The organism is Nocardiopsis sp. NPDC055824 (genome assembly GCF_053616335.1).
On the sequence record NZ_JBSHDN010000012.1, the window covers coordinates 1 to 57,671 of the forward strand.

Annotated in this window: 45 protein-coding genes and 2 tRNA genes; 35 read left to right on the plus strand and 12 right to left on the minus strand. The window is 71.8% G+C overall.

Translation table 11 applies throughout. The features are described from left to right. Nucleotides 1–196: 196 nt before the first annotated feature. Nucleotides 197–2,101 (minus strand): bis-aminopropyl spermidine synthase family protein, encoded by a 1,905-nt coding sequence (locus ACWGL3_RS05150; RefSeq protein ID WP_452460921.1) that lies wholly within the window; start codon nt 2,099–2,101, stop codon nt 197–199. Nucleotides 2,102–2,672: 571 nt separating this feature from the next. Here ACWGL3_RS05150 and gltB point away from each other — a divergent pair. From gltB to ACWGL3_RS05175, 5 genes are all read left to right on the plus strand, one after another. Then, the gene (gene gltB / locus ACWGL3_RS05155; protein WP_452460922.1) at nt 2,673–7,229 is read left to right on the plus strand and encodes a glutamate synthase large subunit; all 4,557 of its coding nucleotides are present in this window, start codon (nt 2,673–2,675) and stop codon (nt 7,227–7,229) included. A 32-nt stretch (nt 7,230–7,261) separates the two neighbouring features. Next, entirely contained in the window at nt 7,262–8,734 is a 1,473-nt protein-coding gene (locus ACWGL3_RS05160) for a glutamate synthase subunit beta (protein WP_267945757.1), read from the plus strand. A 417-nt stretch (nt 8,735–9,151) separates the two neighbouring features. Next, nucleotides 9,152–9,535 (plus strand): DUF2784 domain-containing protein, encoded by a 384-nt coding sequence (locus ACWGL3_RS05165; RefSeq protein WP_267945756.1) that lies wholly within the window; start codon nt 9,152–9,154, stop codon nt 9,533–9,535. Between the two features lie 74 nt (nt 9,536–9,609). Further along, nucleotides 9,610–10,509 (plus strand): prenyltransferase, encoded by a 900-nt coding sequence (locus ACWGL3_RS05170; RefSeq protein WP_267950448.1) that lies wholly within the window; start codon nt 9,610–9,612, stop codon nt 10,507–10,509. A 122-nt stretch (nt 10,510–10,631) separates the two neighbouring features. Beyond that, nucleotides 10,632–11,942 (plus strand): MFS transporter, encoded by a 1,311-nt coding sequence (locus ACWGL3_RS05175; RefSeq protein ID WP_267945755.1) that lies wholly within the window; start codon nt 10,632–10,634, stop codon nt 11,940–11,942. A gap of 118 nt (nt 11,943–12,060) precedes the next feature. On the opposite strand, the gene ACWGL3_RS05180 is transcribed toward ACWGL3_RS05175, so the two are convergent. Then, on the minus strand, nt 12,061–12,768 hold the full coding sequence (locus ACWGL3_RS05180) for a maleylpyruvate isomerase N-terminal domain-containing protein (RefSeq protein WP_267945754.1): 708 nt from the start codon (nt 12,766–12,768) through the stop codon (nt 12,061–12,063). 168 nt (nt 12,769–12,936) lie between these two features. On the opposite strand from ACWGL3_RS05180, the gene pyk reads away from it, so the two are divergent. Continuing rightward, on the plus strand, nt 12,937–14,370 hold the full coding sequence (pyk, locus tag ACWGL3_RS05185) for a pyruvate kinase (RefSeq protein WP_267945753.1): 1,434 nt from the start codon (nt 12,937–12,939) through the stop codon (nt 14,368–14,370). Nucleotides 14,371–14,494: 124 nt separating this feature from the next. Here the strand turns inward: pyk and ACWGL3_RS05190 are convergent, their stop codons facing one another. From ACWGL3_RS05190 to ACWGL3_RS05200, 3 genes are all read right to left on the minus strand, one after another. After that, nucleotides 14,495–15,454, minus strand: a complete 960-nt coding sequence (locus ACWGL3_RS05190; RefSeq protein WP_267950447.1) for a DUF1266 domain-containing protein — start codon at nt 15,452–15,454, stop codon at nt 14,495–14,497. Between the two features lie 209 nt (nt 15,455–15,663). Then, entirely contained in the window at nt 15,664–16,449 is a 786-nt protein-coding gene (locus ACWGL3_RS05195; RefSeq protein WP_344181710.1) for an LAGLIDADG family homing endonuclease, read from the minus strand. A 90-nt stretch (nt 16,450–16,539) separates the two neighbouring features. Then, nucleotides 16,540–16,612, minus strand: a tRNA-Leu gene (locus tag ACWGL3_RS05200). A 156-nt stretch (nt 16,613–16,768) separates the two neighbouring features. On the opposite strand from ACWGL3_RS05200, the gene ACWGL3_RS05205 reads away from it, so the two are divergent. The 5 genes from ACWGL3_RS05205 to ACWGL3_RS05225 all read left to right on the plus strand — a co-directional run bounded on the left by ACWGL3_RS05205 (nt 16,769) and on the right by ACWGL3_RS05225 (nt 21,931). After that, entirely contained in the window at nt 16,769–17,332 is a 564-nt protein-coding gene (locus ACWGL3_RS05205; RefSeq protein ID WP_267950446.1) for an ANTAR domain-containing response regulator, read from the plus strand. Between the two features lie 321 nt (nt 17,333–17,653). Then, a complete protein-coding gene (locus ACWGL3_RS05210; RefSeq protein ID WP_344181708.1) occupies nt 17,654–19,216 on the plus strand; it encodes a branched-chain amino acid ABC transporter permease in 1,563 nt (520 codons plus the stop codon). Nucleotides 19,217–19,228: 12 nt separating this feature from the next. Beyond that, complete coding sequence (locus ACWGL3_RS05215) at nt 19,229–20,218, plus strand: branched-chain amino acid ABC transporter permease (RefSeq protein WP_267945750.1); 990 nt, start codon at nt 19,229–19,231, stop codon at nt 20,216–20,218. Continuing rightward, nucleotides 20,208–21,077 (plus strand): ABC transporter ATP-binding protein, encoded by an 870-nt coding sequence (locus tag ACWGL3_RS05220; protein ID WP_267945749.1) that lies wholly within the window; start codon nt 20,208–20,210, stop codon nt 21,075–21,077. Before ACWGL3_RS05215 ends, ACWGL3_RS05220 begins: the two co-directional genes overlap by 11 nt. Next, entirely contained in the window at nt 21,074–21,931 is an 858-nt protein-coding gene (locus ACWGL3_RS05225) for an ABC transporter ATP-binding protein (protein WP_267945748.1), read from the plus strand. The genes ACWGL3_RS05220 and ACWGL3_RS05225 overlap by 4 nt, the downstream gene beginning before the upstream one ends. A gap of 376 nt (nt 21,932–22,307) precedes the next feature. Here the strand turns inward: ACWGL3_RS05225 and ACWGL3_RS05230 are convergent, their stop codons facing one another. Next, on the minus strand, nt 22,308–23,561 hold the full coding sequence (locus ACWGL3_RS05230; protein ID WP_267945747.1) for an ABC transporter substrate-binding protein: 1,254 nt from the start codon (nt 23,559–23,561) through the stop codon (nt 22,308–22,310). A gap of 475 nt (nt 23,562–24,036) precedes the next feature. Continuing rightward, complete coding sequence (locus tag ACWGL3_RS05235; protein WP_267945746.1) at nt 24,037–24,465, minus strand: PaaI family thioesterase; 429 nt, start codon at nt 24,463–24,465, stop codon at nt 24,037–24,039. A 119-nt stretch (nt 24,466–24,584) separates the two neighbouring features. Here ACWGL3_RS05235 and polA point away from each other — a divergent pair, with 119 nt between their 5' ends. The 5 genes from polA (at nt 24,585) to coaE (ending at nt 31,253) form a co-directional block, all read left to right on the plus strand. After that, the gene (gene polA / locus ACWGL3_RS05240) at nt 24,585–27,401 is read left to right on the plus strand and encodes a DNA polymerase I (RefSeq protein ID WP_452460923.1); all 2,817 of its coding nucleotides are present in this window, start codon (nt 24,585–24,587) and stop codon (nt 27,399–27,401) included. A gap of 95 nt (nt 27,402–27,496) precedes the next feature. Next, nucleotides 27,497–27,910, plus strand: coding sequence for an alternative ribosome rescue aminoacyl-tRNA hydrolase ArfB (gene arfB / locus ACWGL3_RS05245; protein ID WP_267945744.1), 414 nt, complete (start codon nt 27,497–27,499; stop codon nt 27,908–27,910). 439 nt (nt 27,911–28,349) lie between these two features. After that, nucleotides 28,350–29,846 (plus strand): 30S ribosomal protein S1, encoded by a 1,497-nt coding sequence (gene rpsA / locus ACWGL3_RS05250; RefSeq protein WP_267945743.1) that lies wholly within the window; start codon nt 28,350–28,352, stop codon nt 29,844–29,846. Nucleotides 29,847–30,085: 239 nt separating this feature from the next. Beyond that, nucleotides 30,086–30,589: a GNAT family N-acetyltransferase gene (locus ACWGL3_RS05255; RefSeq protein ID WP_452460924.1), complete on the plus strand. Its 504-nt coding sequence runs from the start codon at nt 30,086–30,088 to the stop codon at nt 30,587–30,589. 64 nt (nt 30,590–30,653) lie between these two features. After that, nucleotides 30,654–31,253 (plus strand): dephospho-CoA kinase, encoded by a 600-nt coding sequence (gene coaE / locus ACWGL3_RS05260; RefSeq protein ID WP_267945741.1) that lies wholly within the window; start codon nt 30,654–30,656, stop codon nt 31,251–31,253. 141 nt (nt 31,254–31,394) lie between these two features. On the opposite strand, the gene ACWGL3_RS05265 is transcribed toward coaE, so the two are convergent. After that, nucleotides 31,395–32,510: a hypothetical protein gene (locus ACWGL3_RS05265; protein WP_267945740.1), complete on the minus strand. Its 1,116-nt coding sequence runs from the start codon at nt 32,508–32,510 to the stop codon at nt 31,395–31,397. Between the two features lie 160 nt (nt 32,511–32,670). Between ACWGL3_RS05265 and uvrB the strand changes: the two genes are divergently transcribed. From uvrB to der, 16 genes are all read left to right on the plus strand, one after another. Beyond that, nucleotides 32,671–34,767 carry an excinuclease ABC subunit UvrB gene (gene uvrB / locus ACWGL3_RS05270; RefSeq protein WP_267945739.1) on the plus strand — a complete coding sequence of 699 codons (2,097 nt, stop codon included), beginning with the start codon at nt 32,671–32,673 and terminating at the stop codon, nt 34,765–34,767. 192 nt (nt 34,768–34,959) lie between these two features. Next, on the plus strand, nt 34,960–35,418 hold the full coding sequence (locus tag ACWGL3_RS05275; protein ID WP_267945738.1) for a DUF3060 domain-containing protein: 459 nt from the start codon (nt 34,960–34,962) through the stop codon (nt 35,416–35,418). A gap of 381 nt (nt 35,419–35,799) precedes the next feature. Continuing rightward, a complete protein-coding gene (locus ACWGL3_RS05280) occupies nt 35,800–36,795 on the plus strand; it encodes a GNAT family N-acetyltransferase (protein ID WP_267945737.1) in 996 nt (331 codons plus the stop codon). A gap of 97 nt (nt 36,796–36,892) precedes the next feature. Next, nucleotides 36,893–37,816 (plus strand): hydroxymethylglutaryl-CoA lyase, encoded by a 924-nt coding sequence (locus ACWGL3_RS05285; RefSeq protein WP_267945736.1) that lies wholly within the window; start codon nt 36,893–36,895, stop codon nt 37,814–37,816. A gap of 446 nt (nt 37,817–38,262) precedes the next feature. Beyond that, nucleotides 38,263–39,903, plus strand: a complete 1,641-nt coding sequence (locus ACWGL3_RS05290; RefSeq protein WP_267945735.1) for a CTP synthase — start codon at nt 38,263–38,265, stop codon at nt 39,901–39,903. Between the two features lie 40 nt (nt 39,904–39,943). Then, the gene (locus ACWGL3_RS05295; RefSeq protein WP_267945734.1) at nt 39,944–40,612 is read left to right on the plus strand and encodes an NUDIX domain-containing protein; all 669 of its coding nucleotides are present in this window, start codon (nt 39,944–39,946) and stop codon (nt 40,610–40,612) included. 51 nt (nt 40,613–40,663) lie between these two features. Continuing rightward, entirely contained in the window at nt 40,664–41,686 is a 1,023-nt protein-coding gene (locus ACWGL3_RS05300; protein WP_267945733.1) for a site-specific tyrosine recombinase XerD, read from the plus strand. 251 nt (nt 41,687–41,937) lie between these two features. Continuing rightward, entirely contained in the window at nt 41,938–42,897 is a 960-nt protein-coding gene (locus ACWGL3_RS05305) for a ParA family protein (RefSeq protein WP_267945732.1), read from the plus strand. Further along, nucleotides 42,894–43,277 (plus strand): hypothetical protein, encoded by a 384-nt coding sequence (locus ACWGL3_RS05310; protein WP_267945731.1) that lies wholly within the window; start codon nt 42,894–42,896, stop codon nt 43,275–43,277. Before ACWGL3_RS05305 ends, ACWGL3_RS05310 begins: the two co-directional genes overlap by 4 nt. A gap of 131 nt (nt 43,278–43,408) precedes the next feature. Beyond that, nucleotides 43,409–44,254, plus strand: coding sequence for a segregation and condensation protein A (locus ACWGL3_RS05315; RefSeq protein ID WP_267945730.1), 846 nt, complete (start codon nt 43,409–43,411; stop codon nt 44,252–44,254). After that, nucleotides 44,251–44,841 carry an SMC-Scp complex subunit ScpB gene (gene scpB / locus ACWGL3_RS05320; protein ID WP_267945729.1) on the plus strand — a complete coding sequence of 197 codons (591 nt, stop codon included), beginning with the start codon at nt 44,251–44,253 and terminating at the stop codon, nt 44,839–44,841. Before ACWGL3_RS05315 ends, scpB begins: the two co-directional genes overlap by 4 nt. Continuing rightward, a complete protein-coding gene (locus tag ACWGL3_RS05325; protein ID WP_267945728.1) occupies nt 44,828–47,017 on the plus strand; it encodes a pseudouridine synthase in 2,190 nt (729 codons plus the stop codon). Before scpB ends, ACWGL3_RS05325 begins: the two co-directional genes overlap by 14 nt. A 120-nt stretch (nt 47,018–47,137) precedes the next feature. Continuing rightward, nucleotides 47,138–47,500, plus strand: a complete 363-nt coding sequence (aroH, locus tag ACWGL3_RS05330; RefSeq protein ID WP_267950445.1) for a chorismate mutase — start codon at nt 47,138–47,140, stop codon at nt 47,498–47,500. Nucleotides 47,501–47,568: 68 nt separating this feature from the next. Beyond that, on the plus strand, nt 47,569–48,789 hold the full coding sequence (locus tag ACWGL3_RS05335; protein WP_267945727.1) for a prephenate dehydrogenase: 1,221 nt from the start codon (nt 47,569–47,571) through the stop codon (nt 48,787–48,789). Nucleotides 48,790–48,997: 208 nt separating this feature from the next. After that, the gene (cmk, locus tag ACWGL3_RS05340; RefSeq protein WP_267945726.1) at nt 48,998–49,693 is read left to right on the plus strand and encodes a (d)CMP kinase; all 696 of its coding nucleotides are present in this window, start codon (nt 48,998–49,000) and stop codon (nt 49,691–49,693) included. Nucleotides 49,694–49,933: 240 nt separating this feature from the next. Further along, nucleotides 49,934–51,370: a ribosome biogenesis GTPase Der gene (der, locus tag ACWGL3_RS05345; RefSeq protein WP_267945725.1), complete on the plus strand. Its 1,437-nt coding sequence runs from the start codon at nt 49,934–49,936 to the stop codon at nt 51,368–51,370. Nucleotides 51,371–51,504: 134 nt separating this feature from the next. Here der and ACWGL3_RS05350 read toward each other — a convergent pair whose 3' ends face one another. After that, a complete protein-coding gene (locus tag ACWGL3_RS05350; protein WP_267945724.1) occupies nt 51,505–52,959 on the minus strand; it encodes an MFS transporter in 1,455 nt (484 codons plus the stop codon). A 137-nt stretch (nt 52,960–53,096) separates the two neighbouring features. Between ACWGL3_RS05350 and ACWGL3_RS05355 the strand changes: the two genes are divergently transcribed. Next, complete coding sequence (locus ACWGL3_RS05355) at nt 53,097–53,594, plus strand: DUF523 domain-containing protein (protein ID WP_267945723.1); 498 nt, start codon at nt 53,097–53,099, stop codon at nt 53,592–53,594. A gap of 31 nt (nt 53,595–53,625) precedes the next feature. On the opposite strand, the gene ACWGL3_RS05360 is transcribed toward ACWGL3_RS05355, so the two are convergent. Next, nucleotides 53,626–54,762, minus strand: a complete 1,137-nt coding sequence (locus ACWGL3_RS05360; RefSeq protein ID WP_452460925.1) for a serine hydrolase domain-containing protein — start codon at nt 54,760–54,762, stop codon at nt 53,626–53,628. 123 nt (nt 54,763–54,885) lie between these two features. Between ACWGL3_RS05360 and ACWGL3_RS05365 the strand changes: the two genes are divergently transcribed. After that, on the plus strand, nt 54,886–55,425 hold the full coding sequence (locus ACWGL3_RS05365) for a PadR family transcriptional regulator (RefSeq protein ID WP_267945721.1): 540 nt from the start codon (nt 54,886–54,888) through the stop codon (nt 55,423–55,425). 254 nt (nt 55,426–55,679) lie between these two features. Here ACWGL3_RS05365 and ACWGL3_RS05370 read toward each other — a convergent pair whose 3' ends face one another. Together ACWGL3_RS05370 and ACWGL3_RS05375 are read right to left on the minus strand one after the other, a co-directional pair. After that, complete coding sequence (locus ACWGL3_RS05370; RefSeq protein WP_267945720.1) at nt 55,680–56,219, minus strand: dihydrofolate reductase family protein; 540 nt, start codon at nt 56,217–56,219, stop codon at nt 55,680–55,682. Nucleotides 56,220–56,298: 79 nt separating this feature from the next. Beyond that, nucleotides 56,299–57,222: a helix-turn-helix domain-containing protein gene (locus ACWGL3_RS05375; protein ID WP_452460926.1), complete on the minus strand. Its 924-nt coding sequence runs from the start codon at nt 57,220–57,222 to the stop codon at nt 56,299–56,301. A gap of 167 nt (nt 57,223–57,389) precedes the next feature. On the opposite strand from ACWGL3_RS05375, the gene ACWGL3_RS05380 reads away from it, so the two are divergent. Continuing rightward, nucleotides 57,390–57,463: transfer RNA gene (locus ACWGL3_RS05380), tRNA-Pro, on the plus strand. Nucleotides 57,464–57,671 lie beyond the last annotated feature (208 nt).

Consider the following 57,671-nt stretch of genomic DNA (forward strand, 5'->3'; position numbering starts at 1 on the left):
GAGGACACGTCCTCCGGGCCCCTCCGCGCGTGCCGGGGCGGGAGTTCCCCCCGCGGACCCCGTGCGGCCGTCCACCGGCCCCGGTGGGGTCCGGCGGGCGGGTGCCCCCGCCCGTGGCGTCGCGACCGGGGGAGTCGGGCTCCGCCGGCGCCGTGCTCTCCCGGACAGCCCCGCGCGGCGCCGGCCGGGGCGGGACCTACACCTGGGCGAGCAGTGCGGCGGCCACGCCCCGCAGCTCCGCGAAGCGGTGCTCGGGCAGGTCGAGCAGCGTGTGGCCGGCCAGCCACCACGGCGCCGTGGACACGGCCTGCCGCGCGGTGCGCTTGTTGGCCGGGCGGCCCCCGCGCGCCGACACCTCGACGAGCCCGGCCCTCAGCGTGGCGGTGAGCGTGCCGTGCGCCCGCTCCTGCACGTGGGTCAGGAGGAGGTCGACAGCGGCGTCCGGAACCCCCTGCGCCCGCTCGCCCTCCGGGGCTCCTCCCCGGCCCTCCTCGGCACGCGCTCCCGCCCCGCCCGGCGCGCCCGCACCCGGTTCGTCCACGTCCGGCGGGCGCCGCGTCAGGCGTACCGCGGTCAGGTCGTCGGCGCCGAACCCGCGCAGGAACCGCACCCGGAAGCGGGGCTCCACCAGGGCGCGCAGACCCCGCTGCCCCGCGGCGTCGCGCACGCACGCCGCGGAGGAGGGGACCAGGGCGTACACCGTGTCCGCGGCGGAGGCCAGGGCGGCGCGCGCCGCCAGCCGCTCCCACCCGCCGGTCAGGTTGAGCACGGCGCAGTCGCCCACGGGCGCGGGCGCGTCCATCCAGGTGGACAGCCGTACCCGCCCGGCCGCCGACACCTCCGACGGCCACTCGCCCACCAGCGTCGGCTCCGCGCCCCCGGCGGCGGTCCGGCCGCCGTCCCCGCGGCCCCTGTCCGCGGCCCCCCGGCCGTCCAGGTCCTCGCGCACGCGGTCGAGCACCGCACGGGCGCGCCCGGCGTCGAGGCCGCCCCGGGCCTCCTTGGCGTTCACCCCCTGGCTGTACACCCTGGCGGCGTCGCCCGAGGGCGGCGCCGGGGCCCGCGTGAGCGGCCGGAGCACGTAGAGGTCGGAGGCCGCGCCGATGGACTCCGCGCCGTGGTACCGGTTGAAGTCCGGCCACACCGCCTCGAACAGCAGGTCCATCCGCGCCAGCCGCGACTGGGTGGCGGCCGCCAGCTTGGGCGTGGTCTCGCTGGCGCCGTACGCCACCAGGACCCGCCCCCGGCGGGGGTCGGCCATGCCCTCCACGCCGCGGCGCACGAACAGCTCCACCCCGTCGGCGGTGTACGGGGGATCGGTGAACACCACGTCCGCGACGCCGCGCACCGTGGACGGCAGCCCCAGGCGCAGGTCGGCCGTGTGGGTCCGCACCCGCAGGTCCAGCCTGTCGGCCAGCGCGTCGATGTGCGCCAGCACACGCTCGTCGATGTCGACGACCTCGGCCCGGGCGCCGGGGCACACGAGCGTCAGCGCGATCGAGGTCAGGTCGTGGTCGCCCACGCACAGCAGGACCCGGTCGTGCAGGTCGAAGCGCGTGGCCAGGAACAGGGCACGGCGCAGCGCCGTCTCCGCGGTCGCGGTGACGTGGTCAAGGTCCAGGTCGGAGGCGGGCCCCTCGGCCACGGCGCGCGCCAGCTCGGCGTGGGCGCGGGCGTACCGGGGGAGGAGGTGCGCCACGGGGTCGGCGAGGTCGTCGCCGGCCGCGCCGGTGTAGCCGGAGGGCCGCGCCAGGCGTACCCGGCTCTGGCGGCCGGCGCTCTCGGTGGCGAGTTCACCGGCCTCGTCCAGCGCCTTGAGCAGCGACGACACCAGCGTGTACGCGACACCCGTACCCCGGACCAGGTCGTCGGCGCCCCACCACCGGCCGTCGGCGAGCAGCGCCAGGACCCGGCGGAGCCGGGGCATGTCCACGCCGTGGTCGCGCAGCAGCCGCAACGCGGCCTCGGGCAGCGGCGGCGCGCCCCCGGGCGGGTGCGCGGGGGAGGTGTCCGAAACCGTGACTCCCGGTGTTCGTGGGGTGTGGTCGGGGGGTGCGGAACCGTGGTCGTCCGGGTCCGGGAAAGTCGGGTGGCCTGCCATCCACCGATGGTCCCACGGGTCGGCGGGTGGCCGTGGCCGCCCAGGTCAGAACGGTCCGTCTCGGGTGAGGGACAGATCACCCACGTGGGGGACCCGGGCCCCCTTGGGCGGTGCGTTAACGCCGGGGTAATGTTGACCACCGGTACACGGCGTCACGCGGTCCCGGAGCGGAACACCGACCCACAGTCGGGGTTTTATCCACTTTGGGAGGTTTAGCGGGGTTCCCTCGTGGAAAAACCGGCTAGGCCAGCCCTCATCGGGGACAACCGAGAGGGACAGCACCGCCCCCCGCGGGCGAACCGCGAACACCGGCGCACCGCGGCGCCATCTGGTCTAGACCTTCGATTCGCATCGCGGCCGGACCAGCGTGTATAAGGGAACCCGCCCGCAACAGGGACCCCGACCGCCACCGGCGACCACGAGGACGTGGACGCGCGACGGTAGCGCGAAGGGCGCCCGCCCAGCGGGAACCGCCGCTCACGCGGCACACAACTACATCCGCACGCAGCAGGGCCAATGTCGTCCCGAATGCGCTTTTCACAAAGCCGACAAGAGACGACAGGGAGGGTAGATGCCCGCTGCTCAGGTGCGGCGTTCGTCCGTCCGAACGAACGCAGAATCCACTTCCCAGGGCCTGTACGACCCCACCTTCGAGCACGACGCCTGCGGTGTGGGCTTCGTCGCCGACCTCACCGGCCGGCGCAGCCACGACATCGTCGAGAAGGCGCTCACCGTCCTCCGCAACCTCGACCACCGGGGCGCCTCCGGCGCGGACCCCGACGACGGGGACGGCGCGGGCATCCTCACCCAGATCCCGCACGAGCTCTACACCGAGGTCTGCGACTTCGCACTCCCCGAGCCCGGCGCCTACGCCACCGGCATCGCCTTCCTCCCCGTCGACGCCGCCGAGCGCGCCGCCGCCGTCGAGGCCATCGACGCCATCGTCGCCGACGAGGGGCTGACCCTCCTCGGCTGGCGCGAACTGCCCTTCGAGCCCCAGTACAGCGGCCCTGCCGCCCGCCAGGCCATGCCCTACTTCGGGCAGCTCTTCATCACCGGCACCCCGGGCACCCCCACCGAGGGCCTCACCGGCATCGAACTCGAACGCCACGCCTACTGCGTCCGCAAGCGCGCCGAGCACGAGACCGACGTCTACTTCCCGAGCCTGTCCCCGCGCACCATCGCCTACAAGGGCATGCTCACCACCCCGCAGCTCGAACCGTTCTTCCCCGACCTGTCCGACCGGCGCTACGCGTCCGGCCTCGCCCTGGTCCACTCCCGGTTCTCCACCAACACCTTCCCGTCCTGGCCGCTCGCCCACCCGTTCCGCTTCGTCGCCCACAACGGCGAGATCAACACGGTCAAGGGCAACCGCAACATGATGCGCGCACGCGAGGCCAAGCTCGCCAGCGACCTCATCCCCGGCGACCTCGACCGCATCTTCCCCATCGTCGACCCCGACGACTCCGACACCGCGTCCTTCGACGACGCCCTCGAACTCCTCCACCTCGGCGGACGCACCCTCCCGCACGCGGTGCTCATGATGATCCCCGAGCCGTGGGAGAACCACACCGAGATGGACCCGGCCGTCCGGGCCTTCTACGAGTACCACTCCACCCTCATGGAGCCCTGGGACGGCCCCGCCTCGGTGTCCTTCACCGACGGCACCGTCGTCGGCGCCGTCCTGGACCGCAACGGGCTGCGCCCCGGCCGCTACTGGGTCACCGAGGACGGCTTCGTCGTCCTCGCCAGCGAGGCCGGAGTCCTCGACATCGACCCCGCCACCGTCGTCCGCAAGGGACGCCTCCAGCCCGGCCGCATCTTCGTCGTCGACACCGCGCAGGGCCGCATCATCGAGGACGAGGAGATCAAGGCCGAACTCGCCGCCGAACACCCCTACCAGGAGTGGATCGACTCCGGCGTCCTGCGCCTGGCCGAACTCCCCGCCGCGGACCCCGTCCCCGTCACCGAGCTCAACCTCGCCCAGCAGGTCTTCGGGTACACCGAGGAAGAACTCCGCGTCATCCTCACCCCCATGGCCCGCACCGGAGCCGAGCCCATCGGCTCCATGGGCACCGACACACCCGTCGCCGCGCTCTCCGACCGCTCCCGGCAGCTCTTCGACTACTTCTCGCAGAACTTCGCCCAGGTCACCAACCCGCCGCTGGACGCCATCCGCGAGGAGATGGTCACCAGCCTGTCCACCCTCCTCGGCGCCGAGCACAACATCCTCGACGCCGCCCCCGGCGACACCCAGCGGCTCGTCCTGCCCACACCCGTCGTGGACCAGGCCGAACTCGCCGCCATCGTCGCCGCCGGCCGCGACAACCCCGCCCTCAGGACCTACACCGTCGACGGCACCTACCCCGTCGACGGCGGCGGGGACGCCCTCTCCGCACGCCTCGACCAGATCAACACCGAGGTGTCCCTGGCCATCGCCGACGGCGCGCACATCCTCGTGCTCAGCGACCGCGGGGCCGGCGCCGACCGCGCACCCGTCCCCTCGCTCCTGCTCACCGGCTCCGTCCACCACCACCTGGTACGCGAGAAGACCCGCACCGAGGTCGGCCTCCTCATCGAAGCCGCCGACGTGCGCGAATGCCACCACGTGGCACTCCTCGTCGGCTACGGCGCCTCCGCCGTCAACCCGTACCTGGCCCTCGCCACCGTCCGCGACATGGTCGAACGCGGAACCCTCGGCGGCGTCGACGCCGACACGGCCGTCCGCAACACCGTCAAGGCGTTCGGCAAGGGCGTCCTCAAGGTCATGTCCAAGATCGGCGTGTCCACCGTCAGCTCCTACACCGGGGCCCAGATCTTCGAGGCCCTCGGCCTCGGCGCCGAGGTCATCGACCGCTGCTTCACCGGAACCACCTCACGCCTGGGCGGCGTCGGCTTCGACGTCCTCGCCGAAGAGGTCGCCATCCGCCACCGCCGCGCCCACGCCGCCAACCCCGGCGCCCACCGGCGCCTGGACGTCGGCGGCGAGTACCAGTGGCGCCGCGAGGGCGAACCCCACCTCTTCAACCCCGAGACGGTGTTCAAGCTCCAGCACTCCACCCGTACCCGCACGTACGAGATCTTCAAGGAGTACACCTCCAAGATCGACGACCAGGCCGAGAAGCTCATGACCCTGCGCGGGCTCTTCCGCCTCCGCGAGGGCGTGCGCGAACCCGTCCCCGTCGACGAGGTCGAACCCGTCTCCGAGATCGTCAAGCGCTTCTCCACCGGAGCCATGTCCTACGGCTCCATCTCCGCCGAGGCACACGAGACCCTCGCCATCGCGATGAACCGCCTCGGCGGCAAGTCCAACACCGGCGAGGGCGGCGAGGACCCCGCCCGCTTCACCCCCGACGCCAACGGGGACCTGCGGCGCAGCGCCATCAAGCAGGTCGCCTCCGGCCGCTTCGGCGTCACCTCCCACTACCTCAGCAACGCCGACGACATCCAGATCAAGATGGCCCAGGGCGCCAAGCCCGGCGAGGGCGGCCAGCTGCCCGGCCACAAGGTCTACCCGTGGATCGCCGACACCCGGCACTCCACCCCCGGCGTCGGGCTCATCTCCCCGCCGCCGCACCACGACATCTACTCCATCGAGGACCTCGCCCAGCTCATCCACGACCTCAAGAACGCGAACCCGTCCGCACGGGTCCACGTCAAGCTGGTCTCCGAAGCGGGCGTCGGCACCGTCGCCGCGGGCGTCTCCAAGGCCCACGCCGACGTCGTCCTCATCTCCGGCCACGACGGGGGGACCGGCGCCTCGCCGCTCACCTCCCTCAAGCACGCGGGCACCCCCTGGGAGCTCGGCCTCGCCGAGACCCAGCAGACCCTCCTGCTCAACGGCCTGCGCGACCGCATCGTCGTCCAGGCCGACGGCCAGATGAAGACCGGACGCGACGTCGTCATCGCCGCACTCCTCGGCGCCGAGGAGTTCGGCTTCGCCACCGCGCCCCTCGTCGTCTCCGGCTGCGTCATGATGCGCGTCTGCCACCTCGACACCTGCCCCGTCGGCGTCGCCACCCAGAACCCCGCCCTGCGCGCACGGTTCTCCGGCCAGGCCGACCACGTCGTGAACTTCTTCGAGTTCATCGCCCAGGAGGTCCGCGAGTACCTCGCCCGGCTCGGCTTCCGCAGCCTCGACGAGGCCATCGGCGCCGTCGACCTGCTCGACACCACCGAAGCCGTCACCCACTGGAAGGCCCAGGGGCTGGACCTCGCACCCATCCTCCACGAGGTCGAACCCCGCACCGGCGACCACCGCACCCACCAGCGCATCCAGGACCACGGCCTCGCCAAGGCCCTGGACAACACCCTCATCCAGCTCAGCGAGGGCGCGCTCGACTTCGGCCGGCCCGTCCGGCTCGAACTGCCCGTGCGCAACGTCAACCGCACCGTCGGCACCATGCTCGGACACGAGGTCACCAAGCGCTACGGCGCCGACGGCCTCCCCGACGACACCATCGACGTGTCCTTCACCGGATCCGCGGGACAGTCCTTCGGCGCCTTCGTGCCCAAGGGCGTCACCCTGCGCCTGTCCGGGGACGCCAACGACTACGTCGGCAAGGGACTCTCCGGCGGCCGCCTCGTCGTCCGCCCCGCGGCCGAATCCCGGCTCGTCGCCGAGGACCACATCATCGCCGGAAACGTCATCGGCTACGGAGCCACCTCCGGCGAGATCTTCCTCCGCGGCGTCGTCGGCGAACGCTTCTGCGTCCGCAACTCCGGCGCGCTCGCCGTGGTCGAGGGCATCGGCGACCACGGCTGCGAGTACATGACCGGCGGACGCGCCGTCGTCCTCGGCCGCACCGGCCGCAACTTCGCAGCCGGCATGTCCGGCGGCATCGCCTACGTCCTGGACCTGGACACACGGCGCGTCAACACCGAGATGGTCGAGATCGACGCCCTCACCGAGGAGGACCGCGCCTACCTCACCGACGTCCTCACCCGGCACCTGGCCGAGACCGGCTCGGACGTCGCCCGGCGCATCCTCGCCCAGGGCGACACCGGCCTCGCCCGGATCGCCAAGGTCATGCCGCGCGACTACAAGCGGGTCCTGCTCGCCCAGGCAGAGGCCGAAAGAGACGGCCGCGACGTCAACGAGGCCGTCATGGCCTCCGCGCAGTCCTGAGCGCCGGCCCACACGAGAGGAGGAGAAACACCATGGCCGACCCCAAGGGTTTCCTGAAGATCACCGAGCGGGAACTCCCCGCCCACCGCCCCGTCGACGTCCGCATCCAGGACTGGCGCGAGGTGTACGAGGACTTCGACCGCGCCACCGTCACCAAGCAGGCCTCACGCTGCATGGACTGCGGCATCCCGTTCTGCCACAACGGCTGCCCGCTCGGCAACCTCATCCCCGAGTGGAACCACCTCGTCCACAACCACGACTGGGCCGAGGCGATCGAACGCCTGCACGCCACCAACAACTTCCCGGAATTCACAGGCCGGCTCTGCCCCGCCCCCTGCGAGTCCGCGTGCGTGCTCGGCATCAACCAGCCCGCCGTCACCATCAAGAACGTCGAGGTCTCCATCATCGACCGCGCGTGGGAGGAGGGCTGGGTCAAGCCCCTGCCCCCCACCACACGCACCGGCAAGAAGGTCGCCGTCGTCGGCTCCGGCCCCGCCGGGCTCGCCGCCGCACAGCAGCTCACCCGCGCCGGACACGACGTCACCGTCTACGAGCGCGCCGACCGCATCGGAGGCCTCCTCCGCTACGGCATCCCCGAGTTCAAGATGGAGAAGCGGCACATCGACCGCCGCCTCGCCCAGATGACCGCGGAGGGCACCGCCTTCCGCACCGGCGTCGAGATCGGCGTCGACATCACCGTCGACGAGCTCCGCGCCGGCCACGACGCCGTCGTCCTCACCGGCGGAGCCACCGCCTGGCGCGACCTGCCCGCACCCGGACGCGAGCTCAAGGGCATCTACCAGGCCATGGAGTACCTGCCCCTGGCCAACAAGGTGCAGGAGGGCGACTACGACCGCGCCCCCATCCACGCCGAGGGCAAGCACGTCATCGTCATCGGCGGCGGCGACACCGGCGCCGACTGCGTCGGCACCGCCCACCGCCAGGGGGCCGCGTCGGTCACCCAGCTGGAGATCATGCCCAAGCCCCCGGCGACGCGGCCCGACCACCAGCCCTGGCCGACCATGCCGATGCTGTACAAGGTCACCAGCGCCCACGAGGAGGGCGGACGGCGCATCTACTCCGTCAACACCCTGGAGTTCCTCGGCGACCAGGACGGCAACGTCCGCGCGCTGAAGCTGGTCGAGGTCAAGCGCGGCCCCAACGGCTTCGAGCCCGTCGAGGGCACCGAGCGCGAGATCCCCGCCGACCTGGTCACCCTCGCCATGGGCTTCGTCGGCCCGCAGAAGGAGGGCATGATCGACCAGCTCGGCGTCGAACTGGACGGCCGCGGCAACGTCGTGCGCGACAGCGACTACCGCACCACCGTCGACGGCGTCTTCTGCGCCGGCGACATGGGGCGCGGCCAGTCGCTGATCGTCTGGGCCATCGCCGAGGGCCGCTCCGCCGCCGCGGGCGTGGACCGCTTCCTCGCCACCGGGACCGGCCTTCCCGGCGGTACCAACCTGCCGGTGGCCATCCCGCCGACCGAGCGCCCCCTGGTCTAGGGGACGCCCGCACCGCGGAACACGGCAGCACACCACGCGTCGGGCGCGGGGGGAACACCCCCCGCGCCCAACGCGTTCCCGGCTGCCGGTGCCTGCCGGTGCCTGCCGGTGCCTGCCGGTGCCTGCCGGTGCCTGCCGGTGCCTGCCGGTGCCTGCCGGTGCCTGCCGGTGCAAGGCCGGGCCGCGGGCGGTCACAGGCGCCGGGGCCGCGGGCACAGGGCGCGCCCGCGCCCCGGACACCCCCCTCCACAGGCCGCACCGCCCCCTGGCCCGCCCGGCTCCGCCCGGAGATACTGGGAACAGACGGACCCGATCCGGCGCCCGGGCCTCCCCGCACCCCTCCCACGGAGCCCCGCACCGGGCCGGCCCCTCCGCGGGCCCACAGCGCCCGCGGACACACCAGGGAGGACGACGCCCATGGCCTACCGACTCATCGGCGACACCGCCATGCTCCTCCACCTGCTCTTCCTCGCCTACGTCACCCTCGGCGGATTCCTCGCCTGGCGGTGGCCCCGCACCCTCTGGCCCCACCTCGCCTGCGCCCTCTACGGCCTCGGCGTCACCGTCATCGGATGGCAGTGCCCCCTCACCGCCCTCGAGAACTGGGGACGCGAGAACGCCGGCCAGGCGGGACTCCCCGCCACCGGCTTCATCGACCACTACCTCACCGGCGTCATCTACCCCTCACAACACCTCCTCACGGTCCAACTCGCCGTCGCCGCCACCATCGCCGCCTCCTGGGCCGGACACCTCATCCACCACCGAAGACGCAAACACCACAAAGCTTCGAACCCCGCGTAAAGAACGCGAATGGATTGTCCCGCGAGCTATTCTCCGCGCCCGACAGCGGACGTACCGTCGAAGACATGACCGTCGTGACCTGGGACTCCTTCCGCACAGCGGAACACTTCACCATGCGCAACGCGCGACTCATCGACCGCCACCGCTTCGCCCACCTCTTCCAGAACGGCCCCACCGAACCCGTCCGCCAAGCACTCACCGCCTACCGCAACCTCGACGGCGGCTACGGCAACGGACTCGACCCCGACCTCCGCGGACACGCCAGCCAACCCGCCGCCGCCCAGATCGCCCTGCGCCACCTCGACGAACTCGGCCCCATCCCCACCACCGTCGGACTCGGCATCTGCCGCTACCTCTCCACCGTCAGCGAACCCGACGGCGGCCTGCCTCCCGTCCTGCCCAACGTCCGCTACAGCGAGGCCGCCCCCTGGTGGCAGCACCGCGACGACTTCACCGCCGACCTCGGCCTCACCGCCCACATCACCGGCTACCTGCACAAACACCACATCAGCCACCCCTGGCGCGACCTCGCCACCGCCTGGTGCTGGAAACGCATCGACGCACTCCACTGGACCGACCCCCACGAAGCCATCGGCATCTGCGCCTTCCTCCAACACGCGCCCGACCGCCCCCGAGCCGTCCAGGCCATCAACCGCCTCCACCCCATGATCCGCGCCGGCATCGACGTCAACCCCAAACCCTGCGGACAGCGACACGTCCACACACCGCTCGACCTCGCCGACAACCCCGGCCACATCGCCCGGCCCCTCTTCACCGAAGCCGAGATCGACCGCAACCTCGACTACTTCGAGAACAGCCAACGCCCCGACGGCGGATGGGACGCCGCCTGGGAACACTGGGACACCGCCGCCACCATCGAACGCGAAGGGATGCGCACCATCCAACGCCTGCGCATCCTCCGCGCCTACGGCCGCGTCGCCGCCTTCCTCCCACCACCCCGCCGCGACCGCTGAACACCCGCCCACCGGGCCCGGCCCACCGACCGGGCCCCCACCCGCACCCGAAAACCACCCGCACAACCGACGGCCTTCGATAGAGTCCCCCGCCGACACCCCACCGGCACCCCCGAAGGCACATGTCCACCAACACACCCCCCGCGCCCGGCCGACCCTCCCCCCGACCCACACCACGCCTCAGCCCGGCCTTCCACCGCTTCTGGGCAGGCAGCCTCTCCAGCAACCTCGCCGACGGCATCATGCTCACGGCCCTGCCCATGCTCGCCGCCGCCCTCACCAACGACCCCCTCGCCGTCGCCGGACTCACCGCGGCCCGCTACCTCCCCTGGCTCCTCTTCGGACTCCTCGCCGGAGCCCTCGTCGACCGCGTCGACCGCGTCAGGGCCATGGTCGCCGCCAACCTCCTCCGCGCCGCCGCCATCACCGCCCTCGCGATCCTCACCGCCACCGGCAACGCCACCGTCACCACCCTCTACATCGTCATGTTCGCCGCCATGACATGCGAGATCGTCTACGACACCGCCGGAAGGGCCATCCTCCCCGCCCTCGCCCGCACCGCACTCGACCGCGCCAACGGACGGCTCGTCGGCGGACGCGAAGTCGCCCAGGAATTCGCCGGCGCACCCCTCGGCGGCTTCCTCTTCGCCATCGCCGCAGCCCTGCCCCTCGCCACCAACGCCGGAGCCTACGCCCTCGGCGCCCTCATCCTCCTCGGACTGCCCCTCACCGCACGCCGAGCCCCCGCACCACCCACCGACCAGCCCGCCACCCCGCCCGCCGACCCCGTCCGCGCCGTCCTCCACGACATCGGACAAGGCCTGCGCCACATCCACACCGACCCGCCCCTACGCGCCCTCATCCTCTTCGGCGCCACCCTCAACCTCGGCGCCGCAGCGGTCACCGCCGTCTTCGTCCTCACCGTCCAGGACCACTACGGCGTCCCCCCGCACCTCTTCGGCGTCTTCCTCGCCACCGCCGCCCTCGGCGCCATCGGCGGCGCACTCCTCGCCGGCAACACCGCACACCGCATCGGCCGCTACCGCGGCATCACCGCCGGATACCTCGCCCAAGCGGCCTTCTGCACCCTCTTCGCCCTCGCCCCCGACGCCCCCACCGCAGCCGCCGCCTGGACCCTCGTCGCCGCCGCCAGCGCCTACGGCACCGTCCTCTCCAGCGGCATCCTCCAGCAGATCGTCCCCGAACACCTCATGGGACGCGTCAGCAGCGCCAAGCAGATGCTCGGCCTCGGACTCGCCCCCGCAGGCGCCCTCCTCGGCGGCCTCCTCGCCCGTGCCGACCTCCGGGCCCCCGCCCTCTTCGGCGCAGCCGTCTTCACCGCCGCCACCCTCCTCGCCCTGCGCCACCTGCGCACCGCCACCGCCCGCGCCGACGCCAACGAACAGGCCGCCCGCGCCGACCCCGCCCACTGACACCCGCCCGACCCGCCGCCCCGGGGGGCGGCAGGGCCGGGCGGGGCAGGCCCCAGGCGTGCCCCTCCGGGACGAACAGGCCCAACCCCAGAACCCGCCCCCGGCACGCCCCCACCGCCTAACCCAACGCCAGGAACCGCACCCCCGCCCCCTCCCACGCACCTCGGGACACACCGCCCCCACGGCCCGTCACCGAACGCACCGCGGCCACCCCCGCCTCACGACCCGACAACGCACCCGGCACCACCTCCTCCACCACCGCCGGATCGGCCTCCCCGAACAACAACCCCCGCACCACGTCCAAAGCCCCACCGCACACCCACGGATCCCGACCCAGCGCGTCCGCCAGGTCCAACCCGTGCAACACCGACTCCACCACCCGCGTCACCAGGAAATCCGACAACAGCATCCGGTCCCCGTGACGCGTCACCACCACCCGGCCCACCGGCTCCGCCGCCAACCGCGCCACCAACGGCGACCACCGCCCCCGCAACAACCGCCCCGACTCACCCGCGTCCGTACGACGCGCCGCCGCCTCCACCGCCGAACCCACCCGATGCGCGTTCACCTCCGCCGAGAACCGCACATCCGGCCGGTAATACTCCCCAGCAGAAACCAACGCCCCTCCCGTCACCGCAGGTTCACCAACCAACATCGGCTCCACCTGCAACATCGCCCTCACCGTGTGCGCCGCCAACGCCGCCACATCCCACGGCGCACACCGCGTCCCCACCACCGCCTCCTCCTCCGACAACCCCCACAACACCGCGTCCAACGAGGCAACCTCCACCGCCAACGCACCCAGCACCACATCACGCGAGAACACCAGAACCTCCCAGAATCGCCACCGTCACAGGCAACCTACAGAAAGCCCCCGCACCACCCACAACCCCGTTCGTGCAACGCCCCCGTTCGTCTTCCCGCAGCCTGAGATACGTCCATTCGCAACCTGGTTTAGACCACTGCATCCCCCAGACGCTCTAAAGTGATAGGCGTGACACGTCGAGCAAAAATCGTCGCGACCCTCGGTCCCGCCACGTCGAGCACGGAAGTCCTCCGCAAGCTCGTCGACGCAGGACTCGACGTCGCCCGTATCAACCTCAGCCACGGAACCCACGACGACCACAGCGCCAGCCTCGCCAACCTGCGCGAAGCCGCTGAGTCGGCCCAACGAGCAGTCGGAGTCCTCGCCGACCTCCAAGGACCCAAGATCCGCGTCGGCACCTTCCCCGACGGACCGGTCGAACTCACCGCCGGAGACGAGTTCACCGTCACCATCGACGACGTCCCCGGCGACGCCACACGCGTCTCCACCACCTACAAGGGACTCCCCGGAGACGTCCGCCCCGGCGACCGCGTCCTCATCGACGACGGCCGCGTCGTCCTCGAATGCACCAAGACCACCAGCACTGACGTCCACACCCGCGTCATCTACGGCGGCACCGTCTCCAACCACAAGGGACTCAACCTCCCCGGCGTCTCCGTCAGCGTCCCCGCCCTCACCGAGAAGGACGAGGCAGACCTCCGCTGGGCCCTCCACCAGGGCGTCGACATGGTCGCCCTCTCCTTCGTCCGCAGCCCCGCGGACGCCGAGGAATGCCACCGCATCATGGACGAGGAGGGCATCACCGTCCCCCTCATCGCCAAGATCGAGAAGCCCCAGGCGGTCGAACGCCTCCAGGACATCATCGAGGTCTTCGACGGAGTCATGGTCGCCCGCGGCGACCTCGGCGTCGAACTCCCCCTCGAGAACGTCCCCATGGTGCAGAAACGCGCCGTCGAACGCTGCCGCGACAAGGCCAAACCGGTCATCGTCGCCACCCAGATGCTCGAATCCATGATCGGATCACCCCGGCCCACCCGCGCCGAGGCCTCCGACGTCGCCAACGCCGTCCTCGACGGCGCCGACGCCGTCATGCTCTCCGGAGAGACCAGCGTCGGCCAATACCCCATCGAGACCGTCGAGACGATGGCCCGCATCATCAGCGCCGCAGAACAGGAATCCCTGCGCGCCTCGCACATCCTCAACCGGGTACCCGAGACCACCGGCGGAGCCATCGCACGCGCCGCCGCCGAAATCGGCGCCACCATCGGAGCCAAGGCCCTCGTCGCCTTCACCATGTCCGGCGAAACCGCCCGACGCCTGGCCCGCTACCGCTCACCCATCCCGCTCATGGCGTTCACCACCGAGAACTCCACCCGCGGAACCCTCTCCCTCACCTGGGGAGTGGAGACCAACCTGGTGCCCTGGGTCGACAACACCGACGACATGGTCCGCCAGGTCGAAGCCGAACTCCTCCAGCTCGGCGACTACACCAAGGGCGACAAGGTCGTCATCGTGGCCGGCAGCCCGCCCGGAACCACCGGATCCACCAACTCCCTGCGCGTCCACCGCCTCGGCGACGCCGTCGCGCTCGGAACCACGTAGGACCCGGCGCCCGCGACGGGCGCCCGCAAGACGTGCCGCATCAGGTCCGGCCCGGAGGAACGGCGTATGAGCCGCGCCGACCCACCGGGTCAGGGCCAGGTGCGGCCGACGTCTTTCCGGAGCCCTACGGCTCCGGGTTGGCCGCCAGCCCGCCCTCCGGAATGACCCGCTCCAACGGCATGTCCCACGGCAGCAGGTTCCACGGACTCCGCACATCCTCGGTGAGCAGACCCAGAGCCGCCCACACCCGGTCCGCCCCCCCGTGGTCCCCCTCCACGCCCTTGTCCCGCCACAGCAGGTACCCCGCGTGGAAAGCCGTCGACAACTGCTGCCACGACGAGTACCGGCGCTGCAGGTCCGAGGCCACCCGCCGCAACAGGGTCTGCGTCTCCACCGGGCTCAGCCAGTCCAGGGTCGCGCCCCCGCACACCAACCGGATCACGTGCACCGACCGCCACCACTGGTACGCCCCGATGATCACCGTCTCGTCGGCCTCGCCGACCCCCGTGACGGCACGCAACCGGACGACCTGCTCCGGCGTCAGCAGCACGTGCCCGCCCGTCGCCTGGCCGCCCTCGTCCCGGGGGAACCGGGAACGCGCGATCCCGCCCCTCAGGTCCACGACCAGGTCCAGGGTCGGACTCGTGTGCAACTCGTCCAGAAGACCCTCCACGGCCGCCAGGAGCGACTCCCGGTCCGTCACCTGCCACTGGCGCTCCAGCAGCCGCCGGTAGCGGCGGCGCAGCGACGGGCGCGCCACCACGTCCCAGGGCTCGGCGAGCGCCACCCGGAACGGGGCGGCGACGGCGGCCGCCCAGCGCTCCGTGCTCAGCGGCGCGTCGGGATCCTTGGTGCGCACGGCGGGGGACTCACGGGCGCCGATGACCAGCTCGGCGAAGGAGCCGGCGACGAGCGCCGCCGCGGGGAGGAACGACCAGCCCGCCTGGCCCACGGCCACGAGAAGGACGACGAGCAGGGCGAACGGGGTCAGCAACCAGGGCTGGCGGCGTCGGGAGCCCCAGGCCACCACGACCCAGGCGCCGATTACCAGTGCGCCGACGATTCCGGCCACCGCGGTCAGCACCTGCTGCTCCTCTCCTGAGAACTCGTCCGTGATCTTCAAGGATCAGGGACACGCGGTCGCCGGGACGACCGAACCCACGGGTTGTACTCAGGTTGTGGCCGTGATGTGACCGGTTCGGCCCGCCTTGCCCGGGGATAAAGTGACAAAAGGCCCATTTGTGGTCGAACTGGCCGGGTAGTTACGCAGGTTCTGGCCCCGCTGACCGCTCCTCAGTACTTGGGCCCCACGAACTCGTCCATCCGCGCTACGGCCGCCCGCTTCGACACCGACACGATGAACGCATCCCGGTTCGGGAGCTTCACCTCCACTCGGCGCCTCCATGAGATGCCGAGCCGGTCGAGGGCATGGACAAGAAGGTTGCTGATGTCCTGTGACGTGTTGGAGAAGAAATAGCGGGGGTACTCGTAGTACTTCCATCCTCCGTCTGTCTTCTTGCGCACACGGTTGGACACGCGGCAGCCGTCGGAGTGGATCAGTCCTCGGATGAAGGGTTCGGGGCACTCGTCGACGGCCTCCTGCTGCCAGGGTTCGAGGATGATCGGTCGTGAGTGCTTCATTCCCTTGCCGTTCTGCGGGAAGATGCAGCGCCAGTGCTTGGAGGTTCCCTTGACCTCCGTACAGCCCTGGCGCCGTACCTGGAAGGCACCCACGGGGAAGACCGTGGATATCGTTCGTGCGCACTCCTCGATGAGGCCGGGCCATGTGTCGCAACAGGCGATCGACAGGTAGTCGACCCCGTTGCGGATACGTCCGATGTACCCGTCTCCCAAATAGAGACCGAGCAGGTAGACGTAGGCTGCGGGGTCCAGGGCACCAGTCCCGCAGACAGGGCAGTAAGCGGTCCGGTCGGCTTCCGTCTGCGGGGACCGCCGGGTGCCGTAGCGCCAGTGCCTGAGCGCTTGGACGGAGACGCCGCACTGTTCCGCGATGGCGCGGTCGGTCAGGCCGAGGGCCTTGAGGCGAAAAGTCTCTTCAACGATGTCGCGTGAGTACATAGAGTGAAGATTCGCTCACACCTGTGACATTCGCCCACGTCCGGTCAATGCTCCGAGAAGCAGAAAAGCCACCCCTTGGGGTGGCTCTCGTACCCTGGGTGGGATTCGAACCCACACTGCGCAGGACTTGAATCTGCTGCCTCTGCCATTGGGCTACCAGGGCTTGGAGAATTTGTCAAGACATTCTCTGTAGTTTTCCCGGTCGGCCAGCGGCCCCGGTCAACGGTGGTGTCACGATTGGCGCGCATTGCCGGTCCCGACGCTCAGCATCCTAGCGGATCTCTGTAACCTCATGTACGTGACGAGGACGCAGAGCCGTGTGGTGATCGCGGAAGACGAGGCCCTGATCCGCCTGGACCTCAAGGAGATGCTGGAAGAGGACGGTTACGCCGTCGTCGGCGAGGCCGGGGACGGGGAGACCGCTATCCGGCTTGCCCGGGAGCTCAAGCCCGACCTGGTGATCACCGACATCAAGATGCCGGTGCTCGACGGCCTCTCGGCCGCCGAGCGCATCGCCGGTGAGCGCATCGCGCCGGTCGTCATCCTGACCGCCTTCTCCCAGCGAGAGCTGGTGGAGCGCGCGCGGGACGCCGGGGCCATGGCCTATCTGGTCAAGCCGTTCAACAAGTCGGACCTCGTGCCGGCCATCGAGATGGCCACCTCCCGCTACGCCGAACTGGCGGCGCTGGAGTCGGAGGTCGGCAACCTCCAGGACCGTCTCGAGACCCGCAAGCTGGTCGAGCAGGCCAAGGGGCTTCTCCAGGGGCGTCACGGGATGAGTGAGCCCGAGGCGTTCCGGTGGATCCAGAAGAACTCGATGGACCGGAGACTGACCATGAGGAAGGTCGCCGAGACGGTCGTCGAGACCCTCGGGGGACAGTAGGCCGACCGGGCCGACCCCCGCGACCCTGAACCGGGGCCGCACCCGACCGGGTGGGGCCCCGTTGTCGTGTCCGGGGGAGGGAGGGTGAGGGGCGGTGTGCCGGGGGTGACGAAAACTAGACGAATGGCCACCGTCAACGGTCGATGGATACCATTTTGATCTCGTTTGCGCACAATGGGGTGACGGTTGGGTCACGTGGCTTTAGCTCTGCTGAATGACCAGGCTAAACCGGGCTAAACTCGCCGCACCGAACAGTAAAGGACAAGCGGTGTCGAATGCTCGCATTTGGTGCCGTCACCCTCAGATGCGCAAGGAGCGCGCGTGCGCACACGTCTCGTGACCGTGTTGCTCGCCCTGATCACCGCCATCCTGGTGATCCCCGGGCCAGTGGCAGCGGCAGACGAACAGGGCGGTGAAGCGCTGCACGGTCAGATCCTCAACCCGGAGAACCGGGATCAAGGTGTCGAAGGCATCGGGATCACGGTCTACGACGGTGAGGACGAGATCGGGGCGGCGGAGACCGACTCTGATGGAATGTGGGAAGTGGAGCTGCCCGAACCGGGCACCTACCGCGTAGTGGTGGACCAGGAGTCCGTCCCCAGCGAGTACGTCGTACGAGAGGGCATCATCGTCGACGGCGAGACCGAGGTCGAGGTCGAGGCCGACGACCGGCGTCCCCTCATCGTGGCCCTGGAGGGCGCGGGCGCCGCGGAGGGCGGTGACGCCTCGGAGTCCCCCTCGGAGGACGCGGCGGACGACTCCGGCGGCGAGGCCGGGGGAGAGGACGGGGCGGTCGCGCCGACGACGGGCGGCGGCAGTTCCTTCGGAGCCCAGTTCCTGCAGCTGACCGTGTCGGGGATCCTCTTCGGCCTGGTGATCGCGATCTCCGCGATCGGTCTGTCGTTGATCTTCGGTACGACGAAGATGATCAACTTCGCCCACGGTGACATGGTGACCTTCGGTGCGATGGTGGCGCTGTTGTTCAGCACGGGTGCCGCGGGGTTGGGCAATTCCCTGTTGGCGATCTTCGCGGGTATCGGGATCGCGGTCCTGATCGGCGGGTTGCTGGAGGCGAGGCTTCCGCGGACGACGCTGATCGTGGCCCAGTGGGTGGCGATCTTCGGCGGTATCGCGCTGGCGACGACGCTGGGGGTGATGGGCGACTCGATCGACTGGCAGGTGCCGCTGTGGTTGGCCGCCGCGATCGCGGTGGTCATGGGCGCGGTGCTGGGCGGGACGATGGAGCGCTACATCTGGCGTCCGCTGCGGCACCGCAATGTGGCGTTGATCCAGATGTTCATCGTGTCGATCGGTCTGGCGCTGATCCTGCGCCACGTGATCCTGGTGATCTTCGGTGCGGGCCGCAACCGCTATGCGGGTTACCAGATCCAGGAGCTGGTCCAGCTGGGTCCGGTGGCGATGGCGCCGCGTGACCTGGTGATCATGGGTGTGGCGGTCGCGGTGCTGGTGGCCGTGGCGTGTCTGTTGCAGTTCACCCGGATCGGCAAGGCGATGCGGGCGGTGTCGGACAACCGTGACCTGGCGGAGTCGTCGGGTATCGACGTGGACCGGGTGACCCTGTACGTGTGGGGTCTCGGCGGCGGTCTGGCGGCTCTGGGCGGCGTGCTCTACGGGCTGAACCAGGTGGTCGAGTACGAGATGGGCTTCCGCCTGCTGCTGCTGATGTTCGCGGCGGTCATCCTGGGCGGTCTCGGCACGGCGTACGGCGCGATGGTCGGCGGTCTGGCCGTCGGCCTGGTGGCGATGCTGTCCACCCTGTGGTTCCCGTCCCAGCTCATGCAAGCGTGGGCACTGGCCCTGATGATCCTCATGCTGCTGGTCAGGCCCCAGGGCCTGCTCGGTCGGCGCGAGCGGGTCGGCTAGGAGAGGTAGACGATGGACATCCTTTCGATCCTCGCCGAATCAACCCGTTCGGCGTTCGGTCCGATCGCGGCGATCTATGCGCTCGCCGCCATCGGTCTCAATATTCATTTCGGTTACACGGGCCTGCTGAACTTCGGTCAGGTCGGTTTCATGCTGGTGGGCGCGTACGGCGTCGGGATCAGTGTGGCGGTGTTCGATCTGCCGCTGGCCGCCGGTTTCGGTGTGGGCCTGTTGTGTGCGTTGGTGTTGGCGCTGCTGTTGGGTATCCCGACGCTGAGGTTGCGGGCGGACTACCTGTCGATCACGACGATCGCGGCGGCGGAGGTGATCCGCCTGGTGTACCGGGCGGGTTTCGCGGAGCCGTTGACCGGTGGCGCCTTCGGTCTTCAGAACCTGTCGGCGGACTTCCGGACGCTGAACCCGTTCGACGCGGGTGAGCGGTACGGGTTCGGTCTGCTGGCCTACAACGGCAACCACTTGTGGGTCCTGGTGGTGACGTGGGGCCTGGTGGCTGTGATGGCCGGTCTGACGTGGTTGTTGATGCACAGCCCGTGGGGCCGTGTGATCAAGGGCATCAGGGAGGACGAGGACGCGGTCCGCAGCCTGGGCAAGAACGTGTTCGCGTACAAGATGCAGGCGCTGGTGCTGGGTGGTCTGATCGGTTCGCTGGCGGGTTGCATGCTGGCGGTGTACCAGGCGTCGATCCAGCCGGACCAGTTCAAGCCGCAGGTGACGTTCTTCCTGTGGGTGATCCTGCTGTTGGGCGGTGCCGGGCGGGTGTTCGGTCCGGTGCTGGGCGCGATGGCGTTCTGGTTCCTGATGACGTTCACCGACGGTGTGCTGCAGGGCATGGGCGCCCTGGGCTGGCTGCCGTTCCTGGACGGTCCGGACTACGGTGCGATCCAGTTGGCGTTCGCCGGGTTGATGCTGGTGGTGCTGATCGTGTTCCGGCCGCAGGGTCTCATCGGCGACCGTAAGGAGATGTTGGTCAATGTCAAGTGACGAGGCGAACGTCGGCGCGGGTGTCGACCGGATGGTCGGCGCGGAGCCGGTTCCGGGTTCGGCGAAGTCGGATCCCATCCTGGTGGCGGACGGTGTGCGCCGGTCGTTCGGCGGTCTGACCGCTGTGGACGTGGAGCACGTGGAGGTGCAGCGGGGGACGATCACGGCGTTGATCGGTCCGAACGGCGCGGGTAAGTCGACGCTGTTCAACCTGTTGACCGGTTTCGACCGGGTGGACAGGGGCCGGTGGACGTTCGAGGGCCGGGCGATCAACGGCAAGCGCGGCCACCAGGTGGCGCGTGCGGGGATGGTGCGGACGTTCCAGCTGACCAAGGCCCTGACCCGTATGACGGTGTTGGACAACATGCTGTTGGGTGCGCCGGGTCAGTTCGGGGAGCGGATGGCGGGTGCGTTCCTGCGTCCTGTGTGGCAGAGGCAGGAGCGGGAGAACACGGCGCGTGCGCTGGTCCTGCTGGAGCGTTTCAAGCTCATCGACAAGCGTGACGACATGGCCGGCTCCCTGTCGGGCGGTCAGCGCAAGCTGTTGGAGATGGCGCGTTCGCTGATGACGGATCCGAGCATGATCATGCTGGACGAGCCGATGGCGGGTGTGAACCCGGCGCTGGTGCAGTCGTTGCTGGGGCACATCACGGCGTTGCGCGACGAGGGCAAGACCGTGTTGTTCGTCGAGCACGACATGGACGTGATCATGGGTATCAGCGACTGGATCGTGGTGCTCGCGCAGGGGCGGGTGATCGCCGAGGGCCGTCCCTCGGACATCCGTGCCGACCAGCAGGTGATCGACGCCTACCTGGGCGCCCAGGAGGAGACGGTCGAGACCCAGGGGAGTGGCGAATGACGGGGAAGGGCGGCCCGGGTCCGGGTCCGGACGGGGTTCCGGCGGAGGCCGAGGACGCGGCCGTGGTCCAGGAGCACCGTGAGGAGGTCCTGGAGCAGGCGAGGGCCGAGGCCGTGGAGGTGGGCGGTCCGGAGGACTACCTGCTGTTGGCACGGGACCTGGTGGCGGGTTATGTGCCGGGGGTGAACATCCTGAACGGGTGCACCCTGACTCTCACCGAGGGTGAGGTCGTGGCGATCATCGGTCCGAACGGTGCGGGCAAGTCGACGCTGATCAAGACGATCTTCGGGCTGATCCCGGTGCGCGAGGGCGGTCTGACGCTGCGGGGCGCGAGTATCGCGGGTCTGCCGGCGCACAGTCTGGTGGAGCGCGGTGTGGGGTACGTGCCGCAGACGCAGAACGTGTTCCCGTCGTTGAGCATCGAGGAGAACCTGCAGATGGGGGCGTATCTGCGGCCCCGTTCGTTCGCCGAGAGGTTCGGGGTGGTGGCGGACCTGTTCCCGTTGTTGGGGGAGCGGCGCAAGGCCAAGGCGGGTTCGCTGTCGGGTGGTGAGCGCCAGATGGTGGCGATGGGTCGTGCGTTGATGATGAATCCGTCGGTGCTGCTGCTGGACGAGCCGACGGCGGGTCTGTCCCCGATCTATCAGGAGGAGGTGTTCCAGCGGGTCAAGGAGGTCAACGAGACGGGTGTCTCGGTGGTCATGGTGGAGCAGAATGCCCGCCGGTGCCTCCAGATCTGTGATCGGGGCTATGTCCTGGACCAGGGCCGCAACGCGTACACGGGTTCGGGTGGGGATCTGTTGAACGATCCGAACGTGATCGAGTTGTACCTGGGGACGCTCGCGAAGGGCTGACCGGGTGTGCGGAGGGGCGGGGCCTGCGGGCTCCGCCCCTTTCGTCGTGTGCGGGGGCCGTGGCCTTCCCGGCGGCCTGTGGGGCCGCGTTCGCCGTGTGCGGGGCCGTCTGTGCGGTGGGGAGGGGCGGTGTGTGGTCCCGGCGGCGGGGGCGCGGTCGGTCTGTGGCCGGGCGGTGTGCCGCCCGGGGCCCGCTCCGGGAGGTCCGGGCCGGTGCGGCTGTGCGGTCCTGGGGCCGCGCCGGGGTGTGGGTTCGGCGGATGTCCCGGCCGGGTGCCCCTGGAACACGGGAGAGGCGCCCCGGGTGTTCCCGGGGCGCCTCGGTGGTGCCGGTGTTCTGGGGGCGGGTCACCGCGGGGTGGCCGCCCGGCGGGGGTTACCCGTCGACGGAGTGCTCCTCGTAGGCGAGGATCTCGTGGCCGTCGTCCCCGAAGTGGAAGATCTCGAAGGTGGCGGCGGTCGGGTCGCCGTTGTCGTCGAAGTCGATGTTGCCGCTGACGCCCTGGTAGTTGATCTCCTCACCGTCGGCGAGGAGGTCGCGGCACTCGGCGAAGCTGCCGCACTCGGTGCCCTCGGGGCGGCTGATGTTGGGCAGCTCGGCGACGTAGTCGCTGGGGGCCACGCTGTCGGCGGCCTCGGCGGCCAGGGCGATGGCGGTGACGCAGTCGTAGACCTGGGGGGCGAACTGGAAGACGTCGAGTTCCTCGTTGAACGAGGTGAGGCCCTCGGTGAACTCGGGGTTGTCGGCGCTGGGGGCCACACCGGTGATGCCGTTGACGCTGTCGGGGTCGTCGGCGTTGACGGTCTCGCCGAGGGCGGCGTCGTTGAGGCCGTCGGTGATGAACAGCTGGTCGCCCGCGACGCCGGACTCCAGGAGCTGGGCGATGACCTGCGCGCCCTCCTCGAAGGCGATGAGCGCGACGGCGTCGGGCTCGTCGCCGCTGACGGCGTTGACGACGGAGTCGAAGGTGGTGGCCTCGGGGTCGTAGGTCTCGTTGACGGTGACCTGGGCGCCGAGGCTCTCCAGTTCGGCCTGGAGGCCGTCGGCGTAGCCGCGGCCGTAGTCGTCGCCGCGGGAGACGATGGCGACGTTCTGGTGGCCGGCGTCGGCGATGGTGCGGGCCATCACGATGGAGGAGAGGGCGTCGCTGGGGGCGGTGCGGAAGTAGTATCCGCCGTCCTCGATCTCGCTGAGCTCGGCGGCGGTGTTGGAGCCGGAGCACTGGACGATCTCGGCACCGGTGATGGTGTCGTAGGTGGCCTGGGTCATGCCGGAGGCGGCTGCGCCGATGACGGCGTTGACCTCGTCGGCGACGAGGGCGTTGGCGGCCTCGTTGGCCTGGGCGTTGTCGCCGGCCTCGTCGGCCTCGACGATGTCGGGGACCTCGGTGCCGAGGATGCCGCCGGCGTCGTTGATCTCCTGGACGGCGTACTGCGCCGCGGTGATCTGGGGCGGGCCGAGGAAGGCGAGGCTGCCGGTCTGCGGGTAGAGGACGCCGAAGGTGAACTCCTCGCCGCCGCCGCCGGCGTCGCCCCCGCCGCCCTCTCCGCCGTCGCTGCCACACGCGGTCAGTCCGAGTACCAGGGCCGCGGTTGCGGCAGTCAGGCCCAGGACCTTCTTGCTTGCCATGATCGTGGTCACTCCGTTCAACCGGCGAAGCACGCGTTGCGTGTCGCAGCGGTGCCGTTGTTGCGTGTGCGCCCTGATGCCCGCGGTGTGTGGCATGACTTAATCAGGAGCGTTAGCGGAGCTTAATCATGGATCTTCTACCTCGGAAAGAACATTTCGGGCGTTGGTGCCGACTCGCCGTCATGCTGTTATGGCTCTGTAGTCATCACGGGGATCCCAGTGCATCCGGCTGGACGGTTGCGAGCTCTGCGCACACGGGGGAAAGCATTCTGTCGCGATGACCAGGCATGACGAAGCCCGACCGTCAAGTGTTGAGGTCGGGCCGGGGAAAGACGGGAAAGCGCCGGGTAGCGGTCCGAAGTGGTCCTTACCGAATAAGGAAAAACCCTTGGCCGTTATTGCGCCGCGGTCGTGTGGGAGCCCTTGCGGCCGGTCCGCGGCGGTCCCTCCTCCCCGAGGCCCGCGCGCGTGTGCCCTACGCCTCGGGCGCGTCGCGGAGCATGCACGTGAGCCGCGAGGTGCACACCTTGCGGCCCCGGTCGTCGGTGATGGTGATGTCCCACGTGGCCAGGGTGCGGCCCAGGTGCACCGGGGTGGCCACACCGGTCACGTGCCCCGAGGTCGCCGAGCGGTGGTGCGTCGCGTTGATCTCGATGCCCACGGCGATGCGGCCGAACTGGTGGGCGTGGACGGTGGAGCCGATGGAGCCCAGGGTCTCGGCGAGGACGCAGGAGGCGCCGCCGTGGAGAAGCCCGAACGGCTGGACGTTGCCCTCCACCGGCATGCGGCCCACCACGCGCTCGGCGGAGGCCTCGGTGACCTCGATGCCCATGGTCTCGCCCAGGCCGCCCGCGAGGGCGCCGGTGTCGAGCATGCGGCGCAGCGCCTCGGAGTCCGTCGTCATGATGTGTGCCTTCCGATTCGGTGGAAATGAGCCCGGGCCGGGTGAAAACGCCCGGTGCGGGGCCGGGGTCCTCGCGGGGGTGGCCGCGAAGTGTCCGCTCCGCATCCTAGGATTCGTCTGTGGTGACGAATCGAGAGACCCCCGACCAGACATCCCAGGCCGGCGCCGGGGCGGGCAGTGCCGCCCCCGCGGACGGCGGTGGGCGCCCGCGCCTTCTCCTCCTCGACGGCCACTCGATGGCCTTCCGGGCGTTCTTCGCGCTGCCCGTGGACAAGTTCGGCACGAGTACCGGGCAGTCGACCAACGCCGTCTACGGTTTCGCGTCGATGCTGGTCAAGCTGTTGCGTGACGAGGAGCCCACGCACGTGGCGGTGGCGTGGGACCTGTCGGGCCCGACGTTTCGCCACGAGGAGTACGAGGAGTACAAGGGGGGCCGTTCCGAGACCCCGCCGGAGTTCCCCTCCCAGGTGCCCCTCACCCAGGACCTGATGCGGCTGATCGGTGTGGCCAACCTGTCGGCGCCGGGCTTCGAGGCCGACGACGTCATCGCCACCCTGGCCCGCCAGGGCTGCGAGGCCGGGATGGAGGTGCTCATCGCCTCCGGCGACCGGGACGCCTTCCAGCTGGTCACCGACTCCTGCACGGTCCTGTACCCGGGGAAGAGCCTGTCCGACCTGCGGCGGATGGACCCGGCGGCGGTCGAGGAGAAGTACGCGGTCCCCCCGGAGCGCTACCGCGACCTGGCCGCGCTGGTGGGTGAGAAGGCCGACAACCTGCCGGGCGTGCCCGGGGTGGGCCCCAAGACGGCCGCCAAGTGGATCGCCAAGTACGGGTCCCTGGACGAGCTGATCGCCCACGCGGACGAGATCGGCGGCAAGGCCGGGCAGAACTTCCGCGACCACATGGACGACGTCCTGCGCAACCAGCGCCTCAACCTGCTGGCCACGGACGTGGAGCTGGGCGCCGACGTGGCCTCGCTGGTGCTGGGCGAGGCGGACAGGGCCGGGGTCGACGCGCTCTTCGACAACCTGGAGTTCGCCTCCAACCTGCGCGAGCGCCTGTACGCGGTCCTGAAGACGGACGGGGACGGCGGCGCCGGGGAGGGCGCGGCCCCGGCGGCCGAGGGGTTCGCGGTGGACCTGACGGTGGCCGGCACCGGGGAGCTGGCGGCGTGGCTGCGCGAGCACGCCGCGGCCGACACCCCGGAGAGCGACACCCTCACGCCGCAGGCGCCGGCGGGGCTCGCTCTGGACGCGGTCTGGGGGCAGGGCTCGGGCCGGGTGGACGCGCTGGCGATCAGCGTGCCGGCCGGCGCGGCGGTGTTCGTCGACCCGACGCTGCTGGACCCCGCCGACACCGAGGCGCTGGCGGGGTTCCTGGCCGACCCCGGCCGGCCCAAGGTGGTGCACGAGTACAAGGGCGCCCTGCTGGCGCTGGGCGCGCACGGGTGGTCGCTGGGCGGGGTGGTGAGCGACACGGCCCTGGCCGCGTACCTGGTGCAGCCGGGGCAGCGCCGGTTCGACCTGGCGGACCTGTGCCGCAGGTACCTGGGCCGGGAGCTGGAGGAGGACACGTCGGGGGACCAGCTCTCGCTGGACCTGGGCGAGGGCGGCGACGCGGGCTCGGGCCGCCAGCACCTGCTGGCGGTGCGGGCGGCCGCGACCCGCGACCTGGCGGGCGTGCTGACGGCGGAGCTGGACAAGCGGGGCGGGACGCACCTGCTGGCCGACGTGGAGCTGCCGCTGGTGGACGTGCTGGCGCGGATGGAGCGGGCGGGCATCGCCGCCGACCGCGAGTACCTGGAGGGGCTCCAGGAGGAGTTCGCCTCGGCGGCCCGGGGCGCGGTGGAGAAGGCGCACGAGGTGGTCGGCCGGGAGTTCAACCTGGGGTCGCCCAAGCAGCTCCAGCAGGTCCTGTTCGAGGACCTGGGCCTGCCCCGGACGAAGAAGATCAAGACGGGGTACACGACCGACGCGGACGCGCTTGCGTGGCTGGCGGCGCAGAGCGACCACGAGCTGCCGGGGGTGCTGCTGCACCACCGCGACCAGACGAAGCTGAAGACGACGGTCGAGGGCCTGATCAAGACGATCGCCGACGACGAGCGCATCCACACCACGTTCAACCAGACGGTGGCGGCGACCGGGCGGCTCAGCTCGACGGAGCCGAACCTGCAGAACATCCCGGTGCGCACGGACGTGGGCCGGCGCATCCGGCGGGCGTTCGTGGTGGGCGAGGGGTTCGACGAGCTGCTGACGGCGGACTACAGCCAGATCGAGCTGCGCATCATGGCGCACCTGTCGGGCGAGCAGGCGCTCATCGACGCGTTCAACAGCGGTTACGACTTCCACGCCCAGATGGCCGCGCAGGTGTTCGGGGTGCCGGTCGGGGAGGTCGACGGCGAGGCGCGGTCGCGGATCAAGGCGATGAGCTACGGCCTGGCCTACGGGTTGAGCGCCTACGGCCTGTCCCAGCAGCTGGGGATCGCGCCGGAGGAGTCCAAGCGGTTGATGGAGGACTACTTCGCGGAGTTCGGCGGGGTGCGCGACTACCTGAACGCCGTGGTGGAGGAGGCGCGCCGGGTCGGGTACACGGAGACGATCCTGGGGCGGCGCCGCTACCTGCCGGACCTGACGAGCGACAACCGGCAGCGGCGCGAGATGGCGGAGCGGATGGCGCTCAACGCCCCGATCCAGGGGTCGGCGGCGGACATCATCAAGGTGGCGATGCTGCAGGTGGACGCGGCGATCACCGATCGGGGGCTGTCCTCGCGGGTACTGCTCCAGGTGCACGACGAGCTCGTGGTGGAGGTCGCCCCGGGGGAGCGCGAGGAGGTCGAAAACCTCGTGACGCACGAGATGAACTCGGCCTATGCTCTGCGTGTCCCGCTGGGCGTCTCGGTCGGCAGCGGGCAGAACTGGCACGACGCCGCGCACTGAGCGGGGCGCCGGCGGCCCCGGTCCCGGGGCCGCCGCGAGGGACGCGGGAGGCGGGAACGGTGGCGGCGCGCGGTGGGACCGGCGACGGGGGCGGGTTGACCGTGGGTTCGGTCACGGTTCCCGCCGACGCCCTGGTGTGGAGGTTCTCGCGGTCCTCGGGGCCGGGCGGGCAGCACGTCAACACCTCCGACACGCGTGTGTCGCTGTCCCTGGACGTGGCGGGGTGCGGGCCCCTGGGCGAGGTGCGGCGCCGGCGGGCGCTGGAGCGCCTGCGGGGGCGGCTGGTGGACGGGGTGCTGACGGTGACGGTGCAGACGCACCGGTCGCAGGTCCGCAACCGGGCCGAGGCGCGGGAGCGGATGGAGTCGCTCCTGGCCGAGGCGACGGCTCCGCCGGCGCGGGGGCGGCGGGCGACCCGGCCGGGTCGCCGGGCCGAGCAGCGTCGCCTCGATGCCAAGCGGCGCCGCGGTGACGTCAAACGGTCACGCTCTCGTCCTCCTTTGGACTGACCGGAACCGGGGCCCGTAACTTTTTTCCCGGGGGTGCGGGAGGCGGTCCGCGGGTGTCCGCACAGCTCCCCGCGGGGCGCCGTGCGCCCGTGCGGACGTGGGTGTACCGTCCAGTTGATCTTGACCGCCATGCTCGGGTAAGTTGCGGCCATTGTGCCCTTCGTCGGGTTGGCGGCCCCGGGTTCCGATTGACCAGGACGCCCTTGTCTCATATTCTGGCGGGACCGTTGTGGGTTCGTGCGGGCGGCTGCTGTCTCCGAGCAGGGGGCAGAGGTGTCGCACCGCTCCGGTCACCACTCTGGAACCAGGCGGCTGGTGTACACCGACGGATCAGGTTCCGTCGTGACCCTGCTTTCTGCGTCTGGATGACGGATCGACGGGCTCGAACCCGCGGCATGCCCATTTTCTGAATCTGTCCGTATCCGGAGTCCACCCACAAATGACGAGCAGCACCGAGGCCACCTCGACACCCCAGGTAGCGGTCAACGACATCGGGTCCGAGGAAGCCTTCCTCGCGGCGATCGACGAGACCATCAAGTACTTCAACGACGGTGACATTGTCGAGGGCACCATCGTGAAGGTCGATCGAGACGAGGTCTTGCTCGACATCGGCTACAAGACCGAGGGTGTGATCCCCTCCCGGGAACTGTCGATCAAGCACGACGTCGACCCCGGTGAGGTCGTTGCTGTCGGCGACCAGGTCGAAGCCCTCGTTCTCCAGAAGGAGGACAAGGAAGGTCGACTGATCCTGTCCAAGAAGCGCGCCCAGTACGAGCGCGCCTGGGGCACGATCGAGAAGATCAAGGAGGAGGACGGCGTCGTCACCGGCACCGTCATCGAGGTCGTCAAGGGCGGTCTCATCCTCGACATCGGCCTGCGCGGCTTCCTCCCGGCGTCCCTCGTCGAGATGCGCCGTGTGCGCGACCTGCAGCCGTACGTCGGCCGCGAGCTCGAGGCGAAGATCATCGAGCTGGACAAGAACCGCAACAACGTGGTCCTGTCCCGTCGCGCCTGGCTGGAGCAGACCCAGTCCGAGGTCCGCCAGACGTTCCTCAACACGCTCCAGAAGGGGCAGATCCGCAAGGGCGTCGTCTCCTCGATCGTCAACTTCGGTGCGTTCGTGGACCTGGGCGGCGTCGACGGCCTGGTGCACGTCTCCGAGCTGTCCTGGAAGCACATCGACCACCCCAGCGAGGTTGTCGAGGTCGGCCAGGAGGTCACCGTCGAGGTTCTCGACGTGGACATGGAGCGCGAGCGCGTCTCCCTGTCGCTCAAGGCGACCCAGGAAGACCCGTGGCAGCAGTTCGCCCGGACCCACCAGATCGGCCAGGTCGTCCCCGGCAAGGTCACCAAGCTGGTTCCGTTCGGTGCGTTCGTGCGCGTCGAGGAGGGCATCGAGGGCCTGGTCCACATCTCCGAGCTGGCCGAGCGCCACGTCGAGGTGCCGGAGCAGGTCGTCCAGGTCGGCACCGAGATCTTCGTCAAGATCATCGACATCGACCTCGACCGCCGTCGCATCAGCCTCTCGCTGAAGCAGGCCAACGAGAGCGTCTCCCCGGACCAGGTGGACTTCGACCCCACCCTGTACGGCATGGCGGCCGACTACGACGAGCAGGGCAACTACAAGTACCCCGAGGGCTTCGACGCGGACTCCGGCGAGTGGCTGGAGGGCTTCGAGGCTCAGCGGGACGAGTGGGAGCGCAGCTACGCCGAGGCGCAGGCCCGCTTCGAGGCGCACCGCAAGCAGGTCGAGGAGGCCCGTGCGGCCGAGGCCGACGCTGCGAACGCGCCCGCCCCGGAGGAAGAGGACGACTACACGGACGGTGGCGCCCCGAGCGCCGGCTCGTCCGGTTCGGAATCCTCCAGCAGCGGCGCCCTGGCCTCTGACGAGGCCCTGGCCGCGCTCCGCGAGAAGCTCGCGGGCGGCGAGGCCTAAGCAGGAGGTCCCGCAGAGGATCACCTGACAGCCGCGAAGGGCCGTCCCCCACCAGGGGGGCGGCCCTTCGTCGTGTCCGCGCGGGGGTACGGGCCGGGCCCGCGTCGACGGCGACCGCGCCGCTTCCGCGCCCGCCCGCCCCGGGGCGCGCCGGTTCCGCGCGGACGGCCCCGTAGCCGGACCCCGCCGGGCTAGGGTCGGTGGCGTGCCCCGGCCGGCGGGGCGCGTGAGGAGACGACGTGTTCGACATCCACCCGGCCACCCCCGCGGACGCGGGTGAGGTCTTCACCCTCCAGCGGGCGGCGTTCGTCGACGAGGCGCAGGCCCACGGCGACCCGTTCGTGCTCCCGCTCACCGAGGGCCTGGACCGCATCGCCAGGGTGCTCGCGCAGCCGGACGCCCTGGTCCTCAAGGCCGTGGAGGGCCCCCGGATCGTCGGCGCGGTCCGTGCGGCGGTCGCGGGGACCAACGCCGTCGTGGGGCGCCTGGCGGTCGCCCCCGACCGGCGCCGCCTCGGCATCGGGCGGGCGCTGCTCACCCGGGTGGAGGAGGAGTTGTCGGTCCGCCACCCCGGGCTGACCTCCCTCACCCTGTCCACCGGCGCCCCGGGCGCCGGTGGACAGCGTCTGTACCGGGAGCGCGGGTACGCGGAGACGTCGCGGGAGCGTGTGGCCGACCACCTGGTCATGGTGCACATGCGCAAGGAGGTCGTTCCTGCGGTGCGCTCCGGGGCCGCGGGGTGAGGTCCCGCACGGTCGGGGTGGGGCGCCCGTACCGGGCCGGGTCCGGCCGTCTAGGGTTCGGGACATGCTGAAAGTGGGACTGACCGGAGGGATCGGCTCGGGCAAGAGCACGGTCTCGTCCGCGCTGGCCGCCTACGGGGCGGCCGTCGTCGACGCCGACGCGATCGCCAGGGAGGTGGTCGAGCCGGGGACGCCGGGGCTGGACGCCGTCGTCGCGGAGTTCGGCGAGGGGGTGCTGGCCCCGGGGGGCGGGCTGGACCGTCCGAGGCTGGGCGAGGTCGTCTTCGCCGACGCGGACAGGCTCGCCGCGCTGAACGCCATCGTGCACCCGCTGGTCGCCCGGCGCAGCGCGGAGCTGATGGAGGAGGCGGTGGCCGCAGGGGTGGAGGTCGTCGTCTACGACGTCCCCCTGCTGGTGGAGAACGGCCTGGGGCCCCTCTACGACGTGGTCGTGGTGGTGGACGCCCCCGACGAGGTGCGGGTGGAGCGGGTCGTGCGGAGCCGGGGCGTGCCGCGTGAGCAGGTGTGGGCGCGGATCCGGGCGCAGGCGGACCGGGACGCCCGGCTGGCCGCCGCCGACCTGGTGGTCGACAACTCCGGGACCCCGCAGGAGTTGCGGGAGCGGGTCGCCCGTCTGTGGGAGGACCTCCTGGCCCGGGCCTGAGCGCTCCCCGCGGCGTCCCGCACCGGGCGCGTGCCGCGTCCTCCCGCGCGGGGCTCCGGCCGCGGCGGCCCGGGGCAGGAGGGGCGCTGCGGCGTCCGCCACGGTTCCCGGTCGTGCGGGCCCGCGGTCGGGGCGCCGGGCTCACCGGGGGGCTCCGCCCTCCCCGCCGCCCCGGTGGAGCGCCTCGGTCAGGGAGGATCCGGCGTCGACGGCCTCGCGCACCAGCTCCTCGCGGACGCGGCGGGCGGCCTCGACGCCGAGCAGGCTGTCGTCGAGTTCCTCGGTGTGCATCGTGTCCCTGGAGGAGGACAATGCGAGTTCGGCGTAGTCCCCGGCCCGGTCGGCGATGGCCTGGCACTGTTCCCATTCGCGGTGCGCGGTGACGGCCGCGTGGACGCGCTCGCCGTAGTCGGCCAGGACGCCGACGCGGTCGGCGATCGCCCGGTGGGCGCGTTCGACCGCCTCCTCGTGGGGTGCGAGCGCCCGCGTGACCTGTGGTGAGACGGCCTCGCGCGTGCGCTGCACCAGTTCCCTGCGCAGGGAGCGGAGCCGCAGCAGCTCCTGGGACAGCCGCCACTCCTCCTCCCGCAGGAGGGGGAGGGTGTGGCCGGCCTCGAACGAGTCGCCGAGCACGTCGGCGGCCTCCTCCACACGGTCCGTCGCCTGTTGGGCCCGGGCGAACAGGTGGGCCTCCGGCTCCTCGCGGCGGGTGGCGTAGCTGTAGGGGCGGCCGAAGTCCTCGGGCAGGACGTAGCGGTCGTGGTGTTCGGCGGCCAGGCGGGTCACCATGCCGGGGCGCATGACGGCGCCGGCGCCTCCCGCGGCCGCGGCCAGGTAGAGGGCGGCGGTGGCGGGGTCGCCGGGCACGGGCAGGTCCAGCGGTCCGAGGACCCGGTCCAGGGGCAGGCGGGCGAGGAGCACCCCGGCCGCGGACGCGGGCAGCGCCCAGAAGGAGTGCACGACCAGGTCGGCCCAGTCGTCGGAGAAGGAGCCCTTGAGGGAGACCAGGGCCAGGACGGTGACCGTGGCGCCCAGGCAGAGCAGGGCGAGGAGCGCGGGCCCGAGCGCGGGGACGAGGAGGGCGGCGACGGCCAGGGAGGCGCCCCCCGTGGCGGTGAGGAGGGCGAGCTGCCTCCAGGTGGGCCGCCCGGGCGGGCCGGCGGAGGCGGGGAGGAGCTTCTCGGGGCGGGCCCTCATGCGCGCGAGCGCGCGCGGTGGGAGGCCGGGGTCGAAAGTGGGTCTGGAGGGGTGGGACACGGCTGGCACCTCGTCTCGGGGCGCTGGGTGCTGGCTCCGATGGTAGTCTCCGGCGTCCCGGACGCCCAGGGATGTCCTGGGCTGTCTGTAGCGTTAGGTGTGAGGGGACATGGGGCGGCTCGGGGGCGCCCCGCAGGCAGGAGCGGGAGAAGAGGGCGACGTGCGACCGGTCAGCGGCATCAAGCGCAGTGAGGCACCGTTCGAGGTCATCTCGGACATGACACCGGCGGGGGACCAGCCCGGGGCGATCGCGGAGATCACCAGGAGGGTGCGCGAGGGGGACCCGCACACGGTCCTGCTCGGTGCGACCGGTACGGGCAAGACGGCGACGGTGGCGTGGACGGTGGAGCAGCTCCAGCGGCCGACCCTGGTGATGCAGCCCAACAAGACCCTGGCGGCGCAGTTCGCCAACGAGCTCCGGCAGATGCTGCCCGACAACGCGGTCGAGTACTTCGTCTCGTACTACGACTACTACCAGCCCGAGGCCTACGTCCCGCAGAGCGACACCTACATCGAGAAGGACTCCTCGATCAACGACGAGGTGGAGCGCCTGCGCCACTCGGCGACCAACTCGCTGCTCACCCGCAGGGACACGATCGTGGTGGCGTCGGTCTCGTGCATCTACGGTCTGGGGACACCGCAGGAGTACGTGGACCGGATGGCGCAGCTGTCGGTGGGCATGGAGGTCGACCGCGACCAGCTGCTGCGCCGCCTGGTGGAGATGCAGTACTCGCGCAACGACACCGCGTTCACGCGCGGCACGTTCCGGGTGCGAGGCGACACCGTCGAGATCATCCCGGTGTACGAGGAGCTGGCGATCCGCATCGAGATGTTCGGTGACGAGGTCGAGCGCCTGCTGACGCTGCACCCGCTCACCGGCGAGGTGCTGGGGGAGAGCCAGGAGATGTTCATCTTCCCGGCCTCGCACTACGTGGCCGGCGAGGAGCGCACCGAGCGGGCGATCGCGTCGATCGAGGTCGAGCTGGCCGAGCGGCTGGCCGAGCTGGAGGGGCAGGGCAAGCTGCTGGAGGCGCAGCGCCTGCGCATGCGCACCACCCACGACCTGGAGATGATGCGGCAGCTGGGCACCTGCTCGGGCATCGAGAACTACTCACGGCACTTCGACGGCCGCGAGCCGGGGAGCGCCCCCAACACCCTCCTGGACTACTTCCCCGAGGACTTCCTGCTGGTGCTGGACGAGTCGCACGTGACCGTCCCGCAGATCGGCGCGATGTACGAGGGCGACGCCGCGCGCAAGCGCACGCTGGTCGACCACGGTTTCCGGCTCCCGTCGGCCATGGACAACAGGCCGCTCAAGTGGGAGGAGTTCACCGGGCGGATCGGGCAGAGCGTCTACCTGTCGGCGACCCCGGGCCGCTACGAGCTGCGCCAGAGCGGCGGCGACGTGGTGGAGCAGGTGATCCGCCCGACGGGCCTGGTGGACCCGCAGGTGCTGGTCAAGCCCACGGAGGGGCAGATCGACGACCTGGTCCACGAGATCCGGGTGCGGGCCGAGCGCCAGGAGCGGGTGCTGGTGACCACCCTGACGAAGAAGATGGCGGAGGACCTCACCGACTACTTCGCGGAGCTGGGCATCCGGGTGCGGTACCTGCACAGCGAGGTGGACACGCTGCGCCGGGTGGAGCTGCTGAGGGAGCTGCGGGTCGGCGAGTTCGACGTGCTGGTGGGCATCAACCTGCTGCGTGAGGGCCTGGACCTGCCCGAGGTGTCGCTGGTGGCGATCCTGGACGCGGACAAGGAGGGCTTCCTGCGTTCGGAGACCTCGCTGATCCAGACCATCGGCCGCGCGGCGCGCAACGTCGCGGGCCAGGTGCACATGTACGCGGACAACATGACGGACTCGATGAGGGCCGCCCTGGACGAGACCGACCGCCGCCGGGAGAAGCAGCTGGCGTACAACGCCGAGCACGGGATCGACCCGACCCCGCTGCGCAAGCAGATCGCCGATATCCTGGACTCGCTGAACCGGGAGGACGTGGACACCGAGCAGCTCATGGCCACGGGGTACCGCGGCAGCGGCCCCCAGGGCGCCAAGGCCCCCGTGCCGGCGCTGGGCGAGCGTGCGGACGTGTCGGCGATGCCGCGTGCCGAGCTGGCCGGGCTGATCGAGCAGCTGGGCGCGCAGATGCACCAGGCCGCCGCCGACCTGCACTTCGAGCTCGCGGCCCGGCTGCGGGACGAGATCGGTGAGCTGAAGAGGGAGCTTCGCGGGATGGACGCGGCCGGTGTGAAGTAGGGGGAGGGTGCGTCCGGCCCCTGCCGGGCGGGGCGTGCGGCCTCGGCGGCCCCCGCGCGGGGCCGTACGCGGCGTCTCGGGCGAGGCACGTTTCGAGAACGATGAGGTCGCACAGTTACCTCCGCGTGACATACTCTTGGCCTTACGCAGGACGTATGTCGTGATTGCCGTGTATTCGGCTGTGGGGGACGCATGAGGGTTCGGTATCTGGTGGGCGCGGGCGGTGCGCTGGTGTCCGCTTCGCTGGCCACCGTCCTGCTCACCGGTTGTGGGACGGCCTTCGGGCAGGACGAGTCGGACGAGCCCGCGGTGCCCCCGACCCCCGAGGAGGCGGCCCACGAGGCCGCGGTCCCCGAGCACAACGTCATCAACGAGGACGTCCTCATCATCGTGGACGACGGAGCCGAGGTCAGCGAGGAGTGCGGGGACCGCGAGGTCGTCGTCACCGCCGACGACGCCGTCGTGGTCCTGGACGGCGACTGCGGGCTGGTGCGCGCCACGGGCCGGGGGTCGACCGTGGACGTGGGATCCGCCGACAAGATCGTGCTGGTCGGGGTGGACAACACCGTCTCCTTCGCCTCCGGCGACCCCGAGGTCATCAACCACGGCCGCAACACCACCGTCACCGAGGGCGGCTCGGCCGACGGGTGACCCGCGGACGCGGAGAGGCGCGCGCCGCTCCCCGGCCGCGGACCGTCGACGGAGCGGGACGATTCCGTGTCGCTGCGTTGACCGCCCCGGCATCCGAGAGTGACCTTCCATCCGTTACCGTGGTGCGCGTCCACAACGCCCCGGACGGGGGCGGGCGGACGAAAGTTTCGGACGGGCGCGGCCGCGGGGAGTGAATTTTCGGCGGCTGTTCACTGTTCGGTTCTCCCGTTCGGTTCTGAGGCGGTACGGTCGTTTCGTTCCGCCCGCGGTGAATCCGGTCCCGTCGGGGCGGCACGACGGCCACGGACGGCGCCGCGCACCGTCCGGCCGACCGGTCAGGGGACGCGCGCTCGGCGCGGGGATCCGCTAGGGGAGGGGTGGATGAGCGGTTATGTCGCACGGGTGCGGCACGACGAGTCGCCCGGAGGCGACGTCGGCCTGGACCCGTTGGTGCGGTCGGCCGCGCAGCGCTGGGCCGCATCGGACCCGCTGCTGCCCGAACCCGTCAGCTTCGCCCCGGGTTCCTACCCGCTCCTGACCGTCAGCGACGAGGACGGCCGCACGGTCGCGGCGGGCACCATGCACTACACCTGGTACCAGCCCGGCGAGGTCGGCCGGATCTGGGGCGTGCCCGACCAGCACTGGCTCACGCCCATCGTCGGGGGGCCCGACCCCGGCCGCGCCCTGGACTCCCTGCTGACCAGCTGGCGCGACCAGTTGGAGGACCTGCCGACGGGCACCGGCTCGGAGTCGGCGGCGCTGGTGAGCTGGCCCGCCCGCGACGTGTGCGGCATCATCCCGCTCCAGCGCCACGGCCTCCAGCCCTACACGGTCCTGGCCGCCCGCAAGCGGCGGCGCGGGGTCCCCCCGTCGCTGCCCCCGCGCGATGTGACGATCCGGCTGGCCGACCGCAGCGACCTCACCCAGGTGGTGGGGCTGCTGATGGAGGAGCACCGGTACGAGCAGAACTTCGGCGGTGTGTTCCTGCAACCGGACACCGCCGAGCAGACCCGGGAGGTGGCGGCGCGGGCGCTGAACCGCTCGCGTTCGTGGATCTGGCTGGCGGAGCGCCGCGGCCGTGCCGTCGGACTGCTGTGGGTGTCGCCGCCGGAGCGCTCGCGGTGGGCCAAGCCCCTGGTGAACGCCCGGCCGATCGCGCACATCGGTTACGGGGTGGTGATCGCCGACGAGCGCGGCAACGGGATCGGCACCGCCCTGGTCGGCCAGGCGCACCAGGCCCTGGACAGCCACGGCGTGGGCGTCTCGGTGCTGAACTACGCGGCGATGAACCCGCTGTCCGGGCCGTTCTGGCACCGGATGGGGTACCGCCCGGTGTGGACGACCTGGGAGGTTCGTCCGGCGCTCGCCCTGCGCTGACCGGCGGGGAGGCGCCGGCCACCCCGGTTCCGGGGCCGCGGGCGGGGCTCCACTAGCCTGGGCGCAGAACGCGACGGGGCGTGGAGAGGCGGGGACGATGACCAGGCACGACCGTGGGCCCGAGGGTGCGGAGCACGTCGAGATCGTCGAGGTGGGGCCGCGTGACGGCCTCCAGAACGAGGCGACGACGCTGTCGGTCGAGGAGCGGATCGAGATGATCGACCGCGCCGTGGACGCCGGGGCCCGCCGGATCGAGGCGGTCAGCTTCGTCAACCCCAAGCGCGTCCCGCAGATGGCCGGGGCCGAGGAGATCATGGCGGGCGTCCGGCGCGCGCCGGGGGTCTCCCACATCGGGCTGGTGCTCAACCGGCGCGGGCTGGACCGCGCGGTGGCCGCCGGGGTGTCGGAGGTCAACGTGGCGGTGCCCGCCACGGACGGGTTCTGCGTCCGCAACCAGGGATGCACGGTGGAGGAGATGCTGGACGCCCTGGCCGGTATCGACGCCGCGCTGGCGGGGACGGGGATCCCGCTGAGCGTGACCGTCTCGACCGCGTTCGGGTGCCCGTTCGACGGCGAGGTCGGGCCGGAGCGGGTGGTGGAGGTCGTCCGCCGGATCGCCGACACCGCCGCCGTGGAGATCGCCCTGGCCGACACGATCGGCGTGGGGGTGCCGGGTCAGGTGAGGGACCTGCTGGGCCGGGTGGCCGAGGTCGCCGACGGTCGAGCCCTGCGCTGCCACTTCCACAACACCCGCAACACGGGTTACGCGAACGCGCTCGCGGCCGTGGAGGAGGGCGTGCGCGTGCTCGACTCCAGCGTGGGCGGGTTCGGAGGGTGCCCGTTCGCGCCCGCGGCGACCGGCAACATCGCCACCGAGGACCTGCTGTACATGCTGCACCGCAGCGGCCTGCACACGGGCGTGAGCCTGTCGGACGCCGCCGCGCTGGGGGAGTGGACGGGTGGGCGGCTGGGCAAGCAGCCGCCCGCCTACCTGGGGCGCGCCGGCGGGTTCCCGGCCTGACCCGCCCTCCTGTCCCCGGAGCCGCGTGCGGGGGCGTGCGGGCCCGCACGCGGCGTGCCCCCACCGGGAACGGGCCCGTGCCGGGCGCCGTGGCCCCGGTCGCCCCCGGGTGTGTTGTTCGTCGCCGTGAGGGTCGCGCGGGCCGTCGCCCGAGCGGCCGTCCTGACCGGGTTCGGATGATTTTTCCGGTCCGGCGGCGGGGTCCGCGGAGGGTGTGACGTGCCGCGAAGCCCCTTCCCCACGGGGAGAGCACGCTGGTCGGGCCGGGGAACACCCGTGCGGTGCGCGGTGTTCCCAGGTGAGTGCAGACGGGGGGCCTGTTATCCTGGTGCCCCGTGGAGTCCGGCGGCCTGAGCGAAGATCCCAACGCCCGCGACCGGACCGCCGCACGGCCGCTCAGCTCGTCCCGAGCCCGCCGTAGCCACTCAACCCACGGGAGCAACACTTTGGCATCCGCCGCGAGTACCAAGCACCTTTTCGTTACTGGCGGCGTCGCCTCCAGTCTTGGCAAGGGCCTCACCGCCTCCAGCCTGGGACGACTCCTGAAGTCGCGCGGTCTGCGGGTCACCATGCAGAAGCTGGACCCCTACCTCAACGTCGACCCGGGGACCATGAACCCCTTCCAGCACGGCGAGGTCTTCGTCACCGACGACGGGGCCGAGACCGACCTGGACGTCGGCCACTACGAGCGCTTCCTGGACGTGGACCTGGCCGCGACGGCCAACGTCACCACCGGCCAGATCTACTCCAGCGTCATCGCCAAGGAGCGCCAGGGCGCCTACCTCGGCGACACCGTGCAGGTCATCCCGCACATCACCAACGAGATCAAGGCGCGCATCTACGCGATGGACGCCCCCGACGTCGACATCGTCATCACCGAGATCGGCGGCACGGTGGGCGACATCGAGTCGCAGCCCTTCCTGGAGGCGGTCCGCCAGATCCGCCACGAGATCGGCCGGGAGAACTGCTTCTTCCTCCACGTCTCCCTCATCCCCTTCCTGGGCCCCGCCAAGGAGATGAAGACCAAGCCCACCCAGCACTCGGTCGCCGCGCTGCGCAGCATCGGCATCCAGCCCGACGCGATCGTGTGCCGCTCGGACCGGCCCATCACGCAGAGCCTCAAGTCCAAGATCAGCCTCATGTGCGACGTGGACGAGGCCGGCGTGGTCTCCACCCCCGACGCCCCCTCCATCTACGACATCCCCAAGGTGCTGCACCGCGAGGGCCTGGACGCCTACGTCGTCCGCCGCCTGGGCATGCCCTTCCGGGACGTGGACTGGACCGAGTGGGACGAGCTGCTGCGCCGCGTCCACCAGCCCGGCCACGAGGTCACCATCGCGCTGGTCGGCAAGTACATCGACCTGCCCGACGCCTACCTGTCGGTCAGCGAGGCACTGCGCGCGGGCGGATTCGCCACCGACACCCGCGTCAACCTGCGCTGGGTCGCCAGCGACAACTGCGCCAGCCCGTCGGGCGCGGCCTCCGAGCTCGACGGCGCCGACGGCGTGCTCATCCCCGGCGGCTTCGGCGTGCGCGGCATCGAGGGCAAGCTCGGCGCGATCCGGTACGCCCGTGAGAACGGCGTTCCGCTGCTCGGCATCTGCCTGGGCCTCCAGGCGATGGTCATCGAGTACGCGCGCAACGTGCTGGGGCTGGAGGGGGCCAACAGCACCGAGTTCGACGACAAGGCGGTCGACCCGGTCATCGCGACGATGGCCGACCAGACCGACGTCGTGGCCGGAGAGCGCGACATGGGCGGCACCATGCGGCTGGGCCTGTACCCGGCCGACCTGGGCGAGGGCACCGTGGTCCGCGAGCTCTACGACGGCACCGCGCAGGCCTCCGAGCGCCACCGCCACCGCTTCGAGGTCAACAACGCGTACCGCTCCCGGCTGGAGGAGGCGGGTCTGGTGTTCTCCGGGCTCTCCCCTGATGGCAAGCTGGTGGAGTACGTCGAACTGCCCCGGGACGCGCACCCGTTCTTCGTCGCGACGCAGGCGCACCCGGAGCTGCGTTCCCGCCCGACCAAGGCCAATCCGCTCTTCAGCGGGCTGATCGCGGCGGCTCTGGAGCACAAGGTCTCCTGACCGCCGGACCGGGTGGGGCACGATCCTGAGAGGCGATCCCATGCCCAGTGACACCCACCCGGCCGAGAACGAGACCACGGGGGCGGACGCGAAGGTCGCGGACGCCCCCGAGTCGTGGCCGGTGGACCGGTCGGAGGTGCGCTACCGCAGTGCCAGGGTCACCATGCGCACCGACTGGGTGGAGATGCCCGGCGCCGGGGGCGTGGGCACCACGGTCGCGGGGCGCGACTACATGCAGCACCCGGGGGCGGCCGCCGTCCTGGCCCTGGACGACGACGGCCGGGTGCTGCTGCTGCGCCAGTACCGGCACCCCGCCCGGCACACCCTGTGGGAACTGCCCGCCGGCATGATCGACGTGGAGGGCGAGGGCCCGCTGCCCACGGCCCGGCGGGAACTGGTCGAGGAGGCGGGCCTGCGCGCCGAGCGGTGGTACGGGCTCCCCGACTTCTTCCCCAGCCCCGGGTTCTCCGACGAGCGCATCCACGTGTTCATGGCCCGGGGCCTGTCCGAGGTCCCGGCCGAGGAGATCGACTTCGTGCGCGAGCACGAGGAGACCGACCTGGCCGCGGAGTGGGTCCCGCTGGAGGACGCGGTGCGCCTGGTCATGGAGGGGCGCCTGCACAACGGCCCGACCGTGATCGGGATCCTGGCCGCGCACGCCGCCTCCGCCGACGGCTTCGCGTCCCTGCGCGAACTCCCCGCCGGCTGACCCGTGGGCGACCAACCGGCCGCCGCGCCGACGGGAGACCCCGGGGGCCCCGTGCCGCAGGGGAGGGGGGCGCGCCCCGGCGCGGGCGGCGACCCCGCGGACGCCGGGCCGCTGGCACAGGTGTGCGCGGCGTTCCTGGACCACCTCAGCGCCGAGCGCGCACTGGCCGCGAACACCCTGCTGGCGTACCGCCGCGACCTGCGAAGGTACTCCGAGTACCTGGCCTCCGCCGGGGTCGCCTCCCCGGAGGGCGTCGGACCCGCCCACGTGGGCGGGTTCCTGCGTGCGCTGCGGGAGGGCGGGGAGGGGCGTCCGCCGCTCGGCGCGGCGTCGGCCGGGCGGGCCCTGGCCGCGGTGCGCGGTCTGCACCGGTTCGCCGTGCGCGAGGGGTGGGCCGGGAGCGACCCCGCGGCGGATGTGTCCCCGCCGACCCCGCCGATGCGGCTTCCCAAGGCGGTGCCGCTGGACACGGTGGAGCGCATCCTGGCCGCGGCGGGCCCGGCCGACGGAGCCCCGGCCCCGCCCGCCGGGGACCGCTCCGCGCTGCTCGCCCTGCGCGACCGCGCCCTGCTGGAGGTCCTGTACGGGACGGGCGCGCGCATCTCCGAGGCGGTCGGGCTGGACGTGGACGACGTCGCCGACGCGGTCGGCGGGGACGAGGCGGTCGGCCTGGTGCGGTTCCGCGGCAAGGGCGGCAGGGAGCGCGTGGTCCCCCTGGGCTCCTACGCCCGGCGGGCGCTGTCCGCGTACCTGGTGCGGGCCCGCCCCTCCCTGGCCTCCTCGGGTCGGGGCGGGCCGGCCCTGTTCCTCAACGCCCGCGGGGGGAGGCTGACCCGTCAGGGCGGCTGGGGGGTGCTGGCGGCCGTCGCGGAGCGCGCCGGGGCCGGGGGTGTCTCACCGCACACCCTGCGGCACTCCTTCGCCACGCACCTGCTCGACGGGGGCGCCGATATCCGCGTCGTACAGGAGTTACTGGGGCACAGTTCGGTCACCACCACGCAGATCTACACACTTGTGACGGTGGAGCGTTTGCGTGAGGTGTATGCCTCGAGTCATCCGCGTGCACGGCGCTGACGTGGCGCTATGTCGACGAAAAGGCCTGTCCGGCGGGCGAAGTGGAACAACGGGCCTGCCCGGCCCGATTTCCCCCGGAGGCGAAGGCGTGGGATTCTACCCATGCGTTTCGTTGAAGTGCGCCGTGTCGGCGATCTAGAGTCGCCGCACAGAGGTACGTTGCTGTCGACATATTGAGTTTCCGACGGCCGCCGGGCGCAGGGGGTGTGGCACCTTCGGGCCCGGTCGGCCCGTAGGGGAGGTCAAGGGTTGTGAACTGGGCGGAGGACGACGTGGCTGCGCATACCGCACCCGTCGGCGAGAGGGAACTCGCCGACCCGGTGACCAACCCCTGGGGGACGACACGCAACACGGGGGCCGACCTGCACAGCAAGAGACCGGAACGCAAGTATCCGGAGCCAGAGCCGCTGGACGAACACGGCCCGGCACGGATTGTAGCACTCTGTAACCAAAAGGGCGGGGTCGGAAAGACCACCACCACCATCAACCTCGGTGCGGCCATCGCCGAGTACGGCAGACGGGTCCTGCTGGTCGACTTCGACCCGCAGGGGGCCCTGTCGGTCGGACTGGGCCGGCTCGACCCGCGCGAGCTGGACCTGACCGTCTACAACCTGCTCATGCAGCGGGACGTGACGGTCGAGGACGTCCTGCTCAAGACGGACGTCGACGGACTGGACCTGATCCCGAGCAACATCGACCTGTCGGCGGCCGAGGTGCAGCTGGTGGGCGAGGTGGCGCGCGAGCAGATGCTCGGCCGCGCGCTGCGCCCGGTGATCAACGACTACGACGTCGTGCTGATCGACTGCCAGCCCTCGCTGGGGCTGCTCACCGTCAACGCCCTCACCGCGGCGGACGGCGTCATCGTGCCGCTGGAGTGCGAGTTCTTCGCGCTGCGCGGTGTGGCGCTGCTCATGGACACGATCCAGAAGGTCCAGGAGCGGCTCAACGAGGACCTCGTCATCGACGGGTTCCTGGGCACCATGTACGACCCGCGCACGCTCCACGCGCGCGAGGTGCTGTCCACGATCATCGACGGGTTCGGCGACAAGGTCTACGGCACGGTCATCAACCGCACCGTGCGCTTCCCGGACGCCACCGTGGCGGGCGAGCCCATCACCAGGTTCGACTCGACCTCGGCCGGGGCCAACGCCTATCGGGACCTGGCCAAGGAGGTGCTGGCGAGGTGGCCTCTCAGCGGTCACGGCGCGTGACCCTACCCGGGGCGGACGAGCTGTTCTTCCGCCCCAGCGGCACCGAGGAGGTGCCGGAAGAGACCGAACGCCAGCACACGGCACCGGAGCAGGGCAGAAGGAACGAGACGCCGCGTCGCACGTCGGGGGGCACGTCCGGCACCAAGGTGCTCGGAGCTCCCAAGCCGAGCGGGCGGCAGCGCCACGACGAGAAGATCACCGTCTACATCTCCGGGCCCGAGCTGCTGGCCCTGGAGCAGACCCGGCTCTCGCTGAGGGCGGAGCACGGACTGTCGGCCGACAGGGGCCGCCTGGTCCGTGAGGCCGTCGCGGTGCTGTTGGCCGACTTCGAGGAGAACGGCCAGGCCAGCATGCTGGTACGCCGTCTGACCGAGGGCTGAGCGGCGGCCGGGACGCGTACCGGTACCGGAGGGGGTGCCGGTTCGACGACGGAAAGGGTGCGGGTGTCACCGGTGGGGTCCGGCCGGTGACACCCTTGTTCGCATGAGTGAGACGACGTGGGGTCGCGGCCATGGCGGCTGAGCGGAGCCCGGTGGACACCTCCGAGGTGGACGAGAACGCCTTCCAGGTGCACCTGGAGAACTTCGAGGGGCCCTTCGACCTGCTCCTGGGGCTGATCTCCAAGCACAAGCTGGACATCACCGAGGTGTCCCTGTCGAAGGTCACCGACGAGTTCATCGCGCACATCCGCACGTTCGGCGACGACTGGGACCTGGACCAGGCCAGCAACTTCCTGCTGGTCGCGGCGACGCTCCTGGACCTGAAGGCGGCCCGCCTGCTGCCGCGCGGCGACGTCGAGGACGAGGCCGACCTGGCCCTGCTGGAGGCCCGCGACCTGCTGTTCGCCCGGCTGCTCCAGTACCGGGCGTACAAGGAGGTCGCCTCGTTCATGCGCGACCGGCTGGCCTCCCAGGGGCGCCGCTACGCGCGCGCCGTCCCCCTGGAGGAGCAGTTCGCGGCGCTCAGGCCCGAGGTGATCTTCCGGCTGGGCCCGCAGGAGTTCGCGGCACTGGCGGGACTGGTGTTCACGCCCCGGGAAGCGCCGAGCGTGCCCGTCACCCACATCCACCAGACCAAGACCTCCGTCAAGGAGCAGGGCGAGCTGATGGTCGCCGAACTGCGCGAGCACGGTCGGCTGACGTTCGCCGAGCTCACGGCGGCCTGCACCGGTACCTTCGAGGTCATCGCCCGGTTCCTGGCCCTGCTGGAGCTGTACCGGGCGTCCAGTGTGGGCTTCGACCAGCCCGAGCCCCTGGGAGAGCTGCTGGTCACCTGGACCGGTGGTGAGGGCGAGGTCGAGCTGGAGAGCGAGTACGACGGGACGGACGCGGTGGAACCGGGGGAGGAGCGGAAGTGACCTGCGAGGACACGATCGGGGTGGGCGGGGCCGAGGCCCCGCCCACCCTGCGGCGCGACCTGGAGGCCGTGCTCATGGTGGTCGACCAGCCCGTGTCGGAGTACGAACTGGCGAAGGCGTTGGACGTCCCCGTCACGGTCGTCTCCGCGGCACTGGAGGACCTCTCCCGGGAATACACCGAGCAGGGGCGGGGTTTCGACCTGAGGGCGGTGGCCGACGGGTGGCGTGTGTACACGCGCCCCGAATGCGCCGACGTCGTCGAGCACTTCCTCCGGGAGGGGCAGGAGGTGCGGCTCACACAGGCCGCACTGGAGACGATGGCGGTGGTGGCCTACCGGCAGCCGGTCTCCCGTGGCAGGGTCTCCGCAGTACGCGGTGTCAACTGTGACGGAGTTATGCGTACCCTCGTACTGAGGGGCCTGATCGAAGAGGCCGGACACGACGCAGAGTCCGGTGCGCAGCTGTATCGGACCACCTCCTATTTCCTGGAACGGTTGGGCCTGCGAGGCCTCGACGAGCTGCCTGATCTGGCGCCGTTCCTCCCCGACGACATCGAAGGTCTAGACGACACCGGTGAGCACACCTAATGAAAGTTCCCGCGGTGCGCGGGACGACGCCCCGCGCGGTGAGCGCGGCGACTACGACAACCGCGGTGGCCACGGCCGCCGCGACGACCGCCCCCGAGGCGGTCAGCGTGACGAGCGCGGCCCGCGGGGCCGCGACGACCGGCGCCCCCACGGCGACCGCGACAGCCGCTCCGGCGGCGACCGCGGTGGCTACCGGGGCCGTGAGGACCGCGGAGGCGACCGGGGCCGCGGCGAGGGCCGTTCCTTCGGTGGCGACCGCGACAGCCGCTCCGGCGGCCACCGCGGCGGCCGCGACGACAACCGCGCCGGCGGCTACCAGGGCGACCGCGGTGGTTACCGCGGCGGCCAGGGTTCGGGGGACCGCCGCTCCTTCGGCGGGGACCGCGACAGCCGCGGCGGCGACCGGGGCGGTTTCCGCGGCGGGCGCGAGGACCGCGCCGGCCAGGGTTCGGGCGAGCGCCGCTCCTTCGGCGGCGGCCGCGACGACCGCGACCGCGGCCGCGGCGGCTACCAGGGCGACCGCGGCGGCTACCGCGGCGGGCGCGAGGACAGCCGTTCCGGTGGCGACCGCGGCGGCTACCGGGGCCGTGACGACCGCGCTGAGGGCCGTTCCTTCGGCGGGGACCGCGACAGCCGTGGCGGCTTCCGGGGGGACCGGGACAGCCGTCCCGCCGGTCAGGGTTCGGGCGAGCGCCGTGAGTTCCGCGGCGGCCGTGACGACCGCAGCCGCGGCGGCGACCGGGGCGGTTTCCGCGGTGGTCGCGAGGACCGCGACAACCGGGGTTCGGGCGAGCGCCGTGAGTTCCGCGGCGGCCGTGACGACAGCCGGCCCGGCGGACACCAGGGCGACAGGGGCGGTTACCGCGGCGGTCGCGACGACCGCGCCGGCCAGGGTGCGGGGGACCGCCGCTCCTTCGGCGGCGACCGCGACAACCGATCCGGCGGCGACCGCGGTGGCTACCGCGGTCGTGACGACCAGCGCGGCGGCGGGCGCTTCGAGCGCGGCGGCCGCGGCCCCGGCGGCGGTCGCGACGACCGCGGCGGCCAGGGTGCGGGCGGGCGCCGCTCGTTCGGTGGCGACCGCGACAGCCGTGGAGGCTTCCGGGGGGACCGGGACAGCCGTCCGGCCGGTCAGGGTTCGGGCGAGCGCCGTGAGTTCCGCGGCGGCCGTGACGACAGCCGCTCCGGCGGTTACCAGGGCGACCGAGGCGGCTACCGGGGCGGACGGGACGACCGGGGGCGCGGCGAGAGCCGTTCCCACGGGGACCGTGCGAGCCGGGCCCGCGACGAGCGCCGCGCCCAGGGCGGGCGCGAGGGCACGCCGGGCGGCCCCAAGAGCGAGAGCCAGCTGTCGAAGGCGGCGCGCGAGCGCCTCAACGCCCTGCGGGCCGACTTCGACCCCAAGGACGAGGACCGCGCCGAGGAGGGCCGCGACACCTACACCGACGTCGAGGGCGGCATCCGGCTCCAGAAGGCGCTCGCCGCGGCCGGCGTCGCCAGCAGGCGCGCGAGCGAGGAGATGATCGCCGCCGGACGCGTCAGCGTGGACGGGCAGGTCGTGCGCAGGTTCGGAGCCCGGGTCAACCCCGAGGCCTCCGAGATCCGCGTGGACGGCATGCGCGTCGTGACCGCCCCGGACAAGCTGTACTTCGCGCTCAACAAGCCGCGCGGCGTCGTCAGCACCATGTGGGACCCGGAGGGCCGCCCCACCCTGGCCGACTACACCGGTCAGACCGAGGAGCGGATCTTCCACGTCGGCCGGCTGGACACCGAGACCGAGGGTCTCATCCTGCTGACCAACGACGGCGAGCTCGCCAACCGGCTCACCCACCCGCGCTACAAGGTCGTCAAGACCTACATCGCGATGGTGCCGGGCCCGGTCCCGCACCGCGTCGTGCGCGAGGTGCAGAAGGGCATCGAGCTGGAGGACGGCCCGGTCCAGGTCGACTCCTTCCGCGTGGTCGAGAACGAGCCCCCCAAGGCGCTCGTCGAGATCCGGCTGCACGAGGGCCGCAAGCACATCGTGCGGCGCCTCATGGAGGCCGTCGGCCACCCGGTCGCCGACCTCGCGCGCACCCAGGTCGGTCCGATCGATCTCAACACCCTCAAGCTGGGCACGATGCGGGCCCTGACCTCTCGCGAGGTCAGTGAGCTCTACTCCGCGGCCGGTCTGTAGGGGCGGCTGTAGATACAGTTGACGGCGGTCGTCGGCCCGGGTCTCCCGGGCGGCGGCCGCCGCTCCCGCTTCCGGGGGCGGCACGCGAACGACGAGTACGACGACAAGGCGGGATCGAACGTGGCGGTACGGGCCATCCGGGGTGCGGTGCAGGTGGACGCGGACGAACGCGATCAGGTGCTGGAGGCCACGGTCGAACTGGTCTCCGAGGTGATGCGGCGCAACGCCCTGCGGACCGACGACGTGATCAGCGTCCTGTTCACCGCGACCCCCGACCTGACGAGCGAGTTCCCGGCGCTCGCGGCGCGCAAGATCGGCTTCACCGACGTCCCGCTCATGTGCGCGGCCGAGATCGCCGTCCCGCACGCCCTGCCCCGCGTGGTGCGTCTGATGGCGCACGTGGAGACGGACCGCCCGCGCGCCGAGTTGCAGCACGTGTACCTGCGCGGCGCCCAGGCGCTGCGGTTGGACATCGCGCAGTAGGGTGCGGAACGGCTCCCCCGGCAGGTCGTAGGCTTGGGGGACCAGCACACATCGGAGGCGGGGGAGCAGTGGGCGACACCAGCGGCACGGTCGGGGACGGGGGGCGCCGGGACGTGGTGCGCCGGGTCACGGTGATCGGGGCGGGGCTGATCGGCACGTCGATAGCCCTGGCGCTGCGCGCCCGCGACGTCGACGTCGTCCTGACGGACCCGGACCCCGCGTCGCTGCGCCTGGCGTGCGACCTGGGCGCCGGCAGGCCCCTGGACGAGACCGCCGACCCGTCGGCGGCCCCCGCCGACGTGGCGGTCGTCGCCGCCCCGCCCGCCGTCGTCCCGCAGGTGCTGCGCCGCGCCCAGGACCGCGGGCTCGCCCACGTGTACACGGACGTGGCGAGCGTGAAGGCGAGCGTGCTCGCCGAGGCCGAGCGGCTGGGCTGCGACATGGCCACGTTCGTTCCCGGGCACCCGATGGGCGGCCGGGAGAAGCAGGGGCCCGGTGCCGCCCGCGCCGACCTGTTCCTGGGCCGTTCGTGGGCGCTGTGCCCCACGGGCAAGGCCGGTCCGGAGACCGTCGCGGCGGTGGCGGAGCTCGCCCGCCTGTGCGGGGCCGATCCGCTGGTGCTGGACGCCGGGGCGCACGACCGCGCCGTGGCGCTGGTCTCGCACGCCCCGCACGTGGCCTCGTCGGCGGTGGCCGCGCGCCTGGTGGCGGGCGACACCGCAGCCCTCTCCCTGGCGGGACAGGGCGTGCGGGACGTCACCCGGGTGGCGGGCGGCGACCCCGCCATGTGGACGGAGATCCTCACGCACAACGCGGCCCCGGTCTCCGAGGTGCTGTACGCGGTGGCCGCCGACCTCGTCGCGACCGCGGACGCCCTGCGCGAGGTGGCGGGGGAGGCGGACGGCGCGGCCGGGGACACGGCCTCCCGTGCCGGGTCGGCCTCCGGCGCGTCGGGGGCGAGCCGGCCGGCCCCGGCGGAGGCCCTCGCCCCGGTGCGCGACCTCCTGGAGCGGGGCAGGTCGGGACACGGCCGCATCCCCGGCAAGCACGGCACGGTGCGGCTGCCCGAGTACACGGTGATGCCCGTGGTCATCCCCGACGAGCCGGGCACGCTGGGACGTCTGTTCGCCGCCGCGGCGGACGCGGGGGTCAACATCGAGGACGTGCGCATCGAGCACACCCCGGGCCTGCCGCTGGGCGTGGCGCAGCTGTACGTGCTGCCCGAGGCGGTGGACGCGTTCGCGCGATCGCTCGCGGCCGACGGGTGGTCGGTCCACCCGGGCGTCTGAGACCCCTCCCGGGACAGGAGCGTCCTTCCCGGGGTGCGGGGCCGCCGGGCCTGGTTCCGGCCCGGCCCGCCCGCGAGGGCGCCCCCGGTCCCGGGCGGCGCCGGTCGGCCGGGGCCGTACGAACCCGCCGATTCCAGTCGAGAGCAGGCCGCTGCCACGGGTACGCTTGGGCGTCGGCACAAGTGAACGTCACCAGGAGTCAACGGCAGTGAGCGCGCAGGACAGCACCGAGGGCATCGTCATCGCGATCGACGGTCCCTCCGGGTCGGGCAAGTCGAGCACGTCCAGGGGCGTGGCCAAGGCGCGGGACCTGCGGTACCTCGACACCGGCGCGATGTACCGCGCGCTGACCTGGTGGATGCTCGACAACGGCGTGGACGTCGAGGACGCCGCGGCGGTGGCCGCCGCCGTCGAGCGCCCCGTCATCACCATGGGCACCGACCCCAATGCGCCCTCGGTCTCCGTCGACGGCCGCGACGTGGCCGCCGAGATCCGGAGCAAGGAGGTCACGGGCAGCGTCAGCGCGGTCTCCGCCGTACCCGAGGCCCGTGAGCTGCTGGTGCGCACGCAGCGCGAGGTCATCGCGGCAGCCCGTGCCGCCGGTGCGGGTATCGTGGTCGAGGGCCGTGACATCACGACCGTGGTCGCTCCCGACGCCCCGGTCAAGCTGTTCCTGACCGCGAGCCCGGAGGCCCGCGCCCAGCGGCGCAGCAGGGAGGTCCGGACCAGCGACGTCGCCGCCACCCAGGCCGACCTGGCCCGGCGCGACAAGCTGGACTCCAGCCGGACCCACTCGCCCCTGACGCAGACCGCCGACGCCACCGAGCTCGACACCACCGGGCTGACCCTGGACGAGGTGGTCGCCCTCGTCGTCAAGCTGGCCGACGAGGCCGGCGCCCGCTAGCGGGGCGGACGGGCCGATCCGGGGCCGCGGGGCGGACCCGCGGCACGGTGGGACCGGTCACGAACACCCCTTCGGGGGAACACACGGACATCCGCGGGGGTTCCTCCCCCGTGGCAGTACGCGGACGCCGTCGGCGTCCGCGCGGACACGCCTGCCCCGGAATCTCCGGGACAGGTCGACCATTCGCATCCTCGCGGCACGCATCCTGGGCGCGCGGGGACCTAGAACCGGGAGCAGTACATGAGTGACTTCGACATCTCCGACGTCGGCCATGAGGGGCTGGACGGCGCCGAACCCGCGACCCTCCCCGTGGTGGCCGTGGTGGGACGCCCCAACGTGGGCAAGTCCAGCCTGGTCAACCGCATCATCGGCCGCCGCGAGGCCGTGGTCGAGGATGTGCCGGGTGTGACCCGTGACCGGGTGGCCTACGACGCCGAGTGGCAGAACACCAAGTTCACGCTCGTCGACACCGGCGGCTGGGAGACCAGCGTCAGCGGGCTGGCCGCCATGGTGGCGCGCCAGGCCGAGTACGCCGCGCAGACCGCCGACGTCATCCTGTTCGTGGTGGACGCCACCGTGGGCGTCACCGACGCCGACGCGGCCGTCACCCGGGTCCTGCGCGCCACGAAGCGTCCCGTGATCCTGGCCGCCAACAAGGTCGACGGCAACATGCAGGAGGCCGACGCGCTCGCCCTGTGGCAGCTGGGCGTCGACCAGCCCTACCCGATCAGCGCCCTGCACGGGCGCGGCACCGGCGACCTGCTGGACGCCGTCGTGGAGGCCTTCCCTGAGCAGCTCGTCGGCGACACCGAGGACGAGGGCGAGGACGGCCCTCCCCGCATCGCCCTGCTCGGACGCCCCAACGTGGGCAAGTCGAGCCTGCTCAACCGCCTCGCCGGTGAGGACCGGGTGGTCGTGGACTCCGTGGCGGGCACGACCCGCGACGCGGTCGACGAGCTGATCGACCTCGGCGGCAAGACCTGGAAGTTCATCGACACCGCCGGCATCCGCCGCCGGTTCCGGGCGCTGCAGGGCGCCGACTACTACGCGACCATGCGCACGGGCACCGCCCTGGAGCGCGCCGAGATCGCCGTGGTCCTGATGGACGTCAGCGAGCCGCTGGCCGAGCAGGACATCCGGGTCGTGGAGCAGGTCGTGGAGGCCGGGCGCGGCCTGGTCCTGGCGTTCAACAAGTGGGACATCCTCGACGAGGATCGCCGGAACTACCTGGAGAAGGAGATCGACCGCCAGCTGGCGCGCGTCTCCTGGGCGCCGCGCGTCAACGTCTCGGCGAAGACCGGCCGCCACATGGAGCGGCTCGTCCCGGCGATCGAGACCAGCCTGGCGGGGTGGAACCAGCGCATCTCGACCGGTCAGCTGAACAACTGGCTCAAGGACCTCGTGGCCGCGACCCCGCCGCCGGTGCGCGGCGGCAAGCAGCCCAAGATCCTGTTCGCGACGCAGGCGGGTTCGCGCCCGCCGCACTTCGTCCTCTTCACCACCGGGTTCCTGGAGGACAACTACCGCCGCTTCATCGAGCGGCGCCTGCGGGAGGACTTCGGGTTCGACGGCTCCCCGGTGCACATCAGCATGCGCATCCGTGAGAAGAAGGGCGCGACGCCGGGCCGTGCCTCCAAGGGCAGCGTGCGTCCGGACCGCAAGCACCGGCGCCGCTGAGCGGTGTCGCGCGGCCCGTCCCGGGCCCGCGACAGCCGGGGCGTCCGCACGCACAGGGGGAGCCTCTCCGACGGAGAGGCTCCCCCTCGTCGTGTGCCGGGGTGTCCCCGGGCACGCTGCCGGGCCGGGCACGGTCAGGAGTCGGAGGGCAGCCTGCGCACGTTGCTCGGCGGGACGAACTTCCCCGACTCCCCGCTCGGCCTCGGGTAGGGCAGGCGGGTGCCGTCCCGCGCGGTGCGGGGCGCGGACTCCATGGCGGGCGCGCCCGGGAGCGGCCGGTTCGCGCTCTCGTCCATGTGCCACACCACCACGAGTCCCACCACGCCCGCGATCATCAGCAGCCAGGCCGGGGAGTAGAGGTTCCCGGTGGACTGCACGAGCGTCTCCGCGATCAGCGGCGTGGTGCCGCCGAACAGCGCCACCGACACGTTGAAGCTGATCGCCAGGGCGCCGTAGCGCACCTTGGTGGGGAAGAACGCGGGCAGGGTGGAGGGGGCCGCTCCGGAGAAGTGCACCAGGGTCACCGCCAGGAGGACCATGCCCAGGGCGACGGCCCACACGCCGGCCTGTTGCAGCAGCCAGAACGCGGGCAGGGCCAGCACGATCGAGAGGAGGCTCCCGGAGGCGAGGACGGGCCTGCGCCCCACCCGGTCGCTGAGGCGCCCGAACTGGGTGACCCCGACCAGCATCAGCACCATGGCGGCCAGGGTCATGACCAGTGCGAGCGAGGCGCTGTAGCCGAGCTCGGCCTCCAGGTAGGTGGGCATGTACGCGGTCACCATGTAGTTGTTGACGTTGAAGACCATCACGAGTCCGATGCACAGGAGGATGGTCCGCCACTGGCCGACGACCGTCTCCCGGAGCTGGCCCTTGCGGTGCCCGCCCTCGGCGTTCTTGGCGAAACCTTCGGTGTTCTGGTTGAAGACCGGGGTCTCCTCCAGCTTGAGCCGCAGGTAGAGGCCGATGCCGCCCAGCGGGAGGGCGAGCAGGAACGGGATGCGCCAGCCCCAGGCGAGCATGCCCTCCGGCCCCAGCACCAGGGTCATCAGGGTGACGATGCCGGCGCCGCCGACGTAGCCGCTGACCGTGCCGAACTCCAGCCAGGAGGCCAGGAACCCGCGGCGCCGGTCGGGCGCGTACTCGGCGATGAAGGTGGTGGCGCCGCCGTACTCGCCGCCGGTGGAGAAGCCCTGGAGCATGCGGGCGACCAGCAGCAGGACCGGCGCGGCGATGCCGATCGTGGCGGCCGACGGGATGAGCCCGATGGAGAAGGTGCTCACGGCCATGAGCAGCATGGTGAAGGCGAGGACCTGCTTGCGGCCGATGCGGTCGCCCAGGGGGCCGAAGAACAGGCCGCCCAGGGGGCGGACCAGGAAGGCGGCGGCGAACGTGGTGAAGGTGGCGATGAGCTGCACGCCCTGGGACTGCGAGGGGTAGAACACCAGCCCGATGGTGACGGCCAGGTAGCTGTAGACGCCGAAGTCGTACCATTCGGTCGCGTTGCCGATCGCGGCGGCGGTGACGGCCTTCCGGGTCGTCCTGTGGTCCGTCTCCAGGGCCTTTCGGCCCTGAGGCTGTGACTCGCTCACGTCTCCCCCTCGGTGAGTCCACCCAAGTGTCACCCAAAGCACCAGGTTAATCACTTTTTGTGATTAACCCGTGCGGTTCGGCCGTGTCGCCGCCGGGGTAGCGTGGCAGCGCGGGGGAGAGCGGAGAGAGGGAGCCCATGCGCAAGGTACTGGTCAGCGCCTGTCTGATGGGGCGCAGGGTGCGCTACGACGGGCGTTCCAAGGCGATCGGGGACGACCGGGTCGCGCGCTGGCGGGAGGAGGGGCGGCTCGTGGTGCACTGCCCCGAGATCGCCGGCGGGCTGCCCGTGCCCCGCCCGCCCGCGGAGATCGAGCCCGGAGCGACGGCGGCCGACGTGCTCGCCGGACGGGCGCGCATCCTCACCCCCGAGGGCGCGGACGTGACCGAGCACTTCGTGCGGGGCGCCCGCGCGGCCCTCGCCACCGCCCGGGAGCACGGGGTGGAGGTGGCGGTCCTCAAGGAGTCCAGCCCGTCCTGCGGATCCCGCGAGGTGTACGACGGGACCTTCGGCGGACGCAAGCTGGCGGGCGCGGGGGTGACGGCCCAGCTGCTGAGGGACCACGGCGTCGCGGTCTTCAACGAGGACGAGGTCGCCGAGGCGGCCGGGTACCTGGACGCCGCCGAACGCGCCTGAGGGCCGGGGACGCGGTCCGGCGGGGCGGTCCTCATGTGCGCCAGGCTCCCAGGCACCGCGCCATGAGCCGGAAGGGGACGGCCTGCCCCCTGGTCTGGTCGACGGTGCCGACCAGATGCAGGTCCAGTTCGGGGCAGTGGAAGAGCCACGTCCCGGTGGCCCCCGAGTGGCCCACGAGGGTGACGGGACGGCCCACCGGGGACGCGAGCCGTCCCACGGTGAAGAACATGGTGCCCAGGCCGTACCGGAGGACGGGAATGTTGCGCAGCCGGTTGCGCCGCTCGGTGAGCGCGGCCAGCGAGCGGGCCTCCCCGAGGAGTTCGCCGCCGAGCAGCGCCCTCTGGAAGGCGAGAAGGTCCGCGGTGGTGCTGAACAGGTCGTTGGAGGAGGCGATCAGCGAGTCCAGCCGGACGGAGCGCCGTCCCGTGTGGAGGGGCGAGGGCTCGGCGGTCGCCGGGTCCGGCGGTCGGTGCCCCGGTAGCCAGGTGTGGGCCAGGCCGAGCGGGGCGAGGACGCGTTCGGTCAGCAGGACGGCGAACGGCCGGCCGGTCACCGTCTCCACGATGCGGATGAGCAGCTGGAACCCGGTGTCGGAGTAGCGGGCCTTCTGCCGGGGCGCGTCGAGGTCCTGCGGCGCGAAGTGGGGGCGCTGCAGTTCGCGTGTGGTCCGTACCGTGTCCTCGAACGTCCAGGCCAGGTCCCGGCCCCGGCCGAGGTGCTCGTACAGGCTCGGGCCGCCTCGGCGCCTCTCGAAGTGGTCGGGCAGCCCCGACGTGTGGCTCGCCAGGTGGCGGACCGTGATCGCGGACGTGTGGTCCGTGCCCCGGAGGACGTGGAGCCCGGTGAGCACCTCCGGGGGCAGGTACCGGCCGATCGGCGCGGCCAGGTCGAGTTCGCCGCGCTCGTGCGCCTGGAGCACCAGGGTGACGATGAAGCGCTTGGTGACGCTCGCGACGAAGAAGGGGGTGTCGGGGCGCGGCGGCCGGTCGTCGGCGGGCCCTGAGGCGGCGGACCAGCGCAGCCCGCCGTCGCCGCTCGCGAGGGCGAGGTTGGCGTGGTGGATGCCGGGCCGCGCGACGAGGTTCTCCAGCAGGCGCGTCAGGCGGTCGTCGACGCCGGGGGGCACCCGGTTGTCCTGGGCGCGGGTGGTGGCGGGCGGTGGTGTCACGCGGGCTCCTGGTGTGCGGGGGGCGGCCCGTCGCCGTGCCTTCGGCGTCCGGGTCCGGGGACCGACGGTCTCTATATGACTATTAGACATGTCTATGAGAGTCAACGGGTCTACACTCGTCCCATGGCCCACGTGATCCTCGGACTGCTCCTGATCGCCCCGCAGAGCTTCTACGACCTCATCAAGGGGTTCGAGGCCGGCGTCGCGCTCTTCTACAGCGCCAGTTCCGGCAGTATCAGGCGTGCGCTCGACTCCCTGCTCGCCCGGGGGGCCATCGAGGTCGCCAGCGTCGAGCCCGGGGGCCGGGGCCGCAAGGTGTACCGCGTGACCGGCGCGGGCCGCGAGGAGTTCCGCGCCTGGATGACGGGGGATCCGACCGGATCCGACCTGGAGACCGCGGCGCTGTCCAGGCTCTTCTTCCTCGGACTGCTGGAGCCGGACGAACGCGCGCCGGTCCTGCGCCGCATCACGGCGCGCATCGAGAACGACCTCGCCGCCCTCTCCGACCTCGACAGGGGCCTCGACGCGACGGACGTCGCGGAGGAGCACCGCGACATCGTCGCCCACCAGCGCGCGGCACTCGACTACGGCATCGCCTCGCAGCGGTTCATGCTCGACTGGTTCCGCGCCCGCGCCGACCGGCAGGAGCGGTCGGACCGCTGAGGCCGACGCGGTCCCGGCCGGGGGCGCGTGCGCGACCGGCCGGCGGGGCGTCCGCGCGGACAGGGCCGCGAGGACGCCCCGGGAGGCCGGGCTAGGGCGTGTTCCGCGGACACTCGCCCTGCTGCGCGTCGCCCCGGCACGCCCCTCGCGGCGTTCTCATCTGTCGACAGGACCCCACCCCGACTCCTTCTTCGGCCTTGCGATGAACGCACCGGATGCGCCGCTCGCGACGGACAGCATCCACGGAACACGCCCTAGGGCCGGACGACCTCGTACCGGGCGCAGGCGAAGTCCCCGGCGCGGTGGACCTCCACGACCCTGAGGTCGACCCGGCCGGCCAGGAGCGGAGCCCCCGACCCCAGGGTGACGGGCGCGATGGACACGACCACCTCGTCGAGCAGCCCGAGTTCCGCGAACCGCCCGGCGATCCCGCCCCCGCCGACCACCCACACGTCGCGTCCGCCGGCGGCCCCGACCATCTCCGCGTGCAGGTCCCGCAGCTCCTGGTCGCTGTCGGCGCTCGCGAAGCGCAGGTCGCCCTCGACGCGGGGCAGGTCGCGGTGGGTGAGCACCCAGGAGGGGATGGCGTAGGGCCAGGCCTCGTCCCCCTCGTGGCGCAGGATCCACTCGTAGGTGTGGGCGCCCGAGACCAGCGCCCCCACGTTCTTCATGAAGTCGGCGTGCTCGTTGTTCGCCTCCCCCGGGTCCGCGGCGAACAGCCACTCCAGGGAGTGGTCGTCGGTGGCGATGAACCCGTCGAGGCTGGTTGCGGTGTTGTAGATCGTCCTGGTCATGTTCTTCCTCCGTGGTGCCGCCGTCCGGGGCGGCGGCCGTCGTGCCGGTCCCTGCGCCCCGGCGGTGCGCGCTCCGGGCCTACCGGTCGTGGTGGCGGCCCTGGAGCCACTCGATGGGGTCGCCGTGGTCCACCTCCACGCCCGCGGAGCGCAGCATCTGCCGGACGAGCTGCCTGCGGTGCGCGGAGAAGGTGAGGACGTGGGCGACGACGCTGCCGATGACGAAGCTCTCCGGCGGGTCGCACAGGGCGTCCACCAGGCGGTCGCCCCAGGCGCCGCGGCGGCCGATGTCGTTGACGGCCGCGATCCACCGCGCCGCCGCGTCCTCGTGCCGTTCGAGGAGCGCCGCGGGATCGTCCGCCCCCTGTTCGGGCTGGTCGGCGGCCTCGATCGAGGCGAGCCACACCTCCTTCGCCCGCACCAGGCGTTCGAGGACGGCCGCGATCGACTCCTCGGGGCCGTCCCACGCCAGGACGGTGCTCCCGGGGGCGCGCACCTCCCGGTAGACCTCCTCGGGGAGCGACGCGGCGAGGCGGAGCAGGTGGGCGGTGTCGTCGACGTCGTGGTGGATCTGGAGGGCGAGGACGTCCATGCCGGTGTCCTTCTTCGGGTTCTCCTCGATCCACAGGTGGATCGGCGGGTGGAAGTGGATGCCGTTCGGCGAGGGCAGCCACGTGGCGCTCCCCGGTGTGGTGGCCCCGGGAGGATGCCCGTACGCGCGCCCGAAGGCGCGGATGAAGCCCTCGACGGACCGGTAGCCCGCGGCGAACGCGGCGTCGGTCACGGTGCTCCCCTGGCCGATCTGCCAGGCCGCGCGCTCCAGGAGGACCCTGCGGCGGAGGGCGACCGGGGCCTCCCCGGTGTCGCGGGTCATGCGGCGTGTGAAGTGGAACGGGGAGGCGAACGCGTGCTCCGCCATGTCGGTGAGGCGGGGGTTCTCCTCGTCCAGGACGGCGTCGAGCAGTTCCCGGAGACGGTCCCGTCCGGAGGTGGACTCGGTCATGTGACCAGTATGTTCCGGGCGTCGCCGGGTTCGCCTGACCGAACTTGCCCTCCCTGGCGCGCGGCGGCGGGTCCGGCCGCGCGGGGCGAATCGTGGTGCGGACGTCCCGGCGGATGCGGTAGAGTCTTCTCCGTCGGCGGGGCCGGAGACGGTGCCCGCCCAGCGGCCGGGACGTAGCGCAGTTTGGTAGCGCACTTGACTGGGGGTCAAGGGGTCGTGGGTTCAAATCCCGCCGTCCCGACAGAGGAATAGCAGGTCAGAGAAGGGTCCACCATCAGGTGGGCCCTTCTCTGCGTTCCCGGTGGGGTCGGGGCGGGGGTGGACCGGGGTGATGCGGATCGTCGGCCCGCGTCGTGGGGGCGGCGGACGCTCGTGGCTCCCGAGTTCCTCCCGGTGGACGGTGGGAGACGGTCGTCTCCCACCGCCGTGGCGTCCTGGTCGGACCAGGG

Bases quoted from the DNA above. Each gene is read 5' to 3' on its own strand.
- ACWGL3_RS05225 (WP_267945748.1), top strand. From the start codon at position 21,074: ATGACGGGGAAGGGCGGCCCGGGTCCGGGTCCGGACGGGGTTCCGGCG.
- ACWGL3_RS05220 (WP_267945749.1), top strand. From the start codon at position 20,208: ATGTCAAGTGACGAGGCGAACGTCGGCGCGGGTGTCGACCGGATGGTC.
- ACWGL3_RS05175 (WP_267945755.1), top strand. From the start codon at position 10,632: ATGTCCACCAACACACCCCCCGCGCCCGGCCGACCCTCCCCCCGACCC.
- ACWGL3_RS05280 (WP_267945737.1), top strand. From the start codon at position 35,800: ATGAGCGGTTATGTCGCACGGGTGCGGCACGACGAGTCGCCCGGAGGC.
- ACWGL3_RS05235 (WP_267945746.1), bottom strand. From the start codon at position 24,465: ATGACGACGGACTCCGAGGCGCTGCGCCGCATGCTCGACACCGGCGCC.
- ACWGL3_RS05215 (WP_267945750.1), top strand. From the start codon at position 19,229: ATGGACATCCTTTCGATCCTCGCCGAATCAACCCGTTCGGCGTTCGGT.
- ACWGL3_RS05275 (WP_267945738.1), top strand. From the start codon at position 34,960: ATGAGGGTTCGGTATCTGGTGGGCGCGGGCGGTGCGCTGGTGTCCGCT.
- ACWGL3_RS05160 (WP_267945757.1), top strand. From the start codon at position 7,262: ATGGCCGACCCCAAGGGTTTCCTGAAGATCACCGAGCGGGAACTCCCC.
- ACWGL3_RS05365 (WP_267945721.1), top strand. From the start codon at position 54,886: ATGGCCCACGTGATCCTCGGACTGCTCCTGATCGCCCCGCAGAGCTTC.
- der (WP_267945725.1), top strand. From the start codon at position 49,934: ATGAGTGACTTCGACATCTCCGACGTCGGCCATGAGGGGCTGGACGGC.
- ACWGL3_RS05285 (WP_267945736.1), top strand. From the start codon at position 36,893: ATGACCAGGCACGACCGTGGGCCCGAGGGTGCGGAGCACGTCGAGATC.
- ACWGL3_RS05165 (WP_267945756.1), top strand. From the start codon at position 9,152: ATGGCCTACCGACTCATCGGCGACACCGCCATGCTCCTCCACCTGCTC.
- ACWGL3_RS05375 (WP_452460926.1), bottom strand. From the start codon at position 57,222: ATGACCGAGTCCACCTCCGGACGGGACCGTCTCCGGGAACTGCTCGAC.
- coaE (WP_267945741.1), top strand. From the start codon at position 30,654: ATGCTGAAAGTGGGACTGACCGGAGGGATCGGCTCGGGCAAGAGCACG.
- gltB (WP_452460922.1), top strand. From the start codon at position 2,673: ATGCCCGCTGCTCAGGTGCGGCGTTCGTCCGTCCGAACGAACGCAGAA.
- rpsA (WP_267945743.1), top strand. From the start codon at position 28,350: ATGACGAGCAGCACCGAGGCCACCTCGACACCCCAGGTAGCGGTCAAC.
- ACWGL3_RS05230 (WP_267945747.1), bottom strand. From the start codon at position 23,561: ATGGCAAGCAAGAAGGTCCTGGGCCTGACTGCCGCAACCGCGGCCCTG.
- ACWGL3_RS05355 (WP_267945723.1), top strand. From the start codon at position 53,097: ATGCGCAAGGTACTGGTCAGCGCCTGTCTGATGGGGCGCAGGGTGCGC.
- ACWGL3_RS05195 (WP_344181710.1), bottom strand. From the start codon at position 16,449: ATGTACTCACGCGACATCGTTGAAGAGACTTTTCGCCTCAAGGCCCTC.
- ACWGL3_RS05295 (WP_267945734.1), top strand. From the start codon at position 39,944: ATGCCCAGTGACACCCACCCGGCCGAGAACGAGACCACGGGGGCGGAC.
- ACWGL3_RS05370 (WP_267945720.1), bottom strand. From the start codon at position 56,219: ATGACCAGGACGATCTACAACACCGCAACCAGCCTCGACGGGTTCATC.
- ACWGL3_RS05315 (WP_267945730.1), top strand. From the start codon at position 43,409: ATGGCGGCTGAGCGGAGCCCGGTGGACACCTCCGAGGTGGACGAGAAC.
- ACWGL3_RS05150 (WP_452460921.1), bottom strand. From the start codon at position 2,101: ATGGCAGGCCACCCGACTTTCCCGGACCCGGACGACCACGGTTCCGCA.